The following is a 42,005-nucleotide window of genomic DNA, read 5'->3' as shown; positions in this document are numbered from 1 at the left end:
TGTCGACCCTGCGCGACTCGCCGCCAGAGACGTACTGAAGGCGGTACGCGAGCGGGATGCCTACGCCAACCTCGTGCTCCCGGGGCTGCTGCGCGAGCGCAAGCTCGACACGCGTGATGCTGCCCTGGCGACCGAACTCGCCTACGGAGCGTCGCGAGCCCGAGGATTCCTCGACTCGGTCATCGAAAGCGGTTCGGGTCGTGCGATTTCGGAGATAGACGGTGGTCTGCTCGACATCCTGAGGCTGGGTGCTTACCAACTGCTTCGTACCCGCGTGGCGCCCCACGCTGCCGTGGCGACGTCGGTCGATCTGACCAGGGCCGAGTTCGGCAGCGGCAAGGCAGGATTCGTCAACGCCGTGCTTCGGCGAGTGTCGGAGAAGTCCGCCGATCGATGGGTCGACGAGCTCGCTCCCGCAGCAGACAAGGATCCCGTCGGACATCTGGCGTTCGAGTACGCGCATCCCAAGTGGATCGCGCAGGCCTTCGCCGACGCGCTCGGGGCGGACGCCGCAGAACTGGCGGATGTGCTGGCCGCCGACGATGCCAGGCCCGCAGTCCATCTCGTCGCACGACCGGGGGAGATCTCCGCCGAGGAGCTCGCCCTCGTCACCGGAGGTGAAGAGGGCAAGTACTCACCGTACGCCGTCTATCTCGACGGCGGTGATCCCGGCAAGCTCGACGCAGTCCGAGACGGCCTGGCCGGTGTGCAGGACGAGGGCAGCCAACTGGTGGCGCGCGCGCTGACGCTGGCACCGATCGAGGGCGAGGACGGCGGACGCTGGCTGGACCTGTGTGCAGGTCCCGGAGGCAAGGCGGCTCTGCTCGGGGCGATCGCCGAGATCGACGGCGCCCGTGTCGACGCCGTCGAACCGACCCCGCACCGTGCCGACCTCGTGTCGAAGACGACGAAGGGGCTCCCGGTCACCGTTCACGTCGTGGACGGCCGGGACCCGGGTCTCGACGGCGGATACGACCGCGTCCTGGTCGATGCGCCCTGCACCGGACTCGGAGCGCTGCGCCGGAGGCCCGAGGCGCGGTGGCGTCGCACGCAGTCCGACCTGGCGGGGCTGGTGGCGTTGCAGAAGGAACTGCTCGCCTCCGCACTGAAGCTGGTACGGCCGGGCGGCGTCGTCGTGTATTCGACCTGTTCGCCGCACCTGTCCGAGACCACGGCCGTCGTCGCGGACGCGGTGCGCCGATACGGCGCTCGGCAGCTGGACACCCACCAGCTCCTGCCCGACGTTCCACAGCTCGGTGACGGTGCGTCGGCGCAGCTGTGGCCGCACCGCCACGGAACGGACGCGATGTTCCTCGCTGCGCTTCGTCGACCGTTGGACTGACGCTGCGCATTCCTCCAAGTGCCGCGGCCGGACATGGTCGACACTGTTCCCATGGCACTTGCATGGGAAGACCTCGTCTCGTTCGCCGCGACCCTTCCGGAGACCGAGGAGTCGACGTCCTACAACACTCCCGCGTTGAAGGTGGCGAACAAGTTGATAGCCCGTCTACGGGCCGAAGCAGAGGGCGGCGTGGTCGTCATGTGCAGCCTCGAAGAGAAAGAAGCTCTGCTGGCCGCGCCCGGCTCCGCGTACTACACCACGGATCACTACGACGGGCACGGCTCGATCATCGTGGACTTGGACCGGGCGGACGCCACTGAAGTGCAGGAGCTGCTCACCGAAGCGTGGCGAGCGAAGGCCCCCAAGCGGGCCCTGAAGCGGCTCTGAATCGGGCACGGAGAAATCACGCGCCGCGGGAGCCCGGCGGCCGACCCTTTAAGCTGTCTCATCGTGGCAGCTCCGATGATCGCTCCGTCCATCCTCTCCGCCGACTTCGCCCGTCTGGGGGAGGAAGCAGAGGCCGTCGCAGGCTCCGACTGGCTCCACGTCGACGTCATGGACGCGCATTTCGTTCCCAATCTGACGCTCGGCCTTCCCGTCGTCCAGAGTCTCGTCAAGGCCACCGACATACCCCTCGATTGCCATCTGATGATCGAGGATCCGGCTCGGTGGGCGCCGCCGTACGCGGAGGCGGGTGCCTACAACGTCACGTTCCACGCGGAGGCGACGGACGATCCCATTGCCGTCGCGAAGGACATCCGTGCAGCGGGAGCCAAAGCAGGCTTGAGCGTCAAGCCCGGCACCCCGATCGAGCCGTACCTCGAGATACTTCGGCATTTCGACACGCTGCTCGTCATGAGCGTCGAGCCGGGCTTCGGCGGACAGTCGTTCATGCCCGAGGTGCTGAGCAAGGCTCGCACGGTACGCAATCTCGTCGACTCCGGCGAACTGACCTTGGTCGTCGAGATCGACGGCGGCATCAATGCCGACACCATCGAGCAGGCCGCGGACGCCGGCGTCGACTGCTTCGTCGCCGGGTCCGCCGTGTACGGCACAGCCGATCCCGCAGCGACCGTGCGCGCGTTGCGCGACCGTGCAGCCGGGGCGTCGCACCACCTCGCACACTGATGACATCCGGCGCCGCTGTGAGCGAGACCGCCGCCATGGCGCTCGCCATCGCCGCGTCGGAAACGGCCAGGGGGTCGACCAGTCCCAATCCGCCGGTCGGAGCCGTCATCCTCGACGCCGACGGGGTCGTCGTGGGGACCGGGGCGACGCGGCCGCCCGGGGGTCCGCACGCCGAGGTGGTCGCTCTTGCGGAAGCCGGTGAACGCGCACGCGGCGGAACGGCAGTGGTCACGCTCGAACCGTGCAATCACACCGGTCGGACCGGTCCGTGCTCGCAGGCGCTGATCGCGGCAGGCGTTCGTCGTGTCGTCTATGCGGTGGCCGATCCCAACCCTCTTGCCGAAGGGGGAGCAGGCACGCTCGCCGAGGCAGGCGTCGACGTCTCGTCCGGGTTGGAGTCCGACGCCGTGAAGCGCGGTCCACTGCGCGCGTGGCTACACAAGCAACGGACCGGACGCCCCCACATCACGTTGAAGTACGCGGCAAGTCTCGACGGCCGCAGCGCAGCGCAGGACGGCACGAGTCAGTGGATCACCGGACCCGACGCTCGCGCGCACGTACACGCGCAGCGCGCGACTCTGGACGCAATCGTCGTCGGGACCGGAACCGTGATCGCGGACGATCCGCTGCTCACAGCCCGGCTTCCCGACGGAAGCTCCGCACCGCACCAACCCGTCCGCGTCGTCGTCGGCCATCGTGACATCCCTCCCGAGGCGCGCATCCGCGGCGACCACACACGCACGATCTTCGTCCGATCGCACGATCCGCACGACGTCGTCGACGCGCTCGGCGAGTACACCGACGTCCTGGTCGAGGGTGGGCCGACCCTGGCCGGCGCTTTTCTCGCCGCAGGTGTCGTCGACCGCATCGTGGCGTACATCGCTCCCGTCGTACTCGGTTCGGGGACCTCGGCGGTGGAGAATGCAGGCGTCGGAACAATTTCCGACGCCCTGCGGTTCTCGATCGAGAGTGTCGTCCCACTGGGAACCGACGTGGTCGTCAGCGCGGTGAAGCTGCAGTAGTGACCGGAAACGAGAGAGTGGAGATCTGATGTTCACTGGGATTGTCGAGGAACTCGGCGAGATCGTCGGCAAGGACGATCTGACCGATGCCGCCCGCTTCACGGTGAAGGGTCCGATCGTCACGTCGGATGCAGGGCACGGTGATTCGATCGCCGTGAACGGTGTGTGCCTGACGGTCGTCGACGTGCTGGCCGACGGCGCGTTCACGGCCGACGTGATGCAGGAGACGTTGAACCGGTCCAGCTTGCAGCGCTTGACGGTGGGCAGCCGGGTCAATCTGGAACGTGCGGCAGCACTGAACAGCAGGCTGGGTGGTCACCTGGTTCAGGGTCATGTCGACGGCACCGGGACGGTGGTGAACCGATCTCCTTCGGAGAACTGGACGGTCGTCCGGATCGCAATGCCCACCTCGGTCGCGCGGTACGTCGTCGAGAAGGGCTCCATCACCGTCGACGGGGTGTCGCTGACGGTGTCGGCGCTCGGTCGCGACGACGACGGCGGGCACTGGTTCGAGATCTCGCTCATTCCGACGACGCTCGACCTGACGACGCTGGGTAGTTCGGACGTCGGGACGCCGGTGAACCTCGAGGTCGACGTGATCGCCAAATACGTCGAACGGCTGCAGACCCTCGCCGCCGAGTAGGAATGCCGGAAAGTTACTGTTGACGAAGTATTCATGCCTGAATTCGTCTGGGGTGTGAACAAGACGTATGGAGCGTAGGACGTGACAAGGTTCGACAGTATCGAGCGCGCGGTTGCGGACATCGCCGCAGGTAAAGCTGTGGTCGTGGTCGACGACGAGGATCGCGAGAACGAGGGCGACCTCATCTTCGCGGCCGAGAAGGCGACGCCGGAACTCGTCGCGTTCATGGTGCGGTACACCTCGGGGTACCTCTGTGTACCGCTGTCCGGTGACGATTGCGACCGCCTGGGTCTTCCTCCCATGTACGCGACCAACCAGGACAAGCACGGCACGGCCTACACGGTGACGGTCGACGCCCGGGAGGGCATCGGGACCGGAATCTCGGCCTCGGACAGGGCTGCGACCATGCGGCTGCTGGCGGATCCGACGACGGGCGCGGGCGATTTCACCCGGCCGGGACACGTGGTTCCGCTTCGCGCGAAGGACGGCGGAGTCCTGCGTCGACCGGGTCACACCGAAGCGGCCGTCGACTTGGCACGAATGGCCGATCTGCGGCCTGCGGGAGTCATCTGCGAGATCGTCAGCCAGAAGGACGAAGGCTCGATGGCGCAGACCGACGAGTTGCGGGTCTTCGCGGACGACCACGACCTCGCACTCATCTCCATCGCCGATCTCATCGCGTGGCGCCGCAAGCACGAGAAGCACGTCGTGCGCGTCGCGGATGCTCGGATTCCCACCGCTCACGGCACTTTCCGCGCCGTCGGATACCAGAGCGTCTACGACGAGGTGGAGCACGTCGCCCTGGTGTGCGGAGATATCGCCGGACCGGACGGTGACGGCAGCGACGTCCTGGTCCGTGTGCACTCGGAGTGCCTGACCGGCGACGTCTTCGGTTCGCTGCGGTGTGACTGCGGTCCTCAGCTCGATGCTGCGCTCGACATGATCGCCACCGAGGGCCGAGGCGTCGTGCTGTACATGCGAGGGCACGAAGGCCGCGGTATCGGACTGTTGCACAAGTTGCAGGCGTACCAGCTGCAGGACGCAGGTTCGGACACCGTCGACGCAAACCTTCAGCTCGGACTTCCAGCCGATTCGCGGGACTACGGAATCGGTGCTCAGATTCTGGTGGATCTCGGCATCTCCTCGATGCGCCTGCTGACGAACAATCCAGCCAAGCGAGTCGGTCTCGACGGATACGGACTGCACGTCACCGAGCGCGTCCCGATGCCGCTGCGGGCGAACGCGGAGAACCTGACCTACCTACGCACCAAGCGCGACCGCATGGGCCACGACCTGGCCGGACTCGACGAATACGAGAAGGGGCAGCATTCATGAGCGGGGAAGGCGAACCACAACTACAACTCGAGGGCGCAGGTGATCTGAAGGTCGCCATCGTTGCCGGTCAGTGGCATCGCACCATCTCCGAGGCTCTGCTCGACGGCGCACGCAGGAAGGTCGAGGAAGCCGGTGTCACCGAGGTCACCGTCGTTCGAGTGGCGGGGGCGATCGAGCTTCCTGTCGTCGCGCAGACCTTGGCCCGTGACCACGACGCGGTGATTGCTCTCGGCGTGGTGATCAGAGGTGGAACACCGCATTTCGAGTACGTGTGCGACGCCGTCACGGCCGGTCTGACGCGGGTGTCGCTCGACGAGAGCACTCCCGTGACCAACGGAGTGTTGACGACGGACGACGAGCAGCAGGCTCTCGATCGGTCCGGGCTTCCCGGGTCGAAGGAGGACAAGGGCGGGCAGGCCGCTGCGGCGGCGATCGACACCGCGCTGACCCTGAAGCATCTGCGGCAACCGTGGACGAACCAGGAATTTCGATGACGGAGAACGCAGGCTGGGATCTCGAGGTCCGGTCCAAGAAGTCCGCGCGCTACGCGATTGCTGCCGCTGTTCTGCTGGTGGTGGCACACACCACCGTGGCGATCCTGCTGCGGATCTCGCCCACCGGGGTGTACTTCCGCACTGCCGATCAGCTGGCGTTGGCCGGCATCGGTGTGTTGTTGGCCGGTATCGCACTGTTGTTGACGCGCCCACGGGTGCGGGTCGGCAAGAAGGGCGTTGCGGTCAGGAACATCCTGTCCGAGCGTCTGATCGAATGGGACCTCGTTCGCGGTCTGTCCTTCCCCGACGGGGCGATGTGGGCGCGGGTGGACATCCCGGACGACGAGTTCATTCCGGTGATGGCCATCCAGTCGAACGATCGGGATCACGCGGTCGCCGCGGTCCGGTCCTTCCGCAGCCTGGAAGCGAAGTATGCGGGCTCGGACCGCTAGCTCGCCGAAGCCGGTCGGTGGCTGCGGCTAACCTGGACACCGTGTCCGACCCAGCTACATATCGCCCGGCAACCGGAACCATCCCGGTGGAGCCCGGCGTGTACAAATTTCGTGATCCTCACGGACGCGTGATCTACGTGGGCAAGGCCAAAAGCCTTCGAAGCCGCCTCAATTCGTACTTCGCGGACGTCGCGTCCCTGCACCCGCGCACTCGCCAGATGGTCACCACGGCGGCATCCGTCGAATGGACCGTGGTGACGACCGAGGTCGAGGCGCTGCAGCTCGAGTACAACTGGATCAAGGAGTTCGATCCTCGATTCAACGTTCGGTACCGCGACGACAAGAGCTACCCGATGCTTGCGGTCACGATGAACGAGGAGTATCCGCGTCTGTTCGTCTACCGCGGACCCAGGCGCAAGGGCGTCCGATACTTCGGTCCCTACGCACACGCGTGGGCAATTCGCGAGACTCTCGATCTGTTGTTGCGTGTGTTCCCGGCCCGTACCTGTTCGGCAGGAGTTCTCAAACGGCACAAGCAGATCGGTCGCCCGTGTCTGCTCGGCTACATCGACAAGTGTTCCGCGCCGTGCACCGGACGCGTGTCGGCCGACGAGCACCGACGCACCGTCGAGGACTTCTGTGACTTCCTGTCCGGCAAGACGGACAAGCTGGTTCGGCAGCTGGAGAAGAAGATGCAGGACGCGTCGGAGAATCTGGACTTCGAATCCGCTGCTCGACTCCGCGACGACGTGGGCGCCTTGAAGCGGGCACTGGAGAAGCAGGCTGTGGTGCTCGGTGACGGAACCGACGCCGACCTGGTGGCCTTCGCGACCGATCCGCTGGAGGCTGCGGTGCAGGTCTTCCACGTACGCGGCGGCCGAGTCCGCGGACAGCGCGGATGGGTCGTGGAGAAGGCGGGTGAGGTCATCGAGACGGTGGCCGACGATCAGTCCGACCTTCCGGCTCTGGTCGAGCAGTTCCTCACCCAGTTCTACGGCCAGGAAGCAGCGTTGTCCTCGCGCACTCCCGGCGTCGACGACGCGGGAGCCAACGCGGTCCCGAAGGAAGTGCTCGTCCCGGTCCTACCGGGCAACGCGGACGAGGTGCAGCAGTGGCTGAGCGAGCTGCGCGGATCGAACGTGCAGCTGAGGGTTCCGCAGCGAGGAGACAAGAAGGCGCTCGCGGAAACCGTCGAACGAAACGCGAAAGAAGCTCTGCAACAGCACAAGTTGAAGCGAGCCGGTGACTTCACATCGAGATCCGCCGCGCTGCAGGGTATTCAGGAGGCGCTGGATCTGGATTCCGCGCCGCTGCGCATCGAGTGCATCGATATCTCGCACGTTCAGGGCACCGATGTCGTCGCGTCGCTCGTCGTCTTCGAGGACGGGTTGCCGCGCAAGAGCGATTACCGGCACTACGCGATCAAGGAAGCCGCAGGAGACGGGCATTCCGACGACGTCGCGAGCATCGCCGAGGTCACCCGCCGACGATTCCTGCGCCACAGCTCCGATGCCTCGGGCAACGAATCCGGGGGCGACCTGTCGCCGGAGGCCGCGTTGGATCCGCAGACCGGGCGTCCGCGACGGTTCGCGTATCCGCCCAACCTGTTCGTCGTCGACGGCGGAGCACCGCAGGTCGCTGCCGCGTCCGAGGTACTCGACGAGTTGGGTGTGACCGACGTCGCAGTGGTCGGCCTCGCGAAGCGTCTGGAGGAAGTGTGGGTTCCCGGCGAATCCGATCCGGTGATCCTTCCTCGAACCAGCGAGTCGCTGTATCTGCTCCAGCGGGTTCGGGACGAAGCGCACCGGTTCGCCATCACGTTCCACCGCAGCAAGCGGTCCAGAAGGATGACCGCGTCGGCGCTCGATTCGGTGAAGGGTCTCGGCGAGACCAGACGGACGGCGCTGGTGACGCACTTCGGCTCCGTCGCGAAACTCAAACAGGCGACGGTGGAGGACATCGTCGAGGTCCCGGGAATCGGAGCCACCACCGCCAAGGCAGTCCTGGACGCACTGGGGGCAGGTGACGCCGACGCCGGCGTCACCGCGACGGGGGCAGCCGCAGGCGAAGGGTCGTCGGCCGAGGTCGAGGGCGATATGTCGGCATCGACGGCGCCGGTGGGGGAAGATCGGCAGGAGACGACTTCGACAGGGCAGGTTGTGACGTGAGCGAACCGGATGTTCGGCAGGACGACGACGTTCACGAAGCGGACCCGGTTGGAGACGTGGACGCACGACCGGACGCGATTCCAGCCACCGCAGTTCGAGCGACCGCAGTTCATGCTATCGAGGTTGCGCTCGTGACCGGTCTGTCCGGTGCGGGTCTGCGCACGGCCGCGAAGGTGCTCGAGGACCTGGGGTGGTATGTGGCGGACAACCTGCCACCCGAGTTGATCTCGAAGATGATCGACGTGGCGCTCGCCTCGGAACCTCCGCTCGAACGCCTCGCACTGGTGATGGACGTCCGCAGCCGACTGTTCACCGGTGACCTCGGATGGGTCGTTCGTGAACTGAACTCGCGGGGCATACGGAACCGAGTCCTGTTCCTGGAGGCCGCGGATGCGGTGCTGATCCAACGGTTCGAATCCAACCGCCGAAGCCACCCACTACAGAACGACGGCCAGGACGGCACCCTGTCCGAGGGGATTCACGCCGAACGTGCCCGGCTCGCCGAGGTGAAATCCGTCGCGGACGTCGTCGTGGACACGACATCGCTGTCGGTGCATCAACTACGTCGCCGAGTGGAGGCGTCGTTCGGAGGAACCGACATCGCGGTGATCGGTGTGACCGTCCAGTCCTTCGGCTTCAAATACGGTCTGCCGATCGATTCCGATCTGGTGTGCGACGTGAGATTTCTGCCGAATCCGCACTGGGTTCCCGAGTTGCGAGAACATACTGGCAAAGAGCCTGCAGTGCGTGATTACGTCCTGGGTCAAGACGGTGCCCAGGACTACCTGCAGACCTTTCGGCACTTGTTGCACTTGACCGTCGACGGGTATCGCAGGGAGGGCAAGAGCTACATGACCGTCGCGGTCGGGTGTACGGGTGGCAAGCATCGAAGTGTGGCAATGACAGAAGCGCTGGCAGACATGCTGGCGCGAGAGAAAGACTTGTCGGTGCGGGTGCTGCACCGAGACGCGGGCCGCGAATGAGCGACATGAAAGTCGTCGCCCTCGGCGGTGGACACGGTCTGTACGCAACGCTCAGCGCGGCACGCAGGCTTGCATCGCACGTGACAGCAATCGTCACCGTCGCGGACGACGGTGGGTCCTCGGGCCGGCTCCGCGCGGAGCTCGGGATGGTCCCGCCGGGCGACCTCCGTATGGCGCTGGCAGCGCTGTCGTCGGAGGAACAACGCACGCGCATGTGGGCGGACGTCATGCAGCATCGGTTCGGTGGATCGGGTGCGCTCGCGGGCCATTCCGTCGGGAACCTGATCCTCGCGGGCCTGACGGAGGTTCTCGGTGACACGGTGCTCGCGTTGGACGAAGCAGCGCGCCTGCTCGGAATCGAGGGCCGCGTCGTGCCGATGGCACCGATCCCGCTGGACATCGAGGCCGACGTCTCGGGCTTGGAGGACGATCCAAGGGTGTCGCGCGTCATCCGCGGACAGGTCGCCGTCGCGACGACACCGGGCAAGGTCAGGCGCGTACGACTCCTACCGTCGGATCCGCCCGCGACGCCCGAAGCGGTTCGCGCCATCGACGAGGCCGATCTGGTCGTACTCGGACCGGGGTCGTGGTTCTCGAGTGTGATTCCCCACGTACTCGTCCCGGATCTGCTGGCCGCATTGGCACGGTCGTCCGCGGTCAAGGTGCTCGTACTCAATCTGGCACCGGAATTGGGGGAGACGACCGGATTCTCCGCCGAGCGGCACCTGCACGTACTGTCCCAGCACGCACCGGATTTCAGGGTCGACCACATCGTCGTCGACTCCGCGTTCGTCCCGGCCGGTGGCGAACGCGAGCATCTCGCCCGAGCGGCAGCACGGTTGGGAGCCGACGTCGTCTACGTGGACGTCGCGGAACCGGGCACCCACGCACATCATTTCGGAAAGTTGGCTGCGGCTCTCGGTAGCATCGTCTCCTCGCAGGAGAACGACGCGTCCGACGGGCCGCGCAGAGAGGGGATCACTTCGTGGCCATGACAGCTGAGGTGAAGGACGAGCTGAGCAGGCTCGCTGTCACCCAGGTGAGCTGCAGGAGGGCCGAAGTGTCGGCGCTGCTGCGTTTCGCCGGCGGGCTTCACATCGTTGCCGGACGAGTAGTCGTCGAGGCGGAAGTCGACCTCGGTTCGACAGCACGCCGACTGCGCCGCGAGATCCTGGACCTCTACGGGTACACGTCCGACGTCCACGTTCTCAGCGCCGGTGGTCTGAGGAAGAGCTCGCGGTACGTCGTCCGAGTGGCCAAGGACGGCGAGGCACTCGCCCGCCAGACCGGACTTCTCGACATGCGTGGACGTCCCGTCCGAGGGCTGCCCGCTCAGGTGGTCGGCGGCACGGTCGGTGACGCCGAAGCAGCGTGGCGCGGGGCGTTCCTGGCTCACGGTTCTCTGACGGAGCCGGGTAGGTCCTCGGCACTCGAGATCAGCTGCCCCGGTCCCGAGGCCGCACTTGCACTGGTCGGTGCAGCTCGCCGCCTCGGCGTCGTCGCCAAGGCACGGGAAGTGCGAGGCACCGACCGAGTCGTCGTGCGGGATGGAGAAGCCATCGGCGCGCTGCTCACACGCATGGGAGCGCAGGACACCAGGCTCGTCTGGGAAGAACGGCGCATGCGTCGTGAGGTGCGTGCCACCGCCAACCGGCTGGCCAACTTCGACGACGCCAACCTGCGCCGGTCGGCGAGAGCCGCCGTGGCCGCGGCGGCGCGGGTCGAACGTGCGCTGCAGATTCTCGGCGAAGACGTGCCGGATCATCTGGCTGCGGCCGGGTCGCTGCGCGTCCAGCATCGACAGGCATCGCTCGAAGAACTCGGCCAACTCGCGGACCCACCGATGACCAAGGATGCGGTCGCCGGACGTATCCGCAGGTTGCTGTCCATGGCGGATCGAAAGGCGAAGGACACCGGCATTCCGGACACCGAGTCCGCCGTCACCGCCGAGTTGCTCGACGAGGCCTGAGGCACCGGCGAGAGCCGACGACGCGACTGGTCGGATAACTGCAGGTGGAGGGTGATGCGCGCGCGAATGCAGTGCGCACACTAGGGTGGAAAACGCACGTAGGGACTTGCCCCATGCGCGAAATACGACAATCGGTTCAACAACTTAGGAGCGAACAGTGACGATCCGGGTAGGCGTGAACGGCTTCGGCCGCATCGGACGTAACTTCTTCAGGGCAGTCGATGCGCAGAAAGCTCTGGGCACCACCGACATCGAGATCGTGGCTGTCAACGACCTCACCGACAACGCATCCCTGGCGCACCTGTTGAAGTACGACTCGATCCTGGGCCGTCTGCCGCACGACGTCAGCCTCGAAGGCGACGACACCATCGTCGTCGGCGATCAGAAGATCAAGGCGTTGTCGCTGCGCGAGGGACCGTCGGCTCTCCCGTGGGGTGACCTGGGCGTCGACGTCGTAGTCGAGTCCACGGGTATCTTCACCGACGCCTCGAAGGCCAAGGGCCACCTCGACGCAGGCGCCAAGAAGGTCATCATCTCCGCACCTGCCAAGGGTGAGGACATCACGATCGTCATGGGCGTCAACGACGACAAGTACGACGGCAGCCAGAACATCATCTCCAACGCGTCGTGCACCACCAACTGCCTCGGCCCCATTGCCAAGGTCCTCGACGACGAGTTCGGCATCGTCAAGGGGCTCATGACCACGGTGCACGCGTACACGCAGGACCAGAACCTGCAGGACGGCCCGCACAGCGACCTGCGTCGCGCACGCGCAGCGGCCCTCAACGTCGTCCCCACCGGCACCGGCGCGGCAAAGGCCATCGGCCTGGTGCTCCCGCAACTTCTCGGCAAGCTCGACGGATACGCACTGCGGGTGCCGATCCCGACCGGCTCGGTCACCGACCTCACGGCGAACCTGAAGAAGTCGGCATCCGTCGACGAGATCAACGCCGCCATGAAGGCAGCAGCGGAAGGCCCGCTGAAGGGCATCCTGAAGTACAGCACCGACCCGATCGTGTCCTCGGACATCGTCACCGACCCGCACTCGTCGATCTTCGACGCACCGCTGACCAAGGTCATCGACGACCAGGTCAAGATCGTGTCCTGGTACGACAACGAGTGGGGCTACTCCAACCGCCTGGCCGACCTCATCGGTCTCGTCGGAAAGTCCCTCTGATCACATGGCAGTCAAGACTCTGCAGGACCTGATCGACGCCGGCGTGTCGGGTCGCCCGGTTCTGGTGCGCTCGGACTTCAACGTGCCGATCGAGAACGGTGTCATCACCGATCCCGGTCGCATCGTCGCATCGCTTCCGACGTTGAACGCACTGCTCGACGCCGGTGCGAAGCTCATCGTCACCGCACACCTCGGCCGGCCGGACGGCAAGCCCGAGGCGAAGTACTCGCTCGCGCCGGTGGCGTCGAAGCTCGGGGAACTGCTCGGTCGCCACGTTCAGTTGGCGGGCGACGTCGTCGGCCAGGATGCTCAGGCTCGTGCCGAAGGGCTGACCGACGGCGACGTACTGCTGCTGGAGAACATCCGGTTCGATCCGCGTGAGACCAGCAAGGACGAGGCCGAGCGTGCTCAGCTGGCAGCCGAGTTGGTCGCGCTCACCGACGGTGAGGGTGCTTTCGTGTCCGACGGCTTCGGCGTCGTGCACCGCAAGCAGGCTTCGGTGTACGACGTGGCGAAGCTGCTTCCGTCGTACGCAGGTGGTCTGGTGGCCACCGAGGCCGACGTGCTGGCCAAGTTGACGGAGGATCCGGCACGCCCGTACGCGGTCGTGCTCGGCGGGTCGAAGGTCTCGGACAAGTTGGGTGTCATCGAGGCGCTCGCACCCAAGGTCGACACTTTGGTCATCGGCGGCGGCATGGCGTTCACTTTCCTTGCCGCACAGGGCTACTCGGTCGGTTCTTCGCTTCTGCAGGAAGACCAGATCGACGTCTGCAAGGACCTGCTCGAGCGGTTCGGCGATGTCATCCACCTGCCGGTCGACATCGTCGTGGGTGACTCGTTCTCGAAGGACGCCGAAGCCAAGACCGTTGCCGCATCCGAGATCCCGGACGGTTGGATGGGACTGGACATCGGGCCGGAGTCCGTCAGCCGATTCACCGTCGTGCTCGCGAACGCGAAGACGATCTTCTGGAACGGCCCGGCCGGTGTCTTCGAGTTCGAGAAGTTCTCCGCAGGAACGCGGGGCATCGCCGAGGCAATCGTCGGTGCCACCGAGAAGGGCGCGTTCAGCGTCGTCGGCGGCGGGGACTCCGCAGCCGCCGTCCGTGCACTGGGACTGTCCGACGACGGCTTCTCGCACATCTCGACCGGAGGCGGTGCATCTCTCGAATACCTCGAGGGCAAGCAGCTTCCCGGCATCGCAGCGCTGGAGGGATGAACCATGGCACGTAAGCCGCTCATCGCAGGCAACTGGAAAATGAATCTGAACCACCTCGAGGCGATCTCGCTGGTGCAGAAGATCGCGTTCTCGCTGCCCGCGAAGTACTTCGACAAGGTGGACGTGACGGTCATTCCGCCGTTCACGGACATCCGCAGTGTGCAGACGCTCATCGAGGGCGACAAGCTCCTGCTCACCTACGGCGCGCAGGACGTCTCCGCACAGGAGTCCGGCGCATACACCGGTGAGATCAGTGGGTCGATGCTCGCGAAGCTCGGTTGCACGTTCGCTGTCGTCGGGCACTCCGAGCGTCGAACCCTGCACAGCGAGGACGACGCCGCGGTCGCAGCCAAGACCAAGGCTGCACTGAAGCACGGACTCACACCGATCGTGTGCATCGGTGAGGGCCTCAACATCCGTGAGGCTGGCGAGCACGTCTCGTACAACATCACGCAGCTTCGTGGTTCGCTGGCCGGGTTGTCGGCCGAGGACATCGCGAAGGTCGTGGTCGCCTACGAGCCGGTGTGGGCGATCGGCACCGGTCGAGTGGCCAGTGCCGCGGACGCGCAGGAAGTGTGCTCGGCAATCCGCGAGGAGCTGAAGACGCTCGCCTCCGCAGAGGTGGCGGCGGGCGTGCGGGTCCTCTACGGCGGCTCCGTCAACGCGAAGAACGTGGGCGAGATCGTCGGCCAGCCCGACGTCGACGGTGCGCTCGTCGGTGGAGCCTCCCTCAAGGCGGACGAGTTCGCCACATTGTCGGCAATCGCCGCGGGTGGCCCTCTGCCCTGATCGCAGCAGCTGGTCGAGCCGTACATCGGACATTGCCGTGTCACCGCCACCGAGGCGGTGACACGGCAATGTGCGTCGTGCAGGTAGGCTGTCACGGGTTGTGAGCTGAGACTATTGTGAGGCGGACATGGAACTGTTCCTGGATATTTTGCTGGTGGTCACCAGTTTGGCGCTGATTCTTCTGGTGCTGCTGCACCGGGGCAAGGGTGGCGGCCTGTCCAGTCTGTTCGGCGGCGGTGTCCAGTCGTCTCTGTCGAGCTCGACGGTCGTGGAGAAGAACCTGGATCGGTTGACCATCTTCACCGGCGTCGTGTGGCTGATCGCAATCCTCGGAATCGGCCTGGAGATCAAGTTCTCCTGATCGGGTTTGTCCTTACATATCATGTGTCGGTGCCGGGCCCGAACAGGACCTCGGGCTGCATGACACCGGTGGGTGCACGATAATCGGGGGATGAGCGAAACCCCTTTGGAGTCGTCAGGATCTCCCGCCTTCGTCACACCCACGACGCAAGGTCGTGAGTTGACCGAGCCGCTGCGGGAAGACATTCGATACCTCGGTGGAATTCTCGGTGACATCATCCGCGAGCACGAAGGACCCGCCGTGTTCGACCTCGTCGAACGTGCCCGCGTCGAATCCTTCGCCGTCCGCCGCTCGGAGGGCGAGCGCGACGATTCACTCGGGATCTACGCAGATCTCGACGTGTCGCAGGCAGTTCCGCTCATTCGTGCGTTCAGTCATTTCTCGCTGCTGGCCAACCTCGCCGAGGACCTGCACCGCGAGCGCCGTCGCGCAATTCACCTCGATCGCGAGGATCCGCCTCAGGACAGCAGCCTCGACGCGACGTGGATCAAACTCGATTCCGCCGACCTCACCCAGCAGCAGGTGGCCGACGCGCTGACCGATGCACTGGTGGCCCCGGTCATCACTGCGCATCCGACGGAAACGCGTCGACGGACGGTGTTCGATGTTCAATCCAGGATCACCGAGCTCATGCGACGGCGCGAGGTTGCCTCGTCCGCGGCGGCGAACAAGGCGTCGAGTGCCGCCAAAGAGCTTGCTGCGGTGGACATTCAGATCCGTCGCCAGGTTCTGACGTTGTGGGAGACGGCCTTGATCAGGTTGTCACGGCTCCGAATTCAGGACGAGATCGAGGTGGGCCTCCGCTACTTCGAGACGTCACTGTTCGACGTCATTCCGGCGCTCAACGCGGACGTCCGTGCGGCCCTTCGGCAGAGGTGGCCGTCGAGCGACCTGCTGCCGCAGCCCATTCTTCGTCCCGGTTCGTGGATCGGCGGAGACCGCGACGGTAATCCGAACGTCACGGCCGAGGTCGTGCACACCGCGACCCATCAGGCCGGATACACCGCGTTCGCTCATTACCTGGACGAGCTCGTCGCGCTCGAGAAAGAACTGTCGATGTCCGTGCGTCTCGTCGCGGTCAGCGACGAACTGCTGACGTTGGCGGCAGAAGCAGGCGATCCCGCCGACAACCGCAACGACGAGCCGTATCGCGTTGCGGTTCGCGGGATCCGAGCACGCCTGACGGCCACCGCCGCCCGGGTTCTCGACTCCGTTCCCGTCGCCGGACTCGACGTCGGATCCACCCCGTATGCCGCGCCCCAGGACGTATTGAACGATCTCGACACGATCGACCGGGCGCTGCGCGCCGACGGTGATGCGCTCATCGCCGACGATCGTCTGCTGGCGCTGCGTCAGGCCGTCGAGACGTTCGGATTCCACCTGCAGGCTCTGGACATGCGCCAGAACTCGGAGACGCACGAGGAAGTCGTCGCCGAACTCCTGTCCTGGGCCGGCGTGCACCCCGATTACGCCTCGCTCGACGAGAACGAGCGGGTGGCTCTTCTGTCCCGCGAGCTGACCACTCGTCGTCCCCTCGTGGGTCCGACAGCTCAGCTGAGCGAGCTCGCGACCAAGGAGCTCGGTATCGTGCGCGCCGCGAAGGTGGCCATCGATCACCTCGGGCCCGACACGATCCAGAACTACATCATCAGCATGTGCCAGTCGGTGAGCGACATGCTCGAGGCAGCCCTGCTGCTGAAGGAGGCCGGGATCTTCGACCCCGGCACCGACGGATCCGCCCCGACGTCGACGGTGGGCGTCGTGCCCCTGTTCGAGACCATCGAGGACCTGCAGCAGGGTGCGGCCACGCTCGTGGCCACCCTCGACGTTCCGGTCTACCGGGCTCTCGTCGCGGGCCGCGGGATGAACCAGGAAGTGATGCTCGGTTACTCGGACTCGAACAAGGACGGCGGATACCTCGCCGCCAACTGGGCGTTGTACCGCGCCGAACTGGATCTGCTCGAGGCGTCGCGGAAGACCGGAATTCGGTTGCGGCTGTTCCACGGTCGTGGAGGCACCGTCGGTCGCGGCGGCGGTCCGAGCTACGACGCCATCCTCGCGCAGCCTCCGGGCGTCGTGCAGGGGTCGCTGCGTCTGACCGAGCAGGGCGAGATCATCGCCGCCAAGTACGCCGAGCCGTCCATGGCGCGCCGCAACCTCGAATCGCTGGTGGCGGGCACGCTCGAATCGACCCTCCTCGACGTGGAGGGTCTGGGCGACGGCGCCGAGCCTGCCTACGAGGTGCTCGACGACCTGGCTGCGAAAGCCCGCGCTGCGTACGGCCGATTGGTGCACGAGGAGCCCGGATTCGTGGAGTACTTCCGCATGTCCACTCCGGTTGCGGAGGTGGGGGAGCTGAACATCGGAAGCCGCCCCGCGTCACGCAAGCCGACCAATTCGGTGTACGACCTGCGCGCGATCCCATGGGTGATGTCCTGGAGCCAGTGCCGTGTGATGCTGCCCGGCTGGTACGGAACCGGTACGGCGTTCGAGGAATGGGTCGGCGGCGACGACGACAAGCTGGCGGTACTGACGGACCTGTATCGGAAGTGGCCGTTCTTCCAAACGGTACTGTCGAACCTCGCGCAGGTCATGGCCAAATCGGATCTGGGGATCGCTGCTCGTTACTCCGAACTCGTCCCGGATACGGAACTGCGCACCAGGATCTTCGGAATGATCGAAGCAGAGCATGCGAAGACCATCGAGATGTACCTGTCCATCACCGGACACTCGAGGTTGCTCGAGGACAATCCGGCCCTGGAACGGTCGGTCCACAACCGGTTCCCGTACCTCGAGCCCCTCAATCAGATGCAGGTCGAGATGCTGCGCCGCTACCGCGCCGGTGACGAGGAAGAGCGCGTCAAACGCGGCATCCTGCTGACGATGAACGGTTTGGCGACTGCCCTGCGCAACAGCGGATAGTCACCTGCGGTTCCGCCGTCGTCGACTCGGGAACCGTCGCCGTGCCGGCTGCGTCTGACTAGGTATGAGGCAGTGCACATCCGACGCCAAATGCTGGCGCGACGGCTCGGCGTACCGTTCTGCGCAGTCGAGGCGGCGGACACCGCCCGTGGAGAAGGACGCCGACGAGACGGCGACCATACGCGACACCGACGCCGACGGCGCCGGTACCCTGTGAAGAATCGGGTACCGGCGCCGCCTGCCAGTCGGTCGTGGCTCGAATCTAGTTGCTGTTCTCCAGCTTCGACGCCGCGCCTGCATCGAGGAACCACACGGTCGATTCGGATCCGACGGCGCCCGCCGACGGGACGTCATCGGAGTCGGCGCCGCCCACTGCAGCGGCCACCGCGTCGGCCTTGGCGTCCCCGGACACCAGGAGCCAGACGTGCTTCGCACGTCGGACAGCGGGCAACGTGAGCGTGATTCTCACCGGCGGCGGTTTCGGTGAATCCTCGACGGCCACCACGTACCGGTGCTGTTCGCGAACGGCGTCGGTGTGCGGGAACAGCGAATTGATGTGTCCCTCACCGCCCATGCCGAGGAGATGCACGTCGAATTCCGGTGTGTGCTCACCGTTCGAGCGGGCACCGAGGATCTGCGCGTACGTTGCCGCAGCCACCTCGGGATCACTGCCGTGCGGCCCGTCCGACGCCGCCATGCGAAACACGCGGTCCGGGTGCACACCCACGTGCTCGAGCAGTGCCTCCGATGCCTGCACTTCGTTGCGTTCGGGATCGCCTGCGGGAAGGAACCGTTCGTCGCCGAAGTAGATGTCGACCTGTCCCCAGTCGATGGCCCCGGAATCCGCGCGGAGGGCCTCGAGAAGCGCGACGCCGGTGCCGCCGCCGGTAAGCACGACCGATGCGACGCCGCGTTCGGCCTGAGCGGCCACGACCACGTCGACGAAGCGGGATCGAGCTGCGTCGACCAATGACTGCGCGTCGAGAAACTGCAGGACGGATTTCTTACTCATAGCTCACCTTCGACAGACCCTTCAGGGCCAGTTCGTAGATTTCGTCGGTATCGAGGCGCCTGAGCTCCTCGGCCAAGCACTCGCGGGTTCCACGTCGAGCAAGCGCGACCTCCGCGTCGGGTTGGCCGGTTCTGCGCAGCGTGGCGGTTTTTCCGGTCTGCGGGCGGGTGATGGAGATGCTGGTGGTCTCGCGATCCAGCACGACCTTCAGCTCACCCGTTCGACGATGCACCGGAACCTCCAGCTTGGCCGCGAGCCAACCGGCGAGGATGTCCAGCGCCGGCTCCTCGGCCAGACCGGACACCACCGCGGAGACGACGGATTCGTGCGGTGCCTGATCCAGTGCCGTGGCAAGAAGCCCACGCCAGTAGGTGATTCGGCTCCACGACAGGTCGGTGTCTCCGTCGGTGTAACTGGACAACCTGCTCTTGATCGCAGCCGTCGTGTCCGGTGCGTTGGTCGCATCGGTGATACGGCGAATCGCGAGGCGCCCCAGGGGATCCTGAGCAGGAACGGCAGGTGCTTCGTTGGGCCACCAGGCGACGATCGGTGTGTCCGGCAGCAGGAACGGTATGACGACGCTGTGCTCGTGATCTGCCAGTTCGCCGTTCAGGCGAAGGACGACGACCTCGGATGCTCCTGCGTCACCTCCGACACGAATCTGTGCGTCGAGGCTCGACTCCGCGGACCGGTCACCGTGGATGAGCACGATGACGCGGCACGGATGCTCCCGGGATGCCTCGTTCGCCGCAGCTATCGCGGTCTCCGCTTTCGTGGCGTCCTTGCTGACGACGATCAGCGTCAACACACGCCCGATGGTCACGGCACCGCCGGACTCCCGGAGCGAGACCAGTTGCTTTCCCACCTCGGCTGTCGTCGTCGAGGGAATGTCGACAATCACGGCCTTCTCCATTCGCGTCCGGTACGTTGCATCATCTCGTCGGCGGTCGCCGGACCCCAGGTGCCTGCCTCGTACGGTTCAGCGGTGCCGCCCGACGCCCAGAAGTCGAGGATCGGATCCAGGATCTTCCAGGACAACTCGACCTCGGCATTGACGGGGAACAGCGACGGTTCCCCGAGCAGAACGTCGAGGATGAGCCGTTCGTACGCCTCCGGCGAAGATTCGGTGAAGGCCTGGCCATAGCTGAAGTCCATGCTGACGTCGCGAACCTGCATGCTCGACCCGGGCACCTTCGAACCGAATCGCATGGTCACGCCCTCGTCGGGCTGGACCCTGATCACGAGCGCATTCTGACCGAGCTCCTCGGTCATGGTGGCGTCGAACGGCAGGTGTGGCGCACGTTTGAACACCATGGCGATCTCGGTGACCCTGCGGCCCAGAGCCTTTCCGGTCCGCAGATAGAACGGAACTCCGCCCCAGCGTCTCGTGTCGACCTCGAGTGTGATGGCGGCGTAGGTTTCGGTGCTCGACTCGGGGTCGAATCCCTCTTCCTCCTTGAGCCCCTTGACCTTCTGGCTGCCCTGCCACCCGGCTGCGTACTGACCCCTGGCGGTGGTCTCGGCGAACGGTTCGGCGGGTTTGGTGGCGGAGAGAACCTTGATCTTCTCCGATTGCAGCTCGGACGGGCTGAAGCTGACCGGCTCTTCCATCGCCGTGATCGCCAGCAACTGCAGCAAATGGTTCTGGATGACGTCCCGGGCCGCGCCGATACCGTCGTAATACCCCGCGCGACCGCCCAATCCGATGTCCTCGGCCATCGTGATCTGCACGTGGTCGACGTAGTGGGCGTTCCAGATGGGATCGAACAACTGGTTCGCGAAGCGCAGAGCCAGAATGTTCTGGACGGTTTCCTTGCCCAGGTAGTGATCGATGCGGAAGACGGTGTCCTCGGGGAACACTCGGTTCACGACAGCGTTGAGTTCCTTGGCGCTGTCCAGATCGTGACCGAAAGGCTTCTCGATGACGACTCGGCGCCACTTGCCTTCCTCACGCTGGGCGAGTCCGGAGCGAGAGAGCTGTTCCAGAACGACAGGGAAGGCGCCGGGGGGAATCGACAGGTAGAAGGCGTGATTGCCACCCGTGCCACGAGTTTCGTCGAGTTCGGCGAGCGTGGTCGACAGGGTGTCGAACGCTGCGTCGTCGTCGAACGATCCCTGAACGAAGCGGAATCCCTCGGCGAGGGTGTTCCACACCTCCTCGCTGAACGGCGTACGGGCGTGATCGCGGACCGCGTCGTGCACGATCTGCGCGAAGTCCTCGTTCTCCCAATCACGCCGCGCGAAACCGACGAGGGCGAAACCGGGGGGCAGGAGCCCCCGGTTCGCCAGGTCGTACACCGCAGGCATGAGCTTCTTACGGGCGAGGTCGCCGGTGACACCGAAGATCACGAGGCTGCAGGGACCCGCGATCCGTGGAAGACGCTTGTCACGTGGATCGCGAAGTGGATTGTGCCACTCCGCGGAATCCTTCTGATCGGTTTCTGCGGTGGCCACGTCTCAGCTCTTCTGGCCTGCTTGACGCAGCTGCTCGCCGGTGGCCTCGAGCAGCTCGCTCCAGGACGCCTCGAACTTCTGCACGCCCTCGTTCTCGAGGGTGAGGAACACGTCCGTCACGTCGATTCCGATCGCGGACAGCCGGTCGAAGACTTCCTGCGATTCGGGACCCTTGCCGGAGATGGTGTCTCCCGATACCTCACCGTGGTCGGCGACGGCGTCCAGAGTCTTCTCCGGCATCGTGTTGACGGTGTTGGGGGAGACCAGGTCGGTCACGTACAGCGTGTCGGGGTAGGCGGTGTTCTTGACCCCGGTGGATGCCCACAGTGGCCGCTGCGGACGAGCTCCCGAGCCTGCGAGCTCGTGGAAGCGAGGCCCGACCTCGAACGCTTGCTGGTAGGCGACGTACGCCAGGCGAGCATTGGCGAGCGCAGCCTTGCCCTTGAGCGCCTCGGCGTCGGGCGTGCCGATCTTGTCCAGCCGGGCGTCGATCTCCGTGTCGACGCGCGAGACGAAGAACGACGCCACGGAATGGATCTTCGACAGGTCGTGGCCGGCTGCACGTGCAGCTTCCAAGCCCTCCAGGTACGCGCCGATGACGGCCTCGTAGCGTTCGACCGAGAAGATCAGCGTGACGTTCACGCTGATGCCCTCGCCGATGACCTTGGCAATGGCCGGAATGCCTGCCTCGGTCGCGGGGATCTTGATCAGGACGTTGGGTCGGTCGACGATCTTCCACAGCTCGACGGCCTGCGCGATCGTCTTTTCGGTGTCGTGGGCCAGACGCGGATCGACCTCGATCGACACGCGTCCGTCGACGCCTGCCGAGGACTCGTAGATCGGAGCGAAGATGTCGCAGGCGTTGCGCACGTCGTCGGTGGTGACGGTGCGAATCGTCGCGTCGACGTCCGCTCCGCGCTCGGCGAGCTCGGTGACCTGGGCGTCGTAGGCGTCGCCCTTGCTCAGTGCCGCCTGGAAGATCGACGGATTGGTGGTGACGCCGACGACACTCTTGCTGTCGATGAGCTCCTGCAGGTTGCCGGAGGTGATGCGGTCACGGGACAGATCGTCGAGCCAGACGGATACGCCTGCTGCGGACAGATCTGCGAGGTTCTTGTTCTGGGTCATGGGTTATCCCTTCACGTTGGTGATGGAGCGCTGCGCGGCGGCGACCACTGCGTCGGCCGTGAATCCGTACTCGCGGAAAAGGGTCTTGGCGTCGGCGGATTCTCCGTAGTGCTCGAGCGAGATGATCTCGCCGAAGCCGCCGACGATCGGGTACCACGGCATCGCGATGCCCGCTTCGATGGAGACGCGAGCCTTGACCGTGGGCGGAAGAACCTGGTCGCGGTAGTTCTGGTCCTGGCTGTTGAACCACTCGACACACGGCATTGACACGACCCGTGCGGCGATTCCCTGTGCTTCCAGCGTCTTCTGTGCCTCGACTGCGTACTGGAGCTCGGAACCCGTTCCGATCAGGATCACGTCCGGAGCAGCCTTCGACGACTCGACGAGGACGTAGCCGCCCTTCGAGACCCCCTCGTAGCTGGTGCCCTCGAGGACCGGGATGCCCTGACGGGTCAGTGCCAGGCCGACGGGTCCGCTGCTGCTGGAACGCGCGAGCGTCGACTGCCAGGCGTACGCCGTCTCGTTGGCATCGCCCGGACGGACGACGGACAGGTTGGGGATGGCGCGCAGTGCGGCGAGGTGCTCGACGGGCTGATGCGTCGGGCCGTCCTCGCCGAGGCCGATGGAATCGTGCGTCCAGACGTAGATCGGGTCGATGTCCATCAGCGACGCGAGCCGGACTGCGGGGCGCATGTAGTCACTGAACTGCATGAACGTTCCGCCGTACGCCCGGGTCGGCCCGTGCATGACGATGCCGGACAGGATCGAGCCCATCGCGTGCTCACGGATTCCGAAGTGCAGAGTCCGTCCGTAGGGCTCGGCATCCCAGTCGTCGGTGGAGATGGACGTGGGCCCGAAGGACTTCGCGCCCTTGATGGTGGTGTTGTTGCTGCCGGCGAGGTCGGCGGATCCGCCCCACAGTTCGGGAAGAACGGGTCCGACGGCACTCAGAACTTCGCCGGACGCGGCGCGGGTCGCGATCGCCTTGCTGCCGGGCTCCCACGTCGGCAGGACGTCGGTCCAGCCCTCGGGGAGATCGCCCGCGGTCAGTCGATCCAGCAACTTCTTGCGCTCGGGCTCACGCGCAGCCCACGCGTCGAATTCCGTGTTCCATTCCGCGTGCGCCTTGCGGCCGCGCTCCTGCAGTCCGCGCGTGTGGGCGATGACCTCGTCGGTGACCTCGAACTTCTTTTCCGGGTCGAAGTCGAGTGCCTTCTTGACCTTGGCGATTTCCTCGTCGCCGAGGGCTGCACCGTGAACTGCGCCGGTGTTCATCATCGTCGGCGCCGGGAACCCGATGATGGTCCGCAGCACGATGATCGACGGCTTGTCGGTCACGGCCTTCGCGGCCTCGATGGCTTCCTCGATGGCCGTGACGTTCTCACCGCCCTCGACGACCTGCACGTGCCAGCCGTATGCCTCGTAGCGTGCGGCGGTGTTCTCCGACAAGGCGATGTCGGTGGCGTGCTCGATCGAGATCTTGTTGTCGTCGTAGAACAGGATGAGGTTGCCGAGCTGCTGCGTGCCGGCGAGCGAGGACGCCTCCGACGTCACACCTTCCTCGATGTCGCCGTCGGATGCGATGACGTAGATGAAGTGGTCGAACGGGCTCGTCCCGAGCGCGGGCTCGGGATCGAACAGACCGCGCTCGCGACGCGAGGCCATGGCCATGCCGACCGCGGAGGCCAAGCCCTGGCCGAGAGGTCCGGTGGTGATCTCCACACCGTCGGTGTGGCGGAACTCCGGGTGGCCCGGAGTCTTGGACTTGAACGTGCGCAACGACTCGATGTCGACCAGTTCGAGACCGAAGCCACCCAAGTACAGCTGCAGGTACAGCGTCAGGCTCGAGTGCCCGCAGGAGAGAACGAATCGGTCGCGCCCGATCCAGTGCGTGTCGTTCGGGTCGTGACGCATGGTCCGCTGGAAGAGGGTGTAGGCCAGGGGCGCGAGACTCATCGCGGTGCCGGGGTGGCCGTTGCCGACCTTCTGCACTGCGTCGGCAGCGAGGACTCTGACAGTGTCGACCGCCCTGGTGTCCAGGTCCGTCCAGTCGCTGGGGTGGTGCGCTGTGGTGAGGACGTCAATATCGTCTGTGATCGACACGAGCAGAGATCTCCTGACATTGGTACGAGTGAGGCAGAACGCGCTCGATCTGGCGCAGATCGAACACGTCGACCACCAGCCTAGTTCCGTCCGGGTCGGCTGTCGTGCCTTCCCCCCGGTCGAGCCCGGGCTGTGTCGTCACAGGGCTCCGTCTCTTCACTTTGGGTGCCCTGAGAATTGGAGTGCAGGTGGTTCACGTCTACCATCGCTTGTAGTAGTGCGCTCGCCTCAGGTTTCTGTGCCGGTGTGCGTGCTGCTCGTTCATGAGTGTCGAGCCCGTGCAAGGAGACGTAGTGCGAATTGGGCAGCAGCCGGGCGGCCACGGATTCGCAGGCGGCCCCAGCCATCCCGAGCACGACGGATCCGCTGGTGGACCCGAGGACGGGCATCGGGCCGGTGCAGCCGAACCGCCGAAGTCGGCTCCTCGGCGGGCGCTTGCGCTCGTCATGGCATACGTCGCGCTCACCAAGCCGCGTGTGATCGAACTTCTGCTCGTCACGACGATCCCGGCGATGCTTCTCGCAGATCGAGGCCAGGTGCAGCCCGGTCTGATCCTGACCACGTTGTTCGGTGGAATGCTCGCCGCCGCGTCGGCCAACTGCCTGAACATGGTCGCCGACGCCGATATCGACAAAGTGATGGCCCGCACGGCCAAACGCCCGCTCGCACGCGGCGCGATGCCGGTGTCGCACGCGTTCGTGTTCGGTGTCACCCTGGGAGTCGTCTCGTTCTTCTGGTTGTGGTTCACGACCAACCTGCTGAGCGGCATCCTCGCGGTCGTCACCATCTGCTTCTACATCTTCGTCTACACCCTCGTCCTCAAGCGCCGTACGTCACAGAACGTCGTCTGGGGCGGCGCTGCAGGCTGCATGCCCGTGATGATCGGCTGGTCCGCCGTCACCGGGACAATCGGCTGGCAAGCAGTCGTCATGTTCCTGGTCATCTTCCTGTGGACTCCGCCACACACCTGGGCCCTCATGCTCCGGTACAAGGAGGACTATCAGGCGGCCAACGTCCCGATGCTTCCTGCCGTGGCATCGGAAACCAAGGTGACCAAGCACATCGTCCTGTACGCGTGGGCCACTGTCGTCGCGACGTTCGCTCTGGCGCCCGGTTCGGGAGTCATCTACGCGGCGGTGGCCCTGGCGTCGGGAATCTGGTTCCTCGTCGTGGCGCACCGGCTGTACGCCGGAGTACGCGCAGGCACTCCGGTCAAGCCGTTGAAGTTGTTCATTCTGTCGAACGAGTACCTGGCGTTGGTGTTCTGCGGCCTGGCCGTGGACTCGGTCGTCGGGTGGGACACCCTGAGCCAGCTCCTGTCCTGATCCGGTCTCAGGGAACGAGTACCACCGAGCCCGTCGTGCGGCGCCCCTCCAGCTCGGTATGAGCCGTGGCTGCCTCCGACAGCGGGTGCACCGCACCCACTCGAATGTTCAGAATTCCGTCGGCGATCGCCTTGAACACCTCGCCCGCACGCCACTCGAGCTCACGTCGATCACGAATGTGATGAGCCAGCGTCGGCCGAGTGAGAAACAATGACCCCGCTCCGTTGAGCCGCTGCGGGTCGAACGGCGGTACCGGACCGCTGGCGGCGCCGAACAGTGCGAGCGTCCCGCGGATCCGTAGCGAGGCGAGACTCTGCTCGAACGTCGCGGCGCCCACACCGTCGTACACCGCGTGTGCGCCCTCCCCGTCGGTCAGTTCCCGTACCCGCGCTGGGACGTCGTCGGTGTACTTCAGTACCTCCGAGGCACCCGCTTGCCGGGACAGCTCGGCCTTGGCGTCCGTCGATACGGTCGTGATCACACGAACACCCGCCGCGACGGCGAGTTGGGTGAGGATGAGCCCGACGCCACCCGCACCCGCGTGCACGAGCACGGTGTCGCCCGCAGCGGCCGGGTAGGTCGACTTCAGGAGATAGTGGGCCGTCATGCCCTGCAGAAGTGCGGATGCGGCCTGTTCGGCTGGAACACCGTCGGGTACCGCTACCGCGGCCGACGCCGGAACGATCACTTTCTCGGCGTAGCTACCCGGCGCGGTCGCCCAGGCAACGCGCTGACCGACGACGAACTCGCCGACCTCGTCGCCGACGGACTCCACCACCCCCGACCCCTCGTCTCCGGGCACGTACGGCAGTTCGCGTTTGTACAGTCCGGTGCGGAAGTAGGTGTCGATGTAGTTGACGCCTGCGGCTTCGAGCCGCACGAGCAACTGGCCGGGGCCGGGAGTCGGCTCGGCGATGTCGACGGGGACGAGGACGTCCGGTCCACCATGTTCACGGATCTCCAGTGCACGCATGGTGTCTTTGTACACCTGCCGATTCCCAGGGGTTCTGGCCACACGAAGTTACCGAGCGGTATCGTCTTCGAGTATGGCGACCGAAACAGAGACAACATCGCGTGAGACCGACGCGGCCGAGCCGAAGGTCGAGGTGCCTGCAGGTGCCCTCTCGGCAGTCAAGGCGTTCGTCGGAGAGCACGGCGGAACCGGCAATGTCGTGATCCAACCGATCGGACGTGCCGGAACGCGCGTCACCCTGGTCGGTGCCGACGGCGTGTTGGGCGATCAGGTCGTGGAGAACAACGACGTCGCACACGCCCTCGTCGCCGCCGTCGACGGTTTGACCGAATCGGAGTGGGATCGCGAACTCGTCAGTGCAGTCACCCCTGCGCCCGGGCATTACCGCAAGATGGCGGGATGGGTTGCTCGCCAGACTAAATTCCCGAAGGCGCGTAACGCGGCTCTGGAGAAATAGTTCGAAAGATTTTCGGTGGAGGTGGAACCGATCGGGGTTCGGGTCCGTCAAATCTAAGTGGGAGAGGTAGTCGGTCGTCTGAGGGGGAGACCGGCTACCTCTCCTCTCGTGTCTCTCCGGTCAGGAGGGGCTGACCTTCTCGGCGTGTTCGGCAGTGTCGTCGGATGCAGGTATCCGCTTTCGGCACGCTGCCCAGACAGCAGCGGTGGCCGCGGTCGTAGCGCCTGCTCCTGCCACGTGAATGGCCACGAGTGCAGCGGGTACGTCGGTCAGATACTGAACGACTCCGACGAGAGACTGCGCCACCACCACGGCGACCAGTACCTTCAACCTCGTCGTGACGTTCTGCGTCGCCTTGACCGCGTACAGGCCGAACCCGAGACCCACCAAGAGCGCGAGGTACGCCACGAGGAGCTGTGCGTGCAGATGCACGAGCGTGACGATCTCCACCTCGAAGCGAGGGACGGGCTCGTCGATGCTCTTGTCGCCGGCATGCGGACCGGCGCCGGTCAACATCGTTCCGGCTACCAACACACCTGCCATGACGACACCGGACAGTGCGGTCAACAGGCGGAGCGGTTCGGGGACCGTCTTGACGACGACGGAGTCCTCGTCGGATTCGGCCACCTTGAAGTACAGGAGAGTTGCGAGCCACACCATGGCCATCGAGGCCAGGAGGTGGATTGCCACTGTCCACCACAACAGTCCGGTCAGCACGGTGATGCCGCCCAGGATCGCCTGAACGACCGTTCCCAACGGCATGAACCACGCGAACAAAATCACGTTGTTGCGCCTGCGGGCGCGGGTGACAGCGAGGACGACGGCAGCTGCGGCGAGCACGACGACGAACGTCAGAAGGCGGTTGCCGAATTCGACGGCCTGGTGCAGGACCGGTACTTCCGAGACTCCGACGGGTGTGAAACTACCGGGAAAGCACTGCGGCCACGTCGGGCAGCCCAGGCCCGACGCGGTGACGCGGACGATGGCACCGGTCACGGCGATGCCGCCCTGAGTCAGAATGACGACGAACGCCAGGATCTTCTGCGCTCGGACCGAAGGCAACGGCAAGCGGTCGACAATGCGCAAATACGCTCGATACAGCACGTAGCGATGGTAGACGGCGATCAACTACACGCTGTCGTTGACCCCGGCGGTGTCGGTCAGGTGAAGCGGAACGAGCGGCTCGCGAGCACGCCGCACAGTCCTGCCCAGCCGAGAAGAACGGCAATTCCGAACCAGTCGACGGAACCGGTGACCGCCTGACCGAGTGCCTCTGCCAGCGCACCCGACGGCACCAGTCGAGCGATCGTGTGCAGGGTGGTCGGCAGATCGTCGGCCAGTACGACGAGAGACCCGATACCCAGCATCACGAACCAGAGGATGTTCGCGAGGGCCAGGACGATCTCGGCCTTGAGGGTGCCGCCGAGCAGCAGACCCATGGTGGCGAACGTCGTCGTACCCAGCGCGATCACGACTGCGCCGAGCAGCAGGCCGGTGACCTCCGGCCGCCAGCCGAGGGCCAGTCCGATTCCGCCGAGAACCACGGACTGCAGAATCACCACGAGCAGAACGGCGATGGACTTCCCGGCGATGATTCCCCACTTGGGCAGTGGGGTCGCGCCCAACCGTTTGAGTGCTCCGTAGCGGCGATCGAATCCGACGGCGATGGCCTGGCCGGTGAACGCCGTGGACATCACCGCGACCATCATCACCGCGGGCACGACCTGATTCACGGGGTCGTCGCCCATGGCGCCCAGTGGCAGCAGCGTGAGGCCGATCAACAGGGTGATCGGAATGAACATCGTCAGCAGCAGTTGTTCGCCGTTGCGCAGCAGCAACTTCAGCTCGAGCATGGACTGGGCGGACAACATCGTGACCGGAGAGCTGGGCTCGGGTTTCGGTGCGAACAGGCCGTCGGCGAACCTGTTGCTCGCGAGCCGCACGTCTTTGCGAGCCGTCATTTCCTGAGCTCCCTGCCGGTCAATTCGAGGAAGACGTCTTCCAGCCTTCGCTGGTCCACCTGCAGTTCCGTCGCCAGTACGTTCTGTTCGGCGCACCACGACGTCACCGTCACCAGTATGGACGGTTCGATCACGCCCTCGATCGCGTACGACCCGGCACTTTCCTCGACCGGGTGATAGCCGGCCGGAAGGGCCGCGTCGAGCAGCGACAACTCGAGTCCGGCGGGCGCACTGAATCGCAGTCGTCCCTCCGCCCCCTGCTTCGTCAGTTCCGATGCCGTCCCGGACGCGACGATCTTGCCGTTGTCGATGATGACGAGTTCGTCGGCGAGCTGCTCCGCCTCGTCCATCAGATGTGTGGTCAACAAGACGCTGACCCCGTCACGGCGTAATGCATCGACGAGCTCCCAGACGAGCAGCCGAGCCTGCGCGTCGAGCCCGGCCGTCGGCTCGTCGAGAAACACCAGTTCCGGCCGGCCGACGATGGCGCACGCCAACGCCAGACGTTGCTGCTGACCGCCGGACAGCCGCCGGTACGGGGTTCTCGTCGCCTGTGTGAGGCCAAGGCAGTCCAGCAGCCAGTCGGGGTCCAGCGGATCGTTGGAGTACGAGGCGACGAGCTTCAACATCTCGCCCGCTTTCGAACCCGGGTAGGCACCGCCTCCCTGCAGCATCACTCCGATGCGGGGCCGCAGCTGCGCGGACTGGGTGATCGGATCGAGGCCGAGCACACGCACCGAGCCGGACTCGGGGGCGACGAAGCCCTCGCACATCTCCACCGTCGTCGTCTTGCCCGCACCGTTGGGTCCGAGGAGGGCGAGTACCTGGGCGCGCTCGACGGTGAATCCGAGCCCGTCCACGGCAACGGTGCCGTCGTACGTCTTGGTCACGTCTGTCAGCTGCACTGCGGGCTGCGTCGAGTTCGACACCCCGCTTCTCGTCTGCGCACCGGCGATCACGAGGAACCAGCGTATTCCCCGACCGGCCGACCGGGTTCCGGTGGTCCGGTCTCGCCTCGCCACGGCAATCGTGATCGGGTGAGCAGGAACAGGATGCCGATGGTCAGGATGGTCATCAGCGCAGCCTGAACGATCTGGAACGGAAGGTACTCACTGCCGTTCGGCATGAGAATGACACTGACGATCGACGAGAAGACGATGGCGGGACCGCGGAACGCCCGCGTCGTCGCCCACGCGGCGAGGGGAGTGACCGCCCACAGCAGGTACCAGGGTTGAACGACCGGAAACAGCAGCACGAGCGCGCCGAGCGAGACACCGAGGGCGCCGACCGGATGCAGGCGTCCCTTCAACACGGCAACGAGCATTCGCAGTGCGATGAAGCCGGCGACGAGGGCGGCGATCGGTCTCGTGAGGCTGAGCACCGCGGTGGTGTGATCACCGAGCCCCAGAAGTACGCCGACGAACCCGGTGCCCAGGCCGAGGATGGTGGGAATGGACATCCAACTCCGCACGACCCCCGCGGTGCCGAGGGTGTGCACCCAGCCGAATCCGAGACCACTGACGGCGCTGACACCGACGATGATGACGATGCTCACCGCTCCGAGCAGAGCGGCAGCCGCCGCGACCGCCCGAAAACTGCCTCCCCATCTGCGGGCGAGGGCCATGCCCACGAATCCCAGCGCGATGAGAGAGGGAATCTTCACCGTCGAGGACAGTGCGATCAGAGCGGCGCCGGACAACAACAGGAGCAGAGATGTCTTCTTCAGTGGATCCGCGGATTCGATGGCGCGCAATGCGAGCTCGGTACCCGCCAGCATCAAACCGATCATCAGCGCTTCGTTGTGGATACCGGCCACCAGGTGGAAGAGCAGGAGAGGGTTCGCGGCGCCCAGCCATAGAGCGCTCACCGCAGCCACACCGCATCGTTTCGCGAGCCTGGGCAATGCCCACACGATCAGCGCGACACCGGCGATCGCCAGTAGGCGGTGCAGGAAGATCCCGGCCACGATGTTCTCACCGGTCAACCACGTGATCCCGCGGCCCATCCAGAGAAACAGCGGACCGTACGGCGCAGGCGTCTCGCGCCAGATGTTGGGGACCGTTCTGGTGAGAACGTTGTCCACGCCCAGGGCACCGGCAGGGCCGATCTCGTAGGGGTCGAGGCCTCGAGCAGTGATCTCGCTCTGCGCGAGATACGAATAGACGTCGCGGCTGAACATCGGCGGAGCGACACACAACGGAAGAATCCACAGCAGCAGAGTTCTGTCCAACTGCGACCGCGTCAGGCGCCGCGGAGCTGTGCCCCCTCGCAGGCGCCCCACGGCGAATCGGCCGAGCAACAACCACGCCAACACCACCATCACCGTGCCGGTCATCGTCACCGTCAGTGCAGTGGTGGCCATTCGCGACGGCAGGCTGAGAATCCGAACGCCGACAACCGGGTTCTGCAGTACCGGCTGAGCACCCGCGCCGAGAGCACCCACGGCCATCAGAATCGCGCCGGCAGCGCCGAACCTGCGAATACTCCGGAGCTGTCCGGTCTCGGTGGAATTCAGGCCAGGTGACTCGGCCTCGTCCCCGTGAAGGATCGACACACTCGACTCGCGCTGATCGGCGTCCAGTCCGACCAGGCGACGCAGTGGCCGCACGACGCGTCGCTCGACACCGGATACCGGAGGCACGACGTCGACGGAAGAGGCCGCGGACTTCGGTTCGATGTTCTGCTCGTCAGCGGGCGGTGGCACCAAAAGAGCGTAGCGGTGCCCCGCGGCCGAGATGCACGCCACTGGCTCGAGGTCGGCCTCTCGGATGACCGCCCCCAAACACGAGCACACCGCGCGATATTCCCTGGTGACGCCACCGGGTGAAGAAGGGCACCCTTGCTGGACCAGTGCAATCAATTCCGTCACACTGGTGTTGTGAAAACCACGACTACCGCGGCGCGCGCAGGCGAAAGCGCCGGTAACGGCACACTCGCCCCTGCTCAGACGCCCGCCGGTGGTGTCGGGGCTTCCGGTGTCGGCCACGACGGTCACACCCGAAGCGCTGTGGTGACCCTACTTCTCGAAGAGGGCCCGATCACCGCGTCGGACATCGGCACCAGGCTCGGTCTGAGCGCGGCCGGTGTTCGTCGTCACCTCGAAGCCCTGATCGACAACGGAGAAGCTCGGGTCGCACCCGCCGCCTCCCTCCGGCAACGAGGCCGAGGCCGCCCCGCCAAGCACTTCCAGTTGACGGCGGCCGGGCGGAACAAGCTGGGCCACACCTACGACGACTTGGCCGGTGCCGCGATGCGGCAGCTGCGCAAGATCGGCGGAGACGCAGCGATCGAAACTTTCGCGCGCCAGCGAGTCGACGCGATCGTCGCGGACCTCGAACCGATCAGCGGCGACGAGCCGTCGGACATCGAGGAGGCCGCAGATCGCATCGCCGACGCGTTCACCGCTGCCGGATTCGCCGCATCGACGCGGGTCGTGGGCAACGGCGTGCAGATCTGCCAGCACCACTGCCCGGTGTCGCACGTGGCATCCGAATTTCCCGAGTTGTGCCACGCCGAGCGCGAGGCCTTCGCCGAGCTGCTCGGTACTCACGTGCAGCGTCTGGCCACCATCGCCAACGGTGACTGCGCCTGCACCACGCACGTACCCCTGACCAATCCAGTCGACCTGTCCACCCCCTCCACCCCGTCCGGTGCTCAGCCCAGCACCGGAAATCGCACAAGCCTCCGGAAGGAGCTCGCATGACCGTCACACCAGATCAGGTGACACCAGCAGTGCCGATGACTCAGGACGAGACCATTGCCTCGCTCGGCAACTACGGCTACGGCTGGTCGGACTCGGACGTCGCAGGCGCGAGCGCGCAGCGAGGCCTGTCCGAGGCCGTAGTGCGGGACATCTCCGCGAAGAAGAGCGAGCCGGAGTGGATGCTGGAGGCTCGGTTGAAGGCGCTCAAGACCTTCGACCGCAAGCCCATGCCCAACTGGGGTTCCGACCTCGACGGCATCGACTTCGACAACATCAAGTACTTCGTGCGTTCGTCCGAGAAGCAGGCAGCCACGTGGGACGACCTGCCCGAGGACATCAAGAACACGTACGACAAGCTCGGCATCCCCGAGGCAGAGAAGCAGCGCCTCGTGTCCGGTGTCGCAGCGCAGTACGAGTCCGAGGTCGTGTACCACTCGATCCGTGAAGATCTCGAGGCTCAGGGCGTGCTGTTCCTCGACACCGACACGGCATTGAAGGAGCAGCCCGAGCTGTTCCGTGAGTACTTCGGCACCGTGATTCCTGCCGGTGACAACAAGTTCTCCGCGTTGAACACCGCAGTGTGGTCCGGCGGATCGTTCATCTACGTGCCGCCCGGCGTGCACGTCGACATCCCGCTGCAGGCCTACTTCCGCATCAACACCGAGAACATGGGGCAGTTCGAGCGGACGCTGATCATCGTCGACGAGGGCGCGTACGTGCACTACGTCGAGGGATGCACGGCGCCGATCTACAAGTCGGACTCCCTGCACTCGGCGGTCGTGGAGATCATCGTGAAGAAGGGTGGTCGTTGCCGCTACACGACCATTCAGAACTGGTCCAACAACGTGTACAACCTGGTCACCAAGCGCGCCAAGGCAGAAGCAGGTGCGACGATGGAGTGGATCGACGGCAACATCGGCTCCAAGGTCACCATGAAGTACCCGGCCGTGTGGATGACCGGCGAGTACGCCAAGGGTGAGGTTCTGTCGGTCGCGTTCGCCGGACCGGACCAGCATCAGGACACCGGTTCCAAGATGCTGCACCTCGCGCCGCACACGTCGTCGAACATCGTCAGCAAGTCGGTGGCTCGCGGTGGCGGACGTACCTCCTACCGCGGTCTGATCCAGATCAACAAGGGTGCGCACGGCTCGCGTTCGACGGTGAAGTGCGACGCGCTGCTGGTCGATACGATCTCGCGCTCGGACACCTACCCGTACGTCGACATCCGTGAAGACGACGTGTCGATGGGCCACGAGGCGACGGTGTCGAAGGTCAGTGACGACCAGCTCTTCTACCTGATGAGTCGCGGTCTCACCGAAGACGAGGCCATGGCGATGGTGGTCCGCGGCTTCGTGGAGCCGATCGCCCGCGAACTACCCATGGAATACGCGCTCGAGCTCAACCGGCTCATCGAGCTTCAGATGGAAGGATCGGTCGGTTAAGTGAGCAACCCAGCGGTACCCGCGAACGGTGTGATCGACGCAGTGACGTCGGAGAACCCGGCTCGCGAAGACAAGTCCAAGCTGGTCGCCAACAAGGGCGCCCAGTTTACCTCCTACGACGTGAACGCGTTCGAGGTTCCGTCCGGTCGTGACGAGCTGTGGCGGTTCACGCCGCTGCGACGCCTCCGTGGGCTCCACGACGGCTCGGCGGTGTCCACGGCAGGCGCGAACATCGCGGTGTCCGACGCGGCCGGCGTGACCGTCGAGACCGTAGCCCGCGACGACGCTCGGATCGGTGTGGCCGGTGTGCCCGCCGATCGCATTGCAGCGCAGGCGTACTCGTCGTTCTCCGACGCGACGGTCGTGACCGTCGCCTCGGAGAACGAGGTCGCCGAGCCCATCGAGATCACCGTCACCGGCCCCGGTGCCGACGCGATCGCCTACGGGCATTTGCAGATCCGGCTCGAGAAGTTCGCCGTCGCGACCGTCGTCATCGATCAGGTCGGTAGTGGAACGTACGCCGAGAACATCGAATTCGTGGTCGACGACAGCGCGAAGCTCACGGTCGTGCTGATCCAGGACTGGGAATCCGACGCAGTGCACGTCGCGGCACACCACGCCCGCCTCGGTCGTGACGCAGTGCTGCGGCACTTCAACGTCAGCCTCGGCGGCGATCTCGTCCGAGTCAGCCCGACGGTGCACTACGACGCTCCGGGCGGCGACGCCGAGCTACTGGGTCTGTACTTCGCCGACGCCGGACAGCATCTCGAGCAGCGGCTGCTGGTGGACCACACCGCGCCGAAGTGCAAGTCCAACGTCCTCTACAAGGGCGCCCTGCAAGGTGAAGCAGGACCGGGGAAAGTCGACGCACACACCGTCTGGATCGGCGACGTCCTCATCCGCGCCGAAGCCGAGGACACCTCGACGTTCGAGTTCAACCGCAACCTCGTGCTCACCGACGGTGCACGCGCCGATTCGGTTCCCAACCTCGAAATCGAGACCGGCGAGATTCTCGGTGCCGGGCACGCAAGCGCCACTGGACGTTTCGACGACGAGCAGCTGTTCTACCTACGCGCTCGCGGAATCTCCGAGGATGCCGCACGACGCTTGATCGTGCGCGGGTTCTTCCACGAGATCATCAATCGCATTCCGGTTCCTGCGGTCCGCGAGCGTCTCGACGCCGCGATCGAGACCGAACTCGCCGTCACCGGCGCCTAGTCATTCAACGAACTTCGTAAGGAAATTTCATGTCCACGCTCGAAATCCGCGACCTCCACGTCAGCGTCGCGAACTCCGATGCCACCGCAGAGCCGATCGACATCCTCAATGGTGTCGACCTCACGGTGCGTTCCGGTGAGACGCACGCCATCATGGGTCCCAACGGATCCGGGAAGTCGACGCTGTCCTACGCCATCGCTGGACACCCCAAGTACACCGTCACGTCGGGAACGATCACTCTCGACGGCGAGGACGTTCTCGAGATGAGCGTCGACGAGCGTGCTCGCGCCGGGCTCTTTCTCGCGATGCAGTACCCCGTCGAGGTTCCCGGCGTCTCGATGTCCAACTTCCTGCGCACCGCGGCAACTGCCGTGCGCGGTGATGCACCCAAGCTCCGCCACTGGGTCAAAGAGGTCAAGACCGCGATGGGCGAACTCGAGATCAAAGAAGAGTTCGCCGAGCGCAGTGTCAACGAAGGATTCTCGGGCGGCGAGAAGAAGCGCCACGAGATCCTGCAGCTCGGCTTGCTCAAGCCCAAGATCGCGATCCTCGACGAGACCGACTCCGGGCTCGACGTCGATGCGCTCCGTGTCGTCTCCGAGGGCGTGAACACGTACAAGGAGCGCGAGGACGGTGGTGTGCTGCTGATCACTCACTACACCCGCATCCTGCGCTACATCAAGCCGGACTTCGTGCACGTGTTCGTCGGCGGCAAGATCGTTCAGTCCGGTGGGGCAGAGCTCGCCGACGAGCTCGAGGCCAACGGTTACGCAGGGTTCACTCAGGCTGCACCGACAGGAGCGTGAAAATGGTCGCGCCGGCTGCTCTGAAAGACAGCGCTTTCGACGTCACGTCGATCCGCGCGGATTTTCCGATCCTGGCGAGGACCGTTCGTGACGACAAACCGTTGGTGTACCTGGATTCCGGCGCTACGTCGCAGCGCCCGGTGCAGGTTCTCGACGCGGAGCGGGACTTCCTCGTCACGTGCAACGCGGCCGTACACCGCGGCGCACACCAACTCGCCGAAGAAGCCACCGATGCGTACGAGGGTGCTCGCGCGCTGATCGCATCCTTCGTCGGTTCCGACGTGGACGAGGTCGTGTTCACGAAGAACGCGACCGAGTCGTTGAATCTGGTGACGCACGTGCTCGGTGACGACCGCTTCGACCGCCGAGTCGGTCCTGGCGACGAGATCGTGATCACCGAGCTCGAGCACCACGCCAACCTCGTTCCATGGCAGGAACTCGCACGACGAACCGGTGCGACACTGCGGTGGTACGGCGTGACCGACGACGGTCGTATCGACCTGGATTCGCTGGAACTGACCGAGCGCGTGAAGGTCGTCGCGTTCACCCACCAGTCCAACGTCACCGGCGCGGTAGCGCCGGTCGAGGAGTTGGTGAGGCGAGCGCGAGCCGTGGGTGCGCTCGTCGTACTCGACGCGTGCCAGTCGGTTCCGCACATGAGCGTCGACTTCCACGCGCTCGACGTGGATTACGCGGCGTTCTCCGGGCACAAGATGCTCGGTCCGTCCGGGGTCGGTGTGTTGTACGGCAAGCGTGAGCTCCTCGATGCCATGCCGCCGTTCATCACCGGCGGCTCGATGATCGAGACCGTGACGATGGAGAAGACGACCTACGCGCCTCCGCCACAGCGGTTCGAGGCGGGCGTGCCGATGACATCGCAGGTCGTCGGACTCGGCGCGGCAGTGCAGTACCTCGAGCGCATCGGAATCGACGCCATTGCTGCACACGAGAAAGCGCTGGTGGCAGCCACATTGGCCGAGTTCGCCGCGATCGACGGTGTGCGCGTGATCGGGCCGACCGAGAACGTGAACCGGGGCTCTGCAGTGTCGTTCGTCGTCGACGGGATCCACGCCCACGACCTGGGGCAGATCCTCGACGACGAGGGCGTTGCCATCAGAGTCGGTCATCACTGCGCTTGGCCACTGCACCGTAGGTTCGGTGTCGCCGCAACCGCACGAGCATCCTTTGCTCTGTACAACACCGTCGACGAGGTCGCTGTGCTGGCCAACGCAATCCGCCGGGCGCAGACGTTCTTCGGGGTGGGAGCGGAGCATGCAGGAGTGACCCGAGAGGCTGGGGGTGCTTGATGCGTATGGAGCAGATGTATCAAGAGGTGATCCTCGATCACTACAAGCATCCGCACGGCCGCGGCCTACGTGAACCGTTCGGTGCCGAGGTGCATCACGTCAATCCGACGTGTGGCGACGAGGTGACACTTCGCGTGCACATCTCCGACGACGGCACCGTTGCCGATGTGTCCTACGACGGGCAGGGATGTTCGATCAGTCAGGCGTCGACGTCCGTGCTGACCGATCAGGTCGTCGGGCAGTCGGTGGGTGACGCGCTGAAGATCGTCGAATCGTTCAACGAGATGGTCGGCAGCCGGGGTACCGTCGAAGGTGACGAAGACGTCATCGGTGACGGAATCGCTTTCGCTGGTGTGTCGAAGTATCCCGCGCGCGTGAAGTGCGCGTTGTTGGGATGGATGGCTTTCAAGGACGCGGTTGTTCGAATAGTGGACGAGAGCCCGACAGTGAACGAGAAGACAGCGGGACCTGCTGAACCCGCACGATCGTAGGGACGACAAGAATGACCGAAACTGACACCACCGTGACAGAGACGACGGAGAGCGCCCAGGCGCCTGCGCCGTTGACCCCCGAGGAGATCAAGGTCCTCGAGGATCTCGAAGAAGCGATGCGTGACGTCGTGGACCCCGAACTGGGCATCAACGTCGTCGACCTGGGTCTCGTGTACGACATCAAGATCGACGACGAGGAAATCGTCACGATCGACATGACGCTGACGTCGGCGGCCTGCCCGCTGACCGATGTCATCGAGGATCAGGCGCGGGGTGCGCTCGTTCGCAGCGGCCTGTGCTCGGACCTGAAGATCAACTGGGTCTGGATGCCGCCGTGGGGCCCGGACAAAATCACCGACGACGGTCGTGAGCAGCTCAGGGCACTCGGCTTCACCGTGTAGCGACAGAGCTCTCAAACACAGAGCTCTCAAACACAGAGCTCTCAAACACAGAGCTCCCACAAACAGAGCTCACGGAGCAGGAGGTACTCAGGCGCCCTTGCGTGCCTGAGTACTTTTGGCGGCAGTCTTCTTGGCTGCCGCCTTTTTTGCGGGTGCCTTCTTGGCTGTGGCTTTCTTGGCCGGCGCTTTCTTTTCGGCCGTCTTCTTCGCGGGTTCCGAGGAACCGCCGGAACTCTTCGCGTTCTTGCCCGCGGCTTCGACACTCCGCTGTAGCGCGGCGACCAGGTCCACCACCTCGGCGTCCTCACCGTCGTCGGACGACGATTCGTCGGTCTGAATCACCTTCTCGCCACCGTTGGCGATCGTGTCGTCGATGAGTTTGCGGAGTTCGATCTGGTAGTCGTCGGTGAACTCGGTCGGATCGAAATCCGACGACATGCTTTCCACCAGCGACGTCGCCATCTTCACTTCCTGTGGGCGCGCGCCGGGGGCGTCTTCGAGCGACGGGAACTCGGCGGCGCGAACCTCGTCGGGCCAGAGCAGGGTCTGAATCACCAGTACGTCGTCGCGTACGCGCAGAGCGGCCAAACGCGTCTTCTGCCGGAGAGTGAAGTGCACGAGCGCTGTTCGCTCGGTTTCCAGCAAAGTCTGGCGCAGCAACACGTAGGCCTTGGGGGACGACGAATCGGGTTCGAGAAAATAACTCTTGTCGAAGAGAATCGGATCGATCTGGTCCGTCGGAACGAACTCGAGCACGGGTATCTCGTGTTTCTCCGCGGCAGGCAATTTGTCGAAGTCCTGGTCGGTGAGAATGACGCGTTCCCCGTCGGGAGAGTCGTAGGCCTTGTCGATGTCCGCGAACTGCACCGAGTTACCGCACTCCGAACACACCCTGTCGTACTTGATGCGGCCGCCGTCCTTCGCGTGCACCTGGTGGAACCTGATGTCGTGTGTCTCGGTCGCCGAGTAGACCTTCACCGGGACGTTGACGAGCCCGAAGGCGATCGATCCCTTCCAAATGGAACGCATGGGGTTCATGATTCACGAGATACGTGCGTCAGTCGACCCCAATGGGCAGAAAACTATCGGCCTGCAACTGTTCGCGCAATGGCAATCCTGGCCGCGGTGGGCAGCGTCGGAAACATGCGGGTCATCGCCAGTGCGGTGCCCTTCGGATCTGCCCGACCGGACAGGTAGGCGCGCTGCAGCGGAACCGGCAGATCGAAGAAGCTCGCGAAGAAGTGTGGAACGAGCTCCGGTTCGAGTCCGAGGGCGGTTCGAAGTCCGAGGTTGCGCAGCTTCTGTACCGCCCAGATCGACAGCGAGCCCATTCGCTCACCTCGCCCGATGAAGTCGACCACCTCGTCTGCGGCGCTGAGCGAAGCCGCGACGCTGTAGCCGGTGGCAGGATGCATCATCGACGACCTGGCTCCGAAACGAACCACTCCACGTTCAGCGCCGTTCCTCGGTGGCGGCTGGACGGGAAATCGGACCCGCTCGACCGGCTCGGCGCCCGAGACGATCACCCCTCTGTTCCGCAGCCGAGTCCTCAGGCGCTCCGCGAGGACAGCGAAGCTCAGTGCCGGCCTTCCCACCAGGCAGGTCTCCTCGAGCAATACGGTCTCGGCGTCGAGTGACACCGCGTAGAGAAAGCTGGGGACATCGGTCGGTGCCGCACCGTTGTCGCGGCGCCAGTCCATGAACCATGCGTCGACGCCGTCGAGCGCGGGCGATGCGACATCTCTCGGCACCATGATGCCGAACGCTGTCTGTTCGGCGAGGCCCACCTCGCCGATCGTTCCACGAGCGTCGACGACCGTTCCGGCGCGTAATACCGTGCCGTCGGCGAGGGTCGCCGCATTCGCGCTGACGGACTCGGCGTGTGCCTGCACCTCCTGCACGCCGTCGGACCGGAGACTGCGCTGCAGCGCAGGCGTGTCGAGTACGCAATACGGCCGCTCGATCGACAGGCGAGCCGTGGTGAACACGGTGGGGCTCGACGTTCTGGTGGCCACGACGTCGGGGGACAGCCACCCTGGAAGCTCGTCCGACCACGCGGAGTAGGTCGGCGTCCACGCCCTCTCGGGATGGGGGTCCACAGCGATCACCGTCATGCCCGCCGCAGATGCTCGCGTACTCAGCGCACGACCGGCCGGCCCGAGTCCGATCACCACGACATCGGCGGAACGAGAGGCGTTCACAGCCCTCCGGTGGCCAGGAGACCTCCGTCGATCCGCACGGTCTCGCCGGTGATCCACGACGATTCGTCCGATACGAGAAACGCGACCAACGACGCCACGTCCTCGGGGACTCCCAAACGCCTCAGCGGGTACGCGGCCGACGCGGTGTCCTCGCCGCCGGCGACCAGTGCTTCGGCGAATTTCGTCTTCACCACGCCGGGGGCGACCGCATTGACGCGAATTGTCGGTCCCAGCTGCCAGGCAAGTTCCTCGGTCAACCTGATCAGTGCGGCCTTCGACGCCCCGTACGCCGCGATGACACCGGTCGACCGGATACCGGCGACACTGGCGAGGTTGACGACGGCGCCGCCGTGCTCCTTCATCCAGGCTCGGTACGCCTCCTGCACGAACCCGAGAGTCGCGACGACGTTGGTGTCGAAGATCTTCTTGACGCCTGCGAGGTCCGCTTCCATCAACGACCCGTACACCGGATTGATGCCGGTGTTGTTGACCAGAATGTCCAAGGACCCGAGTTCGGCGACGGTCCGATCGACTGCGTCTCGACGGGAATCCGCGTCACCTGCGTTACCGGCGATGGTCAGCACCTTCGCGCCATCGGGTGCCGCGGCCTGCAGTTCGCCGGCGGCGTCGGCGAGCGGTTCCGGTTTGCGGGCGGTGATCGCAACGTTCGCACCGCGCCCGAGCAACTCGGCGGCGATTGCCTTGCCGATTCCCCGGCTGGCGCCGGTCACCAGAGCGGTTCTTCCGGTCAGATCCTTGCGTGGTGCAGTGTTCGCGGCTGTCATGGGCGAGACGTTACCGGTGTCACTGTCGCGGGTGGTCGGAGCACGCCGTTCGACGGTCTAAAATGAGTGGTTGCTCTGTCTTCGAGTCCTCGCCGTGCACATGGTGCGGGGGAACAACCGATCGACTTGCATGCCCTGTTGTCTTCCCAGTCCAAGGAGCCCACGCGTGATCACCGCCACCGACCTCGAAGTTCGTGCCGGTGTCCGCACGTTGCTCTCGGCGCCAGGACCAGCCCT

At 65.2% G+C, this 42,005-nt stretch carries 40 protein-coding genes (1 of these 40 cut by a window edge); 27 read left to right on the top strand and 13 right to left on the bottom strand.

Annotated features, from left to right (window positions below; all coding sequences use genetic code 11):
• From CH289_RS22990 to ppc, 17 genes are all read left to right on the top strand, one after another.
• Positions 1-1,342: RsmB/NOP family class I SAM-dependent RNA methyltransferase (locus CH289_RS22990; RefSeq protein ID WP_256977461.1), on the top strand; the 1,342-nt coding region annotated here is incomplete at its 5' end.
• Between the two features lie 51 nt (positions 1,343-1,393).
• Positions 1,394-1,729: an MmcQ/YjbR family DNA-binding protein gene (locus CH289_RS22985; RefSeq protein WP_176458839.1), complete on the top strand. Its 336-nt coding sequence runs from the start codon at positions 1,394-1,396 to the stop codon at positions 1,727-1,729.
• A 63-nt stretch (positions 1,730-1,792) separates the two neighbouring features.
• The gene (gene rpe / locus CH289_RS22980; protein ID WP_019666370.1) at positions 1,793-2,470 is read left to right on the top strand and encodes a ribulose-phosphate 3-epimerase; all 678 of its coding nucleotides are present in this window, start codon (positions 1,793-1,795) and stop codon (positions 2,468-2,470) included.
• A complete protein-coding gene (gene ribD, locus CH289_RS22975) occupies positions 2,470-3,492 on the top strand; it encodes a bifunctional diaminohydroxyphosphoribosylaminopyrimidine deaminase/5-amino-6-(5-phosphoribosylamino)uracil reductase RibD (protein ID WP_094712872.1) in 1,023 nt (340 codons plus the stop codon). The genes rpe and ribD overlap by 1 nt, the downstream gene beginning before the upstream one ends.
• Positions 3,493-3,520: 28 nt before the next feature.
• The gene (locus tag CH289_RS22970) at positions 3,521-4,135 is read left to right on the top strand and encodes a riboflavin synthase (protein WP_019666368.1); all 615 of its coding nucleotides are present in this window, start codon (positions 3,521-3,523) and stop codon (positions 4,133-4,135) included.
• Positions 4,136-4,216: 81 nt separating this feature from the next.
• Positions 4,217-5,470: a bifunctional 3,4-dihydroxy-2-butanone-4-phosphate synthase/GTP cyclohydrolase II gene (locus CH289_RS22965; RefSeq protein ID WP_019666367.1), complete on the top strand. Its 1,254-nt coding sequence runs from the start codon at positions 4,217-4,219 to the stop codon at positions 5,468-5,470.
• A complete protein-coding gene (gene ribH, locus CH289_RS22960; protein WP_019666366.1) occupies positions 5,467-5,964 on the top strand; it encodes a 6,7-dimethyl-8-ribityllumazine synthase in 498 nt (165 codons plus the stop codon). Before CH289_RS22965 ends, ribH begins: the two co-directional genes overlap by 4 nt.
• Positions 5,961-6,416 (top strand): PH domain-containing protein, encoded by a 456-nt coding sequence (locus tag CH289_RS22955; protein ID WP_019666365.1) that lies wholly within the window; start codon positions 5,961-5,963, stop codon positions 6,414-6,416. Before ribH ends, CH289_RS22955 begins: the two co-directional genes overlap by 4 nt.
• 41 nt (positions 6,417-6,457) lie before the next feature.
• The gene (uvrC, locus tag CH289_RS22950) at positions 6,458-8,584 is read left to right on the top strand and encodes an excinuclease ABC subunit UvrC (RefSeq protein ID WP_080733959.1); all 2,127 of its coding nucleotides are present in this window, start codon (positions 6,458-6,460) and stop codon (positions 8,582-8,584) included.
• A gap of 56 nt (positions 8,585-8,640) precedes the next feature.
• The gene (gene rapZ / locus CH289_RS22945; RefSeq protein WP_371828079.1) at positions 8,641-9,567 is read left to right on the top strand and encodes an RNase adapter RapZ; all 927 of its coding nucleotides are present in this window, start codon (positions 8,641-8,643) and stop codon (positions 9,565-9,567) included.
• Positions 9,564-10,562 (top strand): gluconeogenesis factor YvcK family protein, encoded by a 999-nt coding sequence (locus CH289_RS22940; RefSeq protein ID WP_019666362.1) that lies wholly within the window; start codon positions 9,564-9,566, stop codon positions 10,560-10,562. Before rapZ ends, CH289_RS22940 begins: the two co-directional genes overlap by 4 nt.
• Positions 10,553-11,536 carry a DNA-binding protein WhiA gene (whiA, locus tag CH289_RS22935; protein ID WP_019666361.1) on the top strand — a complete coding sequence of 328 codons (984 nt, stop codon included), beginning with the start codon at positions 10,553-10,555 and terminating at the stop codon, positions 11,534-11,536. Before CH289_RS22940 ends, whiA begins: the two co-directional genes overlap by 10 nt.
• Positions 11,537-11,693: 157 nt before the next feature.
• Positions 11,694-12,713: a type I glyceraldehyde-3-phosphate dehydrogenase gene (gene gap / locus CH289_RS22930; protein WP_019666360.1), complete on the top strand. Its 1,020-nt coding sequence runs from the start codon at positions 11,694-11,696 to the stop codon at positions 12,711-12,713.
• A 4-nt stretch (positions 12,714-12,717) separates the two neighbouring features.
• Positions 12,718-13,929: a phosphoglycerate kinase gene (locus CH289_RS22925; RefSeq protein ID WP_094711037.1), complete on the top strand. Its 1,212-nt coding sequence runs from the start codon at positions 12,718-12,720 to the stop codon at positions 13,927-13,929.
• A 3-nt stretch (positions 13,930-13,932) separates the two neighbouring features.
• Positions 13,933-14,718, top strand: a complete 786-nt coding sequence (gene tpiA, locus CH289_RS22920; protein ID WP_019666358.1) for a triose-phosphate isomerase — start codon at positions 13,933-13,935, stop codon at positions 14,716-14,718.
• 127 nt (positions 14,719-14,845) lie between these two features.
• Positions 14,846-15,079: a preprotein translocase subunit SecG gene (gene secG, locus CH289_RS22915; protein ID WP_019666357.1), complete on the top strand. Its 234-nt coding sequence runs from the start codon at positions 14,846-14,848 to the stop codon at positions 15,077-15,079.
• A 90-nt stretch (positions 15,080-15,169) separates the two neighbouring features.
• Positions 15,170-18,001 carry a phosphoenolpyruvate carboxylase gene (gene ppc, locus CH289_RS22910; RefSeq protein WP_037187859.1) on the top strand — a complete coding sequence of 944 codons (2,832 nt, stop codon included), beginning with the start codon at positions 15,170-15,172 and terminating at the stop codon, positions 17,999-18,001.
• A gap of 262 nt (positions 18,002-18,263) precedes the next feature.
• Here the strand turns inward: ppc and pgl are convergent, their stop codons facing one another.
• From pgl to tkt, 5 genes are read right to left on the bottom strand one after another with little or no spacing between them, the layout of a single operon-like run.
• Positions 18,264-19,013, bottom strand: coding sequence for a 6-phosphogluconolactonase (gene pgl, locus CH289_RS22905; RefSeq protein ID WP_019666354.1), 750 nt, complete (start codon positions 19,011-19,013; stop codon positions 18,264-18,266).
• Positions 19,006-19,914, bottom strand: a complete 909-nt coding sequence (gene opcA, locus CH289_RS22900) for a glucose-6-phosphate dehydrogenase assembly protein OpcA (protein WP_026348006.1) — start codon at positions 19,912-19,914, stop codon at positions 19,006-19,008. The genes pgl and opcA overlap by 8 nt, the downstream gene beginning before the upstream one ends.
• The gene (gene zwf / locus CH289_RS22895) at positions 19,911-21,467 is read right to left on the bottom strand and encodes a glucose-6-phosphate dehydrogenase (RefSeq protein WP_019666352.1); all 1,557 of its coding nucleotides are present in this window, start codon (positions 21,465-21,467) and stop codon (positions 19,911-19,913) included. The genes opcA and zwf overlap by 4 nt, the downstream gene beginning before the upstream one ends.
• Before the next feature lie 3 nt (positions 21,468-21,470).
• Positions 21,471-22,595 carry a transaldolase gene (gene tal / locus CH289_RS22890; protein WP_019666351.1) on the bottom strand — a complete coding sequence of 375 codons (1,125 nt, stop codon included), beginning with the start codon at positions 22,593-22,595 and terminating at the stop codon, positions 21,471-21,473.
• 3 nt (positions 22,596-22,598) lie between these two features.
• Positions 22,599-24,698 carry a transketolase gene (gene tkt, locus CH289_RS22885; RefSeq protein WP_019666350.1) on the bottom strand — a complete coding sequence of 700 codons (2,100 nt, stop codon included), beginning with the start codon at positions 24,696-24,698 and terminating at the stop codon, positions 22,599-22,601.
• A gap of 293 nt (positions 24,699-24,991) precedes the next feature.
• Between tkt and CH289_RS22880 the strand changes: the two genes are divergently transcribed.
• Complete coding sequence (locus tag CH289_RS22880; protein WP_037142324.1) at positions 24,992-26,023, top strand: heme o synthase; 1,032 nt, start codon at positions 24,992-24,994, stop codon at positions 26,021-26,023.
• 7 nt (positions 26,024-26,030) lie between these two features.
• On the opposite strand, the gene CH289_RS22875 is transcribed toward CH289_RS22880, so the two are convergent.
• A complete protein-coding gene (locus tag CH289_RS22875) occupies positions 26,031-26,996 on the bottom strand; it encodes a quinone oxidoreductase family protein (RefSeq protein ID WP_179276857.1) in 966 nt (321 codons plus the stop codon).
• A gap of 73 nt (positions 26,997-27,069) precedes the next feature.
• Here CH289_RS22875 and CH289_RS22870 point away from each other — a divergent pair, with 73 nt between their 5' ends.
• The gene (locus CH289_RS22870; protein ID WP_019666347.1) at positions 27,070-27,453 is read left to right on the top strand and encodes a hypothetical protein; all 384 of its coding nucleotides are present in this window, start codon (positions 27,070-27,072) and stop codon (positions 27,451-27,453) included.
• 120 nt (positions 27,454-27,573) lie between these two features.
• On the opposite strand, the gene CH289_RS22865 is transcribed toward CH289_RS22870, so the two are convergent.
• The 4 genes from CH289_RS22865 to mptB are packed head-to-tail and all read right to left on the bottom strand — an operon-like array spanning position 27,574 to position 32,022.
• On the bottom strand, positions 27,574-28,557 hold the full coding sequence (locus CH289_RS22865; RefSeq protein ID WP_033189746.1) for a COX15/CtaA family protein: 984 nt from the start codon (positions 28,555-28,557) through the stop codon (positions 27,574-27,576).
• A 56-nt stretch (positions 28,558-28,613) separates the two neighbouring features.
• Positions 28,614-29,414, bottom strand: coding sequence for an ABC transporter permease (locus CH289_RS22860; protein ID WP_019666345.1), 801 nt, complete (start codon positions 29,412-29,414; stop codon positions 28,614-28,616).
• A complete protein-coding gene (locus CH289_RS22855; RefSeq protein WP_026348004.1) occupies positions 29,411-30,343 on the bottom strand; it encodes an ABC transporter ATP-binding protein in 933 nt (310 codons plus the stop codon). The genes CH289_RS22860 and CH289_RS22855 overlap by 4 nt, the downstream gene beginning before the upstream one ends.
• A 26-nt stretch (positions 30,344-30,369) precedes the next feature.
• Positions 30,370-32,022 (bottom strand): polyprenol phosphomannose-dependent alpha 1,6 mannosyltransferase MptB, encoded by a 1,653-nt coding sequence (gene mptB / locus CH289_RS22850; protein ID WP_230594255.1) that lies wholly within the window; start codon positions 32,020-32,022, stop codon positions 30,370-30,372.
• Between the two features lie 270 nt (positions 32,023-32,292).
• On the opposite strand from mptB, the gene CH289_RS22845 reads away from it, so the two are divergent.
• From CH289_RS22845 to CH289_RS22815, 7 genes are read left to right on the top strand one after another with little or no spacing between them, the layout of a single operon-like run.
• A complete protein-coding gene (locus CH289_RS22845; RefSeq protein WP_020110109.1) occupies positions 32,293-33,117 on the top strand; it encodes a helix-turn-helix transcriptional regulator in 825 nt (274 codons plus the stop codon).
• Positions 33,118-33,152: 35 nt separating this feature from the next.
• Complete coding sequence (gene sufB / locus CH289_RS22840) at positions 33,153-34,559, top strand: Fe-S cluster assembly protein SufB (protein WP_441347086.1); 1,407 nt, start codon at positions 33,153-33,155, stop codon at positions 34,557-34,559.
• Positions 34,560-35,777: a Fe-S cluster assembly protein SufD gene (sufD, locus tag CH289_RS22835; RefSeq protein WP_020110108.1), complete on the top strand. Its 1,218-nt coding sequence runs from the start codon at positions 34,560-34,562 to the stop codon at positions 35,775-35,777. It abuts the gene before it with no gap.
• A gap of 29 nt (positions 35,778-35,806) precedes the next feature.
• Positions 35,807-36,583 carry a Fe-S cluster assembly ATPase SufC gene (gene sufC, locus CH289_RS22830; RefSeq protein ID WP_020110107.1) on the top strand — a complete coding sequence of 259 codons (777 nt, stop codon included), beginning with the start codon at positions 35,807-35,809 and terminating at the stop codon, positions 36,581-36,583.
• Between the two features lie 2 nt (positions 36,584-36,585).
• Positions 36,586-37,890, top strand: coding sequence for a cysteine desulfurase (locus tag CH289_RS22825; protein ID WP_020110106.1), 1,305 nt, complete (start codon positions 36,586-36,588; stop codon positions 37,888-37,890).
• Positions 37,890-38,381: a Fe-S cluster assembly sulfur transfer protein SufU gene (sufU, locus tag CH289_RS22820; RefSeq protein ID WP_020110105.1), complete on the top strand. Its 492-nt coding sequence runs from the start codon at positions 37,890-37,892 to the stop codon at positions 38,379-38,381. The genes CH289_RS22825 and sufU overlap by 1 nt, the downstream gene beginning before the upstream one ends.
• An 11-nt stretch (positions 38,382-38,392) precedes the next feature.
• Complete coding sequence (locus CH289_RS22815) at positions 38,393-38,782, top strand: metal-sulfur cluster assembly factor (protein WP_019666336.1); 390 nt, start codon at positions 38,393-38,395, stop codon at positions 38,780-38,782.
• Positions 38,783-38,869: 87 nt separating this feature from the next.
• Here CH289_RS22815 and ku read toward each other — a convergent pair whose 3' ends face one another.
• The 3 genes from ku to CH289_RS22800 are packed head-to-tail and all read right to left on the bottom strand — an operon-like array spanning position 38,870 to position 41,768.
• Complete coding sequence (ku, locus tag CH289_RS22810; RefSeq protein ID WP_020110104.1) at positions 38,870-39,811, bottom strand: non-homologous end joining protein Ku; 942 nt, start codon at positions 39,809-39,811, stop codon at positions 38,870-38,872.
• A gap of 53 nt (positions 39,812-39,864) precedes the next feature.
• The gene (locus tag CH289_RS22805) at positions 39,865-40,983 is read right to left on the bottom strand and encodes a lycopene cyclase family protein (protein WP_020110103.1); all 1,119 of its coding nucleotides are present in this window, start codon (positions 40,981-40,983) and stop codon (positions 39,865-39,867) included.
• Positions 40,980-41,768 (bottom strand): SDR family oxidoreductase, encoded by a 789-nt coding sequence (locus CH289_RS22800; RefSeq protein ID WP_019666333.1) that lies wholly within the window; start codon positions 41,766-41,768, stop codon positions 40,980-40,982. Before CH289_RS22800 ends, CH289_RS22805 begins: the two co-directional genes overlap by 4 nt.
• Before the next feature lie 166 nt (positions 41,769-41,934).
• On the opposite strand from CH289_RS22800, the gene CH289_RS22795 reads away from it, so the two are divergent.
• Positions 41,935-42,005 carry the beginning of an ABC-F family ATP-binding cassette domain-containing protein gene (locus tag CH289_RS22795; RefSeq protein WP_019666332.1) on the top strand. It continues 1,561 nt past the right edge of the window, so only the first 71 of its 1,632 coding nucleotides appear in the window; the start codon lies at positions 41,935-41,937; the stop codon falls past the right edge of the window.

Origin of the sequence: Rhodococcus sp. RS1C4 (assembly GCF_002258225.1) — a bacterium.
GTDB lineage: Bacteria > Actinomycetota > Actinomycetes > Mycobacteriales > Mycobacteriaceae > Rhodococcoides > Rhodococcoides fascians_E.
This window is presented reverse-complemented; position numbering and strand designations above follow the sequence as displayed.

Excerpts from the sequence above, each read along its gene's own strand:
- sufC (WP_020110107.1), top strand. The coding sequence starts at position 35,807 with ATGTCCACGCTCGAAATCCGCGACCTCCACGTCAGCGTCGCGAACTCC.
- CH289_RS22940 (WP_019666362.1), top strand. The coding sequence starts at position 9,564 with ATGAGCGACATGAAAGTCGTCGCCCTCGGCGGTGGACACGGTCTGTAC.
- secG (WP_019666357.1), top strand. The coding sequence starts at position 14,846 with ATGGAACTGTTCCTGGATATTTTGCTGGTGGTCACCAGTTTGGCGCTG.
- CH289_RS22970 (WP_019666368.1), top strand. The coding sequence starts at position 3,521 with ATGTTCACTGGGATTGTCGAGGAACTCGGCGAGATCGTCGGCAAGGAC.
- CH289_RS22800 (WP_019666333.1), bottom strand. The coding sequence starts at position 41,768 with ATGACAGCCGCGAACACTGCACCACGCAAGGATCTGACCGGAAGAACC.
- sufB (WP_441347086.1), top strand. The coding sequence starts at position 33,153 with ATGACTCAGGACGAGACCATTGCCTCGCTCGGCAACTACGGCTACGGC.
- ku (WP_020110104.1), bottom strand. The coding sequence starts at position 39,811 with ATGCGTTCCATTTGGAAGGGATCGATCGCCTTCGGGCTCGTCAACGTC.
- CH289_RS22860 (WP_019666345.1), bottom strand. The coding sequence starts at position 29,414 with ATGACGGCTCGCAAAGACGTGCGGCTCGCGAGCAACAGGTTCGCCGAC.
- tpiA (WP_019666358.1), top strand. The coding sequence starts at position 13,933 with ATGGCACGTAAGCCGCTCATCGCAGGCAACTGGAAAATGAATCTGAAC.
- sufU (WP_020110105.1), top strand. The coding sequence starts at position 37,890 with ATGCGTATGGAGCAGATGTATCAAGAGGTGATCCTCGATCACTACAAG.
- ribH (WP_019666366.1), top strand. The coding sequence starts at position 5,467 with ATGAGCGGGGAAGGCGAACCACAACTACAACTCGAGGGCGCAGGTGAT.
- CH289_RS22870 (WP_019666347.1), top strand. The coding sequence starts at position 27,070 with ATGGCGACCGAAACAGAGACAACATCGCGTGAGACCGACGCGGCCGAG.
- ribD (WP_094712872.1), top strand. The coding sequence starts at position 2,470 with ATGACATCCGGCGCCGCTGTGAGCGAGACCGCCGCCATGGCGCTCGCC.
- pgl (WP_019666354.1), bottom strand. The coding sequence starts at position 19,013 with ATGAGTAAGAAATCCGTCCTGCAGTTTCTCGACGCGCAGTCATTGGTC.
- CH289_RS22815 (WP_019666336.1), top strand. The coding sequence starts at position 38,393 with ATGACCGAAACTGACACCACCGTGACAGAGACGACGGAGAGCGCCCAG.
- CH289_RS22875 (WP_179276857.1), bottom strand. The coding sequence starts at position 26,996 with ATGCGTGCACTGGAGATCCGTGAACATGGTGGACCGGACGTCCTCGTC.
- CH289_RS22825 (WP_020110106.1), top strand. The coding sequence starts at position 36,586 with ATGGTCGCGCCGGCTGCTCTGAAAGACAGCGCTTTCGACGTCACGTCG.
- tal (WP_019666351.1), bottom strand. The coding sequence starts at position 22,595 with ATGACCCAGAACAAGAACCTCGCAGATCTGTCCGCAGCAGGCGTATCC.
- CH289_RS22925 (WP_094711037.1), top strand. The coding sequence starts at position 12,718 with ATGGCAGTCAAGACTCTGCAGGACCTGATCGACGCCGGCGTGTCGGGT.
- ppc (WP_037187859.1), top strand. The coding sequence starts at position 15,170 with ATGAGCGAAACCCCTTTGGAGTCGTCAGGATCTCCCGCCTTCGTCACA.
- CH289_RS22955 (WP_019666365.1), top strand. The coding sequence starts at position 5,961 with ATGACGGAGAACGCAGGCTGGGATCTCGAGGTCCGGTCCAAGAAGTCC.
- CH289_RS22985 (WP_176458839.1), top strand. The coding sequence starts at position 1,394 with ATGGCACTTGCATGGGAAGACCTCGTCTCGTTCGCCGCGACCCTTCCG.